Below are 56,218 nucleotides of genomic sequence, written 5' to 3' on the forward strand. Positions count from 1 at the left end.
CTGGGGCGCGCAATCCAACGGTGCGTCGCTGTGGTGGAGCGTTCATGGTCGCAACAAGCGTTCGGTCGCGGTCGATCTCAAAAGCCCCGAAGGGGTCGAGGCCGTGGGACGTGTCATCGCGCGCTCTGATGCGCTGATCGAGAATCAGCGCCCCGGCGGTCTGGCGCGTCTCGGCTTCGATCTTAAAAGGCTGCAGGAACTGAGGCCGGGTCTCGTAGTGGCCCATGTCTCGGGATATGGACAGACCGGCCCGATGCGTGACCGTGCTGCATTCGGCGTCATTGGCGAGGCGATCGGGGGATTGCGCCACCTGACCGACCATCCGCCCGGCACGACCGATATGCCGCCGCCACGCGTAGGCATCAGCATCGGCGATTCCGTTGCCGGACTTTATGCAGTGATCGGCGTTCTCGCCGGTCTTTTGCGCCGAGACGGTCGGACGGACAGCCGTGGCGCCGACGATGACCAGATCTGCACCGTCGATATCGCCCTTACAGAAGCCGTCCTGTCGCTGATGGAAGGGATCGTCACGGAATATGGCGCGCTCGGGCTTGTGCGTCAACCCGTCGGGGCGCGGATCGCGTCGGCGGCACCCACCAGTGCCTATCCCTCGGCGGATGGCCGCTGGGTCATCATCGCCGCGAATTCCGATCTGCTTTTTCAGCGCCTGACGGCGCTGATCGGGCGCGCGGATCTGGCGGCAAGGCCGGAGTTGCAGAGCAATGCGGGCCGCCTCAAGCATGTGGACGAGCTTGACGAGGCGATTTCCGCCTGGTCCCGCCAGTTCGATGCCGGGCGACTTGCAGAGCTTCTGGCCAAGGCAGACATCCCCTCGACGCTGATCTATACTGCGGCAGAAATTGCCGATGATCCGCAGTTCCGCGCGCGGGGCATGGTGCGCGAAGTCAGCGATCCGCGCCATGGCAACCTGCTTCATCCCGGCATTGTGCCGCATTTCCCCGATTCCCCCGGCGCGATCCGTTGCACCGGCCCGGATGTCGGGCAAGATACCGAAGCGGTTCTGGCCGAGATTGCGGGCTATTCGAAGGATGAAATCAAGTTGCTCTACCAGAAGGGAGTAATAGCATGACCGCCGTCCAGATCGTTGAAGTCGGCCCCCGCGATGGCTTTCAGAACATCGGTCCCTTCATCCCGACCGAGACCAAGATCGCCGTGATCCGCGAGCTTGCCGCCGCGGGCGTGAAGCGGATGGAGATCACCTCCTTCGTCAGTCCGCGCGCCATTCCGCAACTCGCCGATGCAGGCGAAGTTCTGGCCGATGTTCTGGCCCAGGGCCGTGTTGTGCCGCAGGTGCTGGTCCCCAATGCCCGCTATGGCCAGAAGGCAATCACGGCGGGGGCGCGGTTCCTGTCCTATGTCATCTCGGTTTCGGAAAGCCACAGCCGATCGAACGTGCGCGCCACGCCGGATGAGGCCCTCGCCGATTACGCCCGGCTCGTCGCCCAGGCGCCCGACGGCCTGCGGATGCGGTTCAACCTCGCCACTGCATTCCATTGCCCATTCGAAGGCGTGACTCCGGCCAGCGCTGTCCTCGCAATTCTGGGACGCGCGCTGGAAATCTGCCCCGATGCCGAGATCTGCCTTTGCGACACGACCGGTCGCGGCGAACCGGCGCAGGTCGCGGAATTGTTCGAGGCGGCGATGGCGCGCTTCCCCGCCGTTTCCGCCTGGGCGATGCATGCACATGATACCTACGGCCACGGCACGGCAAATGTGCGCGCGAGCTATGATCAGGGTGTGCGCGTCTTCGATTCCGCGATTGGCGGGCTCGGCGGCTGCCCCTATGCCCCCGGCGCCAGCGGCAACGTCGCCACCGAGGATCTCGTGAGTCTGTTCCAGGATTACGGCGTGGAAACCGGAGTGGACCTTGTAGCTTTGGCGCCGATCGCTGCCGCCGTCCAAGCCCTGCCGGGCGCGAATTGCAGTCGGAACGGGATCGGCGTAGAGGACGGCGACAAAAACAAGGCAGAGTCCAAGTTGAAAATTGACAGCATGCTTACGACTGCCTATGAATCAAGCTGATTATAATGAAGAGCGCTGGGAGGAAAGAATGACCGGAGACACGAAAATCGATCAGAGGATTGTAGAGAAAGCTCGTGCTTTCAACCTCTTGTCCCCGCCGGATGACTATTTCGACGATCCAAGCAAATATTTTCGTCTTTTGCGCGATGGTGACCCGGTTCACCAGCAAGAAGACGGCACCGTTCTTTTAACCCGCTACGACGATGTGCGCCAGGTATGGCGAGACCTGTCAGGTCTCGTTTACAAGGGCGAGTATTTTGAGAAGAAATTCGGCAAGGGGCCCCTGCTTGAGCATCACACATCGACGATGCTGTTCCGTGACAACCCCGATCACGACCGGTTGCGCGATATCGTCAACCCCTTCTTCTCTCAGACGTCCATCAAGTCTCTGACAGACTTTACCCAAGACGTGATTGATCGTGAGATCAAGAAGGTCAAGCAAATGGGCGAGTTCGATTTCGTGCGAGATTTCGCGTTCCGGATCCCGGTAGCACTTATTTGCAGGGTCATCGGCGTTCCGGTTGAAGATGCCGACTATATCCAGGGCGTGGGGCGCAAAGTGCTTTTCCCACTTAACCCGCAGGTGCCGGCCGAAGCAATCAAACAGGGCCATGAAGCGGTCACGGAGTTCATGGGCTATCTGCGACCTTTTCTCGATGAGGTCAAGGCGCGCGCCACGATCGACCCGGCCGAGAGTATCCTTTGCGCGATGGCTGCGGCTCAGCGTGAGGGCGTTGAAGTCAGCGACGCCGAAATCCTGCATATGTGCATCGTGACGCTCAATGGCGGCCATGAGACCACCACAAACCTCATCTCTCAGGCGGTGCATTTCCTGATGGACGACCCCGAGAGCAAACAGCAACTGCGTGAGGGCGCGGTCCCTCTGCCTACGGCACTCGAAGAGCTGATTCGCTTCATCACACCGCTTCAGCTTCAGGGACGGCGCACGGTGAACGATGTGGAGCTTGCCAGTGGAAATGGCACGATCCCGGCTGGCACCGAGGTGGTTCTTGCCCAAGCCTCGGCGAACAGGGACGAGCGGATCTTCGAGAACCCCGACAAGCTTGATCTTGCGCGGCGTCCGAACAATCATGTCGCGTTTGGTGCGGGGATCCATGTCTGCCTGGGTCGACCACTTGCGAGGATGGAGGCGCCGATAGCCATTGCCGCCGTGCTGAAGGAACTACCGACCATGGTCCGCAACGGCGAGACACGCTTTCAGCGCAGCACGCGGTTCAGGGGGTTGGAGCAATTCCCGGTACGGCTGGCTTGATCCGCGATGACCGCGGGCATTGAGGTATTCTCATGATAACGGGCAATCCATGGGTGGCCCGCTATCATGGGCGCAAGTTGATAAGGAGAAAAAATGAAGATCTGTCGCTTCCACAAGAACCGTATCGGTCTTGTTCAGGACGGTGAGGTTGTCGATGTAACCTCGGCCCTCGACCTCTTGCCGCAGGTGCGCTACCCGTTGCCGCGGTATGACCCGTTGATCGCCCATCTCGATCAACTCAAGGAAGCATTCTTTGAGGCTGCCAAGACCGGAGAGCGTCGGCTCGCCCTTGAGCTGGCTTTCGATTCACCCATTGCAAACCCCGGCAAGCTTGTCGCGGCGCCTGTGAACTACGTCAAGCACCTGGAAGAGGCGCGCGCGCAGAAGGATCTACACCAAGGCAATGCAGCCCAGGTGCGGGTGATTCACGAGACGGGCCTGTTTCTAAAGGCCACCAGCAGTCTTATCGGCCCCTCCGAGCCGGTGACGCTGCGCTTCCCTGATCGCCGCAGCGATCACGAAATCGAACTCGCGGTCGTCATCGGCAAACGCGCCGACCGGGTGTCGGCGGAGCGCGCGCTGGAGCACGTCGCAGGATATGCGATCGGGCTTGACATGACGGTGCGCGGCGCCGAGGAGCGCAGCATGCGCAAGTCCATAGATAGCTATTCGGTGCTGGGTCCGTGGCTTGTAACTGCCGATGAAATCGTCGATCCGTCCCAGCTCGACTTCGAACTGAAGGTGGACGGCGTCACCAGGCAGAAGGCGAATACGCGTGATCTTGTGCTGAGCGTGCCGGAACTCATCGAGATGGCCAGCCGATTCTATACACTGGAAGTGGGCGACGTCATCTTCACCGGGACGCCCGAGGGAGTCGGGCAGGTTGAGCCGGGCAACAAGATCCATGCCTGGATTGACCGGATTGGATCAATGGAGATCGACGTCACCTGAAGTCGATAAAAAACCGGCCATCACCGCTTTGGGTGGCCGGTTTCAATCCCTGTGGCTGTGTCAATTCATCTCGGATTCCAGCGCTGCGGGAATTGATGGGCGCGTGTTCTTACCTGTAGCCCGAAGAAATACCGTAAGCGTTGTAAGTAGCTGATGTTGCTCCTCAAGAGCGAGATCATCCAACAGCAGCGACCTCAACCTTTCGACACGACCGAACGCCTTGGCGTAGAGTAACTCTCCGGCGGGAGTGAGGTCCAGCAGTTTCTGTCTTTGATCCGTATCACTCTTCTTGATCCGAAGCAAACCTCGCCTCTCGAGAGAGCTCGCTGTTCGTCCGCAACTGGCCTTGTCAACTGCGGCGCGCCGGGCCACTTCCGTAACTGAAAGGCCTGGGAAGCTGTGCGTTGTTGCGATAATGATCCAGCTCACAGGCGATAGCTTCAGGCCAGCCATGGCCTCGTCAAAAGCATACAGAAAGACTTGGTAGCTACGCCGAATCAGATGCGCGGGATGATCAGTAAGAACTCGAAAATCGTCTTCTTTTCCCGTGGTTTCGGCTGGTTGACGCTCGATCAAACTTTCGTTGCCCAACAATCTCCTTATTCTCACCTGTCCACCTATGGCGCAACACCGTTTGATGCTGCCTGCAATCTAGAGCTATCAGAAGGACATGAGGCCTTCTGATAGGAATTGATACAAGCTATGCGGAGAAAGACCAAGCAAATAAAGGCGTCACTACACGTATCATCCGCATTTTAAGGTTCATCGGGGACATGCGAGCTAAGTGGCAGCCGCTCGACGAGCGTATCGATGCTTTGAATGACGATCTGTGTGAGCATGCGCGGACTGACGAAGCTGTGAACCGTCTGACCTCGATCCCGGGCATCGGCGTCCTTGGCACGACTGCGCTCGTTGCAGATGTTGGAGACGGTGAGGCGTTTCGCGAAGCCCGCGACGTCCCAGCTTGGCTCGGTCTCGTGCCGAAGCAGATGACGACAGGCGGGAAGCCGCGGCTACTCAGCGTCACCAAGCGGGGCAATATCTACCGTAAACGCTCATTTCCATGCGCGTTGACGCGGTCCGCTTGACCGGACGGGCGTGTCCTCCGGTGGCTTTTGATCAGGTAGCGGTAGTTTTGGCGAAGTTGAAGGACAGCAAATCAGTGATGTCGGCGTCTGTGGCGCGCTGTGGCAATTCGCTGAGGACATAGCGCAGTAGGCCAGGCGTTCGATGCCGCAGGCGCGGCACGTCAGCATCGGACTGTAGACAGCACTTGCCCTGGCTCCGTCCACGGTGTCGCTGAACAGCCAGGATTTTCTGCCGGTAGCAATGCCCGTTAATTCTGCCCATGTCGGCGATGAAGTCGAGGTCTATTATCGCTGGCATCCGTATTTCGCCCAGAGGGTTTCCATTCGCCGCGTCGAAGAACTCGCGACAGGTCGGTTTTTGAAGCTTTTGGGGCCGACGTGTGTCTCGATCTCGATTTCTGGATGATTGATCCTGTGGTGTGCAGCGGCATGAGCATGGGAACGGCACGCGCCGATCCTGCGGCGCTGATCGAACGGAACAAGCCGGTCACCGGTGGCGACGAGCCTGCACTCTTCCGAGGTGGACTCGTCCATCGAGCTGCGACCTTCAAGAAGAGTTCCCCGTGGACAGGAACCTTCTCTTCCAGCCGCACCCGGAGGTGGTCGCCGACGACCACGGCATCCAGCCCAAGCGCTTCACGCAGGCTTCATCGCTCAGATGGCGGCGATGTAGCATGTTGCTGTGAAGTTGGTTGCGAGCTTGTCATATCGAGTTGCGACGCGTCTCCAATCCTTGAGGCGGCAGAAGGTGCGTTCGATGATATTCCTGCGCTTATAGGCCTCAGGGTCGAAGGGCTGGATCTGTTTTCGGGTTGGATTGTTGGGGATCACAGGCTCGGCACCGCGCGCGATGAGGAAAGTGCGAAGCGCATTGCTGTCATATGCAGTGTCGGCGGCACATAGATTGCGAAAGAACCCTGATCGTCGCGCTATAAGGCGATGCGATAGCGGCGACCGTATGTGATGAGTTTGGATTGGTGGAAGCGACCAGTCCGATGTTGTTAACCTACATCCGTCAAGGGGGAGGCGCAGAATCTCAGATGAATTCAGACATAGCGCCTGACGTCAGGGCCGGGCGTCAGGCCCATGACAAGGTTGGCAATGCTGCGCGCGTCTATGCCATAATGACGATAGAGGTCGCCGATTGTACCGGTCTGGCCGAAATTCTCGACGCCAAGCGAGATGGCGCGATGGCCTTTGACGGAACCCAGCCATGCCAGCGTTGCCGGGTGCCCGTCGATGATCGTTACGATCACGCAATGTGGCGGCAGTTGCGCGAACAGCCGTTCAACAGTTGACAGGGCTTGCGCGTTCCCGTGCGCCCGTGCCCGTTGCGCTGCGGTCCAACCCGAATTCAGGCGGTCAGCTGATGTTACAGCCAGAACCGCAACATCACGGCGGTTTTCGCCAAGAATGGCAGCGGCCGAAATTGCCTCGGGTGCGATGACGCCTTGATAGGCGATGACCACTTCGCAATTCGGCCCTGGCTTGCGCAGCCAATAGCCGCCGTCGATGGCCCCTTGACGAAAGGCGTCGTCATGACGCTTGCCGGGCTGCTCAAGCGGGTTCGTCGATAGGCGCAGATAGACAGACCCGCCGGTCTCGTCTCGAAGCCAAGTGCGTTCGTCCACATAAGCTTCGCCATCCCTTTGCAGATAGTCGAGGGCCCAAGCCATTATGACTGCCAATTCGTCGGCAAAAGCGGGTTCGAAGGCCGCCAGCCCATCCTGCGCAATTCCAATCAGCGGCGTTCCGATGGATTGGTGCGCACCGCCTTCCGGAGCCAGCGTGACGCCGGACGGAGTCCCCACGATCATGAAGCGAGCGTCCTGATAGCAGGCATAGTTCAGCGCATCGAGGCCGCGATAAACGAAAGGATCATAGACCGTTCCAATCGGAATCAGCCGTTTGCCGAACAGGCTGTGCGACAAGCCCGCCGCTGCTAAAAGGAGAAACAGGTTCATTTCTGCGATGCCGAGTTCGATATGTTGCCCATCAGGCGTGAACTCCCATCTCGCGGTTGAAGGGATGCGGTGTTCGGTGAAAGTATCCGCCTGCGCCTTCCGCGCAAACAGCTTGCGCCGGTTGACCCAAGGTCCCAGATTGGTCGTGCCCGTCACATCCGGCGATGTGGTGACAATCCGCGCGGCAAGTTCGCTGTCCCCCTTCGACAGGTCATCGAGGATCTTACCGAAGGCCATTTGGGTGGAAATCTCACGGAAGGTTGAAAGCTCGATGACGGGCACCGGCAGTTTCGTGTCGTGATGGCGGCGGCGGCCCTTGCTGAAGAAGGGCGCCCTGTCCAGATAGCTCTGGAACGCCTCAGGGTCCGCAATGGTGGCGAACTTGTCCCACTCTTGGCCGGTGGGCACGCCCATATGGCTCTGCCAGCTTTCAAACTGGCTCTTGGTCATCAAACCGCCGTGGTTGTCTTTGTGGCCCGCAATCGGCGTGCCCCAGCCCTTGATCGTATAGGCCAGAAAACAGACCGGGCGATCATGGTCGATGGCGGCAAAGGTCTCCGCCATGGTTTCCACGCAGTTTCCGCCAAGGTTCTCCATCAGGGTCGCCAGTTCATCGTCGGACCGGCTGTCGATCAGCCGGGTCACATCGCCCTGATCGCCCAAATCCTCCATCAGCCGCTTGCGCCAGACGGCCCCGCCCATGAAAGTCAGCGCCGAATACAGCTGGTTCGGGCAATCATCGACCCAGTCACGCAGCGCGCGGCCCCCCGGCTCTGCAAAAGCCGCGCGTTGCAGCCGCCCGTATTTGACCCGCACGACATCCCAACCGAAAGCTTCGAAGATCGCCTCGACCCGGGCAAAAAGGCCCTCGCGCACGATACCGTCCAGCGACTGCCGGTTGTAGTCGATGATCCACCAGCAATTGCGAAGATCATTCTTCCAGCCCTCCTGCAACGCCTCATAGATGTTGCCTTCATCAAGCTCGGCATCGCCGACCAGCGCCACCATGCGCCCAAGGGGCAAGGTCTGGCCCCAGGACTTCGCCGAGATGTAATCCTGGATGATCGCGGCAAAAGAGGTGATCGCCACACCCAGACCAACCGACCCCGTGGAGAAATCCACATCATCGACATCCTTGGTGCGCGAGGGATAGGATTGCACGCCCTCAAAGCCGCGGAAGTTTTCCATTCGCGCAAGGTCCATATTGCCCATCAGATATTGAATCGCATGGAACACCGGCGAGGCATGGGGCTTCACCGCGACCCGGTCCTGCGGGCGGAGCGCCGAGAAATAAAGGGCGGTCAGTATCGAGACCATCGAAGCCGAAGAGGCCTGATGACCGCCGATCTTGATGCCGTCCACCTTGGGGCGGATGTGGTTGGCATGATGGATCATCCAGTGGGACAGCCACAACAAGCGTTGTTCGATAGTCTTGAGATCGGTCATCGCGACTGTTCCTGAGGATTAATTCTTACGGGCATACTATCTTCACGAAGGCGCGTTTTCCCGGCTATTATGAGCGCATCATTCCTGATAATTGGCTCGTATCGCCACGAATGGAGAGATTTGCGCTGATGCCCGCCAAACTAGATCACTTCGATTCAGAGATCCTGCGCGTCCTGCATAATGATGGCCGCCTTACAATCAACGATTTGAGCGCCCGGATCGGCCTGAGCCCTTCTCCAACCGCCCGCCGCCTGCGCCATCTGGAAGAAATCGGTGTCATCACCGGCTACGCCGCACTGATCAACGAGGCCACCCTCGGTTTCGGCTTTACGGTCTTTGTCTCGGTACAACTGGACAAACAGGTGGACGAGGCGCTGGCCACGTTTGAGGCCGCGATTGCCACCTTCCCCCAGGTTGTCGACTGCTGGCTGATGACCGGAAACCGGGATTACCTGCTGCGAGTAGCCACCACCGGGCTGGAGGAATTCGAGCGCTTCCTCGTCGGTCGCTTGACGAAAGTCCGAGGCGTGGCGTCGATAGAATCCTCAATCCCGCTGCGCCGCGTCAAGGCAGGTCTTGGACGGATTGTTTAGGCTCACGTCCTGCACGCTTCACGCATTTCCGAACATGACCAAGCAGATGCTAGTGATCAACATGACCTACTGCCTGTTTCGTGAACCCTGACATCATGCTGCAGCCATCTGTAGTGGGCTGCGACCGGCGCGTTCGTGGCCGATCATCAGCGCCACATCATGGATCGTGCGAAACAGGAACAGGCGTACGAAACGGCGAAACCATTGCCATGACGGAAAATGCACCGGCGGTCCAAGGTATGGTCCCAGAGTATCAATCGGCTTGACTACCCGTGGGAAGATATGCATAAGAGATAGTATGCATGCTTAATTCTCGGACGCCGTTGTTGGATTACTATCCTGGGGTGGAGGCGATCGTGAAAAGGGCGGGCGAATGGAGGAATAGGCGCATCTTTACGGTTCCGAAATGTGCGGCGCTGCGCGCCCTTGGTGAGGATTATGGCCGTATTGAACGATTTTGCGGGGAGGAGAAGGCCGGTGGCGATCCAAGTGGTGTTTATTGATTCGGCGGGCGAACGGCGTGAGGTTTCGTCGCAAGAAGGGCAGTCGTTGATGGAGGCCGCAACTATGGCGGGTGTGCCGGGCATTGACGCGGATTGCGGGGGAGCGTGTGCGTGCGCCACTTGTCAAGTCTATGTCGATGCCATTTGGCTCCCTCTACTTCCACCAGTTGGGGAAGGTGAATCTAGTATGCTGGAATTTGCGGCCAATCGGCAGGACGGCAGTCGGCTTGCTTGTCAGATACGGCTCGCCCCGAATCTTGACGGCCTCACCGTTACCACCCCGGAATTCCAGTTCTGATATGTATGTGACGCTTTCTGTCTGAGGGCGCAAAACGGAGGATCATATGTCGCTTACCGAGAAGCCTGTGGAAACCGCGGAACGAAGGTCGTTCTACGACAAAATCGACAGCAGTTCCTATACTGCGCTCTGGACTGTGCTGTCGAATATCATCACGCCTGAGCCCAGGAGCGGTTGCGTGCCGCATCTTTGGCATTTCGACGAAGCCAAGTCCTATCTGCTGGAAGCTGGCGGGTTGATCACCGCGGAGGAAGCCGAGCGGCGTGTTCTCGTGCTGGAAAATCCTGGGCTGCGCGGCCAATCCCGGATCACGACCTCGCTTTATGCCGGCCTGCAGGTCGTCATGCCGGGTGAGGTCGCCCCTGCACACCGTCATAGCCAGTCGGCCCTGCGCTTCGTATTGGATGGTTGCGGCGCGCATACCTCGGTCGATGGCGAGCGTACAGTCATGCAGTTCGGCGATTTCGTGATCACCCCGCCCGGTGCTTGGCATGATCACGGCAACGACAGCGACGCGCCGATGATCTGGCTCGACGGTCTCGACATTCCTATCGTGTCGGTGTTCGACGCCTCCTTCGCTGAAGAGCATCACGCGGATCAGCAGCCAATCACCCGCCAGCCCGAAGACAGCACCTGGCGTTATGGCGCCAACATGCTTCCGGTCGATTACGAACCGACCAGAGTATCGTCGCCAATCTTCAACTATCCTTACGAACGCTCGCGCGAAGCGCTTGACCACCTCTTGAAGCAGGGGGAGATCGACCCCTTCCACGGTATCAAGATGCGCTATATCAACCCGGTGGACGGCGGCTGGGCCATGCCGACGATTTCGCCATGCTTGCAGCTCCTTCCGAAGGGGTTCAAGACGCAGCCTTACCGATCGACCGATGCGACGGTGTTTGTGGTCACTGAAGGAACCGGTCGCAGTGTCATAAACGGCAAGACCTATGAATGGGGTCCGAAGGATCTGTTCGTGGTTCCGAGCTGGCACACCGTCACGCATGAGGCGGATAGCGATGGCGTAATGTTCTCTTACTCCGATCGCGTTTGTCAAGAGAAGCTTGGGCTTTGGCGGGAGGACCGAGGAAACGCGGTTCCGCTCAACGCATAGTCCGATGGGTATGGCGTGCGTTGGCCGCGCGCTTGCCGATCCCGACAGAAAATCCACGCAAATCGGAATATCAATTCATGAAACATGAACTTCTCACGGTCGATGACGTGACGGGTTGCTGGGCAATCATGCCCACGCCGTCCAAGCCCAACGCTTCGGACCCGAGCGCAGAGGACACGGTCGATCTGGACGAAACTGCTCGCGTCGTGGAGGCTCTAATCGCCTCGGGCGTGAACGGGATTCTCTCTCTCGGTACCTTGGGGGAGGGCGCCACTACAACCTGGGACGAGAAGCGCGGTTTCATGCAGACGCTCGTCGAGGTGGGGCGCGGCCGCGTTCCCATCTTCGGCGGCGCGACCGCCCTCAATACCCGCGACTCCATCAGCATGACCAAGGCCGCGCGCGAGATCGGGCTTGACGGGGTGATGCTGGGGCTTCCAATGTGGGTGCAGCCTGATGTGCCTACTGCTGTTCAGTTCTTTCGTGATGTGGCCGAAGCCTGCCCGGACATGGCGATCTGTGCTTACGCCAACCCCGAGGCATTCAAGTTCGAGTTCCCGCGTGCCTTCTGGGCGCAGATCTCTGAAATTCCGCAGATTGTGTCCGCAAAGTACATAAACACCGCTGCGCTTTATACCGACCTGAACCTGACCAAGCGCCGTATTCGACTGATGCCGCTTGATGTGGACTATTATGCCGCCGCCCGGCTCGACCCTGAACACTGCACAGCGTTCTGGACCAGTGGTGCGGTTTGCGGGCCTACTCCGGTGATCCAGCTTCGGGATCTTGTGGCGGAGGCGGTGAAGAGCGGCGATTGGACCCGTGCCAAAGCACTGACCGACAGAATTGGCCTCACATATCGGACACTCTTCCCCAACGGTTCGTTCAAGGAGTTCTCAGTTTACAACATCGGTATTGAGAAAGCCCGTATGGACGCGGCAGGCTGGATGGTCGCGGGGCCTTGTCGTCCGCCCTATCATCTGGTTCCCGAGACGGTTCTGGAAGGCGCGCGGGAATCCGGTCGGCAATGGGCAAAACTAGTTGCCGAGCTTGAGGCAGAGGGCGGAAAGTGACAGGTCGGCAGCTTGACTTTTACTTCGACTTCATGAGCCCCTTCGCCTACCTGGCATTTCACAAGGTGCCGGAGCTCTGCAAGCGATACGGACTGGAATTTCGCCCTCATGTCGTGAACCTCCCCCAACTCAAGCTCATGGCGGGGAACACCGCCCCACCCAATGTCAGCCTTCCGTTGAAGATCCGCTATCTGAGCAAGGATCTCGACCGTTGGGCTGAGAAATATGGTGTGCCTTTGATCTTCCCGAAGTCGCTCGCCTCCGAGAAGCTCAACAAGGCTTTCCTCTATGCATTGGCTAAGGGCGAGGGCGAAGTCTTCATCCGCGCTGGTTGGGACCGGGTCTGGGGCGAAGGTGCAGATCTGGCCGACCCTGCGTTGCTGGCTGAATTGGCGAATCGTTTGGGCTGGAGTCCCGAGTCGCTTTCGGCTTGGGTTTCTTCGCAGGAGGCCGCAGACCAATACGAGGCTAGCACGCAAGCCGCGCATGAGGCCGGCGTGTTCGGTACGCCCACGATGATCGTGGGAGATCAGATGTGGTGGGGCAACGACCGCCTCATGTTCATGGAAAGAACGCTCCAACAGGGGCTTTGACATCAATGCCATCCATCCAAGGGGAGGAATATTATGGCTCTTCAAAAACTGTCGCACGCGCACTTGTGGGTTAAGAACCTCGATGAGTCGGTGCGGTTTCACACCGACGTATTGGGGCTCGAGGAAGTCGCCCGGCAAGATGGCACTGTCTACCTGACGTGCGGTACCGATGGAACTTACGACGTGGCCGTAACCGAAGGTGGTACGGGCGTCATCAGCTTTGCGATCGCTGCGGATGATGAGGAAGACCTCAAGCAGTACAGCAAGCGCGTTTCTGACGCTGGTGTCCAGGTGCGGGCGATGACGGACAGCGATCCGGGCGTAGAGAAAATCATCGAGTTTGACCTGCCGCCCCAGAAGCAGAAAATGCAGATTGCGCTTCTGCGATCCGAAGCGCGCAAGCACTACTACAATCCGGCTGCGCGCAAGGCCAACCACCTGAGCGGACTGGCGCCGCTTGATCTCGACCATGTCACGCTGCGCGTCGGACCGGATGCGACGCAGACGATCGAATTCCTGACCAAACATGTCGATTTCTATGCCGCTGACATTGTCGAGTTCCCAGGGGGCGAGGGGCGTCTTGCGGCCTGGATGCATGTCGGCGACTATCATCATGACGTGGCGATGTTTGCTGGTGCGCCTCATGAGACGCTCGACCATCTCGCATGGACGATCCCGAACCTCGAATACATGAAGCTCATGCTCGATCAAATCGCACGCGGTGGGATAATGACTGAAGCAGGCCCGGGTCGCCATGGCGTGGGTTCGAATCTTTATTCCTATTTCTTCACGCCGGATGGCAACCGCTATGAGCTTTCGGGCGAAATGCCGCGTTGTGTGGACCGCAAGGCAGGCCCGTTCATTTGGAAGGCCGACCAGCCGGGCATTTTCAGTTCTTGGGGCGCTCCGTTCCCCGAGAGCTTCAAAGAGGGTTCCTAACTCAGGGCAGGAACGCGCCATAGGCGCGGACAAGTAATCAGCGGATGACGCGTAGCACAGGACTTCGCGTCATCCGCATTATTGACTGAGGAAGACCCCGATGGAACGTATCATCATCATAGGCGGCGGCTTGGCTGCAGTGACCGCGGCGAAAACGCTACGAACAGAAGGCTTCGAGGGCGCCGTCACGATCCTCTCGGAGGAACGGCACCTTCCTTATGACCGACCGCCGCTGTCGAAGGCGGTGCTTCAGGGTGCGGCGGACGCACAGAGCACCTGCCTGCTGAAAGCCGAGGTAGCGCAAAATCTCGCCATCGACCTTCAGATCAACCAACGCGCCGAAGCAATCGACCGGGACGCGCAGGTTGTTCGGCTCTCTTCGAGCCAACGCCTGCCCTATGACCGCCTGCTGATCGCGACCGGTAGTCGCGCCCGCACGCTTGATGGCCCCTTCGAGGGCAAAGGCAATGTTTTCTATCTGCGCACCATTGATGATGCGGAGTGCTTGCGCGCGCAAATGGTGCCAGGAAAGCGCCTTTTGTCGATCGGCGCGGGTTGGATTGGTCTTGAAGTTGCGGCAACAGCCCGCAAAAGCGGGATGGAGGCAGTGGTCGTAGAACTCGCCGACCGACTCTGCGGTCGGAGTCTGCCACCGGATGTCGGCGTCGCTTTGGCTGATGTCCACCGTAGCAATGGCACCGTGATCCACTTGAATACCTCGATCGTGACGGTAGGCGGAGAGGATCAGGTTGAAAGCGTGACGCTATCAAACGGGGAAATGCTGGCGGTCGACGTGGTCGTTATCGGGATCGGCGCGATAGCTAATGATGCCATTGCGAGGGAGGCTGGCCTTGAGACCGGCAATGGTGTCATCGTTGACGAATTTCTGCGTACGTCCGACCCGCTGATTTACGCGGCCGGTGATGTGGCGGCGATGCGTGTTGGCGATGGCCAGCCGACACGGATGGAATCCTGGGCCAATGCGCAGGACCAGGCCGCCGCCGCCGCACGAAACATGCTGGGGAAGAAGGAGCCCTATGCAATCAACACTTGGTTCTGGTCTGATCAATACGACCTCAACATCCAGATGATCGGGGATAACCAGCCAGAGGGGGGAACTATACTTGTGCGGAAGGGCGAAGGAAGGTCGTTCACGCGTTTCGCGGTCATCGGCGATGTGCTGGTAGGTGCCATCTGTTTCGGCGCGCCACGCGACATGGCGATCGTTCGCCGTCTCATCTCGAAGGGCTACGCTGTCACGGACGATTCTCTGATCACAGCAACTGACCTGCGTAAACTGCTGTAAACATAGAAGGCTACCCTACTACGCGAAGTGCGGGCGACAGTATCAATAACAATTTGACACATCAGGGAGGAAAAATATGCGTCAAGTTTGTTTTACCGCTACAGTTGGAGCTTGTCTGGCTCTGGCGCAGACCAGTGATTCTCGGGCACAGGAAGCAGACCAAAACGGCTGGTATCTCCGGGGCGGACCCGTGGGGATATTCTTCAGCCCCGGAGCCGATCTGTCCGTCGGAGGTGCACCATTTCCGGGCGCCGATGTTTCGGTCGACGACAACTACTCGTTGAGCTTCGATGTCGGCTATCGCGTCAACGAGCAGATTTCCGCCACCTTCACATTCGGAATCCCACCTACCGCAGAGATTCGCGGCGACGGATCCCTTGCTGGAGCATATCTCGGGGACGTGACTTACGCCCCTGCGATTCTTGCGCTCCAGTATCGGTTTCCCACCGGGAATCCGATGTTCGAGCCCTATGTTGGCGCGGGTATCAATTACACTATGATACTGGACTCGAAAGCGCGCGATGTTGCCGGATTCGATGTGGATAACGCTTGGGGCACCGTCCTTCAAGTTGGTTTCGAAAGCATGATTGATGAGCGATTGGGCGTATACTTCGACGTCAAGAAAATTTGGCTAGAAGCCGATGTCGGCGGCACATTGGGCGTTGGCGGGCCGGCGGCGGCAGGAAAGGCGACGCTCGATCCTCTGCTTGTCGGTACTGGTCTGATCTGGCGTTTCTGAAACACGACCTCCGGCACCAGTTTCAGGGTATCTGTGCCGCAACTCCATGTAAGGGAAATACTGTGATGATGGAACTCTACTACATGCCGGCGGCCTGTTCGTTGGCTGCTCACATCAGTTGTCTGGAAGCGGGCTTACCCGTGACCTGCCGGATGGTTGTGATGGACCCGTCTGGGAACAAGGTCGAGGGTGAGGATTATACCAAGATCAATCCACTCGGTCTGGTGCCGACGATCGTTGATGGCGAGACTAGGCTCTCTGAAGTCGCCGTGGTGCTGCAATACATTGCGGACAAGGCCGACGGGAAACTCGGCAAAGTGACGGGAGAGGAGCGCTGGAAGCTTCTCGAAACCCTGAACTTCATCGCCACAGAGATTCACAAGTCGCTAGCGCCGCTGTTTCGTGCCGATCTGCCAGCCGAAGCCCGTCCCTTCTTCGAGAAAATGGCCACCGGCCGTTTGATCGAAGCGCAGAACCGCATCGGAGATGCCGGTTATCTGGTAGGCGACAGTTTTACGGTGGCCGATGCCTATCTCTTCACGGTGCTCGGCTGGTGCAACTTCCTCAAGATGGATATGTCTCTATGGCCGAAGCTTGGCGAATACGCGCGGCGGATTGGTGGCCGACCGTCTGTCCAGCAGGCGCTTAAAGAAGAAGGGCTTGCATAACCTCTCGCCACTATCCAGCGCTCGACGTTCAGCACGACACCTTCGACCTTGGCCTTGTCACGCGGTTTGCGGCTTCTGGTCGGTGGGACGGTCGTATGGTAATGTTCGGCCATTGCAGCGAAGGTGGCATTGAGCGTTGGTTCGAACCACAGTGCCTTGGCAACGCCCGCCTTCATCCCAAGTCTCCAGCGCTTGCCGAAGCCGTTCTGGCACGAATCAACGGTCAAGAATACCGGTATTCAATGGGGTGTAGGCGGCGCGTACACTGGGCTGCCGTTTCCTGTTCCGTTAATATGTCGCCGCCGGTTACCGTATCGATCCGCACTGGAGTGGCATCGTGCAAGTCGCGCACGCATCGCATGCCAATCTCTGCGACGGTCCCAATGACGGTATGGCACGCGCCGGGGTTCAGGTCGGCTATAAATTTTGACGATACATTCATTGGCAGTGGGTGTCATTACCAAAACTCTGTGCACGTGCGATTGGCGCGCAGCACACGCTCTCGCCTTGCATTGTGCCGCCGGCGCGCCATAGAAGTATCGACATGAATATAGCGATGTTTACCAATACCTACACGCCGCATATTGGTGGGGTCGCCCGCAGCGTGTCGGGCTTGGCGGAGGAACTGCGGGCGCGAGGTCACTCGGTCCTCGTCGTCGCGCCGGAATTCCCCGACATGCCGGAAAACGAGGTGGGCGTGATCCGGATGCCGGCGATCCAGCGCTTCGCGGGCAGCGACTTTTCCGCTCCCGTCCCGATTACCCTGACCCTTGCCGGAAAGCTGGACGAGTTCAGGCCCGATATCATCCACGCCCACCATCCGTTCCTGCTCGGAGATACCGCACTTCGCATCTCGGCATCTCGCAACCTGCCGGTCGCCTTTACGTACCACACGCGATACGAACTCTACGGCCACTATGTCGCGCAGGATTCGCCGGCCCTGGAACGGCTGGTACTCAGCCTCGCCCTCGGCTATTGCGACCTCTGCGACGCCATCATCGCCCCGAGCGAGAGCATCAAGGTTTTCCTGAACGAGCATGGAGTCGCCGCGACCGTCACCGTTATCCCGACGGGGATAGAAGCGTCCCGTTTCGACCATGGTAACGGCAAGCGCATCAGGGCCGAACTCGGCATCGGGCCGGATGCCTTCGTCGTTGGGCATGTCGGGCGTCTGGCACGGGAAAAGAACCTCGGCTATCTTACGGACGCCATCGGCCTGTTCCTTGCTGCTCATGACGGCGCTCATTTTCTGGTTGCGGGCGGTGGCGACATGCAGGAGCCCATGCGGGATGCTTTCGCGCGTTCCGGGCTTGCCGACCGGGTTCACCTGCTGGGGCCGGTCGAAGGCGAACGATTGTCCGACGTTTACGCCGCGATGGACGTCTTTGCCTTCTCGTCCCATTCCGAGACCCAAGGACTGGTGCTGGCCGAGGCGATGACGGCCGGGGTGCCGGTGGTGGCGTTGGAGGCGCCCGGCGCTCGGGAGGTTGTCGTGGATGGAAGCAATGGCCGGCTCTTGCCTGCGGACGCATCAGCCGCTCGGTTCGCAGAGGCGGTCGGATGGGTCGCAGAGCTCTCGGTGGCGGACAGAGCACCCCTGATCCAGGTGGCGCGCACGACCGCGGCGACCTATTCGCGCCCTGAAGCTGCCCGCCGGACGTTGCGCCTGTATGAAACCCTGTTGGACGGGCATCGCGAGGTGAGGTCATTGGATGATAGTCCGTGGGCGGCTGCGAGGCGCGCCCTGGCAACGGAATGGGACATTCTGCGCAATATCGCGAGCGCCGTCGGTGGCGCGGCGATCGGCGGTAAGTAGAAGGCCCTGCAGCAGAGCCTCAAAAGATAGATTTGAGGCTAGCGGCCCGTCCGGATTATGTCGCGCTCGGTCCGATCTATCCAACCCGGCTCAAGGTTATGTCCTGGGCACCGCAGGGCCTTGCGTGCCTCAGCGTCTGGAGGGCTCGCATTGGCTCACTGCCCCTCGCTGCCATTGGCGGGCTAAATGTGGAGCGCATCGCCGGAGCCTTTGAACACGCCGCCGCCAGCGCTGCAGGCGTCACGGATGTCATATTGAACGCAAGCCCGAAACAAGAACGTGCGATGGCTTCAGGCTACCGAGGTCTATCGGTCCGGGGAATCGACATAACATCCACCTACGGTGTGGACCGCAGGATATGTTGCCGGATAGTCCAGCACGATGGTTGGCTACAAGGGGAGGCTCGGAGACCCTGCCCATTAGTCGCATCAGCAGAGGCACGGGCTCGTGAGTGACCCGAAGACCGCGCGGATCGCGCTTGCGCATTGTCCTTGCAACACCGCTCGCCATAGGGTCGACGCGGTCGGGCGTGTGCAAGCCTGCGTGAAAGTGATTGCGCTTCGGCACTGATCCGAGTTGTGCTTGAGGGTGTTGACGGCGGCGATAATCGCCTGTTCGCGCTCGGCCGTGGCAATGCACGCACCAACCGATGCGAAGCCAGAAAAGGTGGCTCATGCGGGCCGCCTCCGGCCATTCGTTCCCCTAGCACCATTGTCCGTCGGCGGTTAAACAGGAGACAGTCTGGAGGGCAGATTCAAATGGTAGAGACGGTTGACATAGGCATTGACGAAAAGGATGCGCGCGCTCCACGCAGCCAGACCTTAGTGCGTGGGCTCGAGATTCTTGATGCGGCGGCCGACCAACCACGCACCATCGCAGAAATAGCATCGATGACGGGGCTCACCTACAGCACGGTGCATCGAATCGTGTCAGTGCTGCTGGAGCAACGCTATCTCAAGGCCGAGAACCCGCGCGAGTTCGCCCTCGGCCCGCGGCTGATCGAACTCGGCTTCGCCGCCTATTCCCAGACCGATCTGGTGCGCGTCGCACGTCACTGGCTCGAGGATCTGTCGCGCGAGACGCGCGACACGGTGCATCTGGCGCAGCTCGACGGCTGGGAAGTCGCCTATCTCGACAAGCTGCGCGGGACCCGCCCGGTCGAGATCAGTTCGCGGATCGGCGGACGCAAGCCTGTCATCTCCACCGGCGTCGGCAAGGCGCTGATGCTCGATGAATCCCAGGCGACATTGTCGCGGCTCTATCAGCGCGATCATCATCTGCTGCCCGGCGACATGACGGAAGCTGACTGGCTGGCGCTGATGGCGAAATATCGCCTCGGCGGCTATTCCTATGATCTGGGCGAGGACGAGCCCTCGATCCGTTGCGTGGCCGCCCCGATCCGTGATGCCACCGGGCGGATCATCGCCGCGATCTCGGTTTCCTCGACGCTGGAATACATGTCGCCCGAGCGGATGCGCGATCTTGTGCCGGAAGTGCAGCGCGTGGCCCGGGCGATCTCCGCCGATCTCGGTGCACGGTCGCGCTGACCCGACGAACGGTTCTGCCTGACGCCCCAGCTTTCCGGATGGGTCGGTTCAGAGAACCTTGCCCGGATTGAGGATGCCCTTGGGATCAAGACTCCTCTTCAGGTGGCGCAGCATCGCCAACTCGCTTTCCGAGCGGCTATAGGCGAGCCAGGGCTTCTTGTGCAGCCCAATGCCGTGCTCGGCGGAAACCGAACCGCCATAGGTGCGGATGATTTCGTATACCGTCTTCTCGATGCCATGGCCGGTCGGATCCACGTCGGTGATGGGGCCGGCAACCAGGTGGATATTGCTGTCGCCGGCGTGGCCGAAGAAGATCAGCTGCAGTGCTGGGAAGGCCGCTTCCAGTGCGGCACGGATTTCGTCGACGCATTCACCGATGCGGGCAAGCGGAAGCGAGACGTCGAAATTGATCGTCGGCGCCCTACGGGACAGGATCTCGGCAACGCCGTCGCGCAGCGACCAGAATGCCTCGACCTCGCGCTGCGACTGCGCCACGGCGGCGTCGATCACAAGCTCGGCTTCGAAGGCCGTCTCCAGCATCGCCTCGAAACCCGGTCGTTCGGCATCGGCATTGGCGCCCTGCATCTCGATCAGGGCATAGAGGGCATGGTCGGGTGCGACCGGCGCCCGCTGTCCCGTTTCTGCGAGAACGGCACGATAGTAGTCGTTCCACATCAGCTCAAAGGCGGTCACCCGGCAGGACAGTTCGCGCTGCGCATGGCGCAGCAGTCCCGCCGCGGCCTCGAAATCGGCAACCGCCACCAACGCGGCATTGGCGCCGCCGACGCCCGGATGAAGCTTGAGCACGGCGCGGGTTATCACGCCCAGCGTGCCTTCCGAGCCGATAAAGAGATGCTTCAGGTCCAGCGCCGCATTGTTTTTCGGCATTCGGTTCATCATCGGCAGGATTGTGCCGTCAGCGAGCACGACCTCCAGCCCCAGGACCAGTTCGCGCGTCATGCCATAGCGTATGACGCGGTTGCCGCCGGCATTGGTGGCGATATTGCCGCCGATCTGGCAGGAGCCGCGCGCGCCGAGATCGAGCGGAAAGGATAAGCCCGCGTCAAGGGCCGCCTCCTGAATGCGCTGCAGGATGCAGCCCGCGCCGACGACCATCAAGCCGGAGGCGACATCGATTTCCTCGATGCGATCCAGTCCGGCAAGCGAGAGCAGCACGGCCCCTTCGGAAGGAACCGCGCCGCCGGCAAGCCCCGAGCGGCCACCCTGCGGCACAACAGGCGTGTCGTAGCCATGGCAGAGCCGCATGACCGCGGCCACAGCATCGGTATGGCGCGGCGTCACCAGCGCAAGCGGCGTTCCGCCGAGTTCGTCGCTCCAATCGCGTAAGGCCACGTCGGGGATGTCATTGCCAACCTTCAGTTGGCTTGCCCCCACCACTCGTTCCAGCGCGGTGACGAGGCCTGCCGTTGATCTCTCGCGTTGCATGGGTCCCTCCCAGTCTATCCGTTCGCTCATCTCTCGCGCCAAATTGCACATATTGCAAATTGATTTTACTATTTGACAACGATTTGCGCCTCTGATTATTTCAGCCGCGCTGGGGGAGGAGCGGAGGCACCCGCCTTGCGCTCGGGTCCACGACAAAGCCCGCCAGGAGCCAGAACGAAGACCGGCAACGGTTTTTGCATCACAGGGAGGACAGACATGTCTCTTACAAAAGCCGCGCACACGCTGCGCGCAGGTTTCGTTGCCGCATTCGCATCGGCCGCGCTTTTCAGCACCACCGCAGTCGCCGAGCCGGAAATCACCTTCCGCGCCGCCCATTCCTCGACGCCGTCGTCGACCGGCCACAAGGCGTTCGAATTCCTCGACAAGGAGCTGCGCGAGAAGTCGGGCGGCCGCATCGGCCTCGAAATCTTCCCGAACTCGCAGCTCGGCGGCGAGCGCGAACTGGTTGAGAACATCCAGTTCGGCAATGTGGACCTGACCTTCGTCTCCTCGGCGCCGGTCGCATCCTTCGCACCGCAGTTCTTCGCTTTCGACGTGCCTTTCCTGTTCAAGGATCGCGGGCAGGCCTACAAGGTGCTCGACGGCGACGTCGGCAAGGAAATCCTCGGCTCGCTGAACGACAAGGGCATGGTTGGTCTCGCCTATTGGGAAAACGGCTTCCGCCAGCTGACCAACAACAAGAAGGAAATCCGCTCTCCGGACGACCTCGCCGGCTTGAAAATGCGCACCATGGAAAATGAGGTGCACATCGCAGCCTGGCGTGCCGAAGGCGCAAACCCGGCGCCGCTCGCCTTCAATGAGCTGTTCACCGCGCTCCAGCAGGGCACCTTCGATGCGCAGGAAGGCCCGATCAATCTCTTCTACGACATGAAGTTCAACGAGGTGCAGAAGTTCATCTCGAAGACCAACCACATCTATTCGCCGTGGCCGCTCCTTGCCAATCCAGACAAGCTCGCGAGCCTCAGCGATGAGGACCGCACAATCTTTGACGAAGCCGTCAAGGCCGCCACTGATTACCAGCGCGGCCTTGCCAAGGAAGCGGACGACAAGGCCGAAGCGGCCATGACCGACGTGACCTTCACCACGCTCACCCCGGAAGAGCTCAAGGCCTTCTCCGACAAAGTCGTGCCGATCGTCGATCTGGTCAAGCAGAAGGCCGGCGCGGATCTCGTTGACCGCCTGCTGGCTGCCGCCAAGTAAGCATCACTTCCTGGGGCCCGGCGCAAAAGCCGCCGGGCCCTTTGCCTTTTTCATTGAACTGGCGCGAGCGGGTGCACCCGTGTTGCGCGGGAGGAGTTCATGTTCAAGCTTATCGATGAGCATTTCGAGGAGGCGATCGTCGTGGCCCTGATGGCCTTGATGTCGGTCCTCATCGGCGTGCAGATCTTCATGCGCTACGTGATGGGGGCATCGCTGTCCTGGTCGGAGGAACTGGCGCGCTACTTCTTCATCTGGGCAACCTATGTCGGCATCGCCTATGCAGTGCGCAAGGACGCGCATATCCGCGTGACCATGGGCACCGACCTGTTCGCCGCAGGCGGCCAGATCTATGTCCGCATTCTGACCCATATGATCTTCGGCGCATTCGCGCTCTTCGTCATGTACCAGGGCTGGTTCATGGTCGAGAAAACCTTCCGCTTCGGCCAGAAATCGGCATCGCTCGGCCTGCCGATGGGCATCCTCTATCTGGCTCCGTTTACCGGCTTCCTGCTGGTGGTGCTGCGTCTTGTCCAGGCTGTCGTGCTCGACCTTCGCTCCGCCAGACAAGGAGCCGTCCGATGATTTCACTGATCCTCTTCGGTCTTCTCGCCGTTCTTCTTCTGCTCTCCGTTCCGATCGCCATTTCGCTCGGCATCGCCTCGACGGTGGCCCTGATCGTTTCGGGCAAGGTCTCCGGCTCCTACGTGCCGCAAGGCCTGGTGACCTCCATCGACAGCTTCCCGCTGATGGCGGTCCCCTTTTTCATCCTGGCCGGCGACCTGATGGGCCAGGGCGGTCTGTCGCAACGCCTCATCAATGTCGGGCGGATGTTCTTCGGCCGCTATACCGGCGGCATGGCGATCATCGCCGTCGTCACCTGCATCTTCTTCGCCGCGATTTCCGGCTCCGGCCCGGCGACCGTCGCCGCCGTCGGCACGATCCTGCTGCCGGCGATGGCCAAGGACGGTTATAGACAGGGTTTCTCGTCCGGTCTGGTCGCGTGCGCCGGCTCGCTCGGCGTCATCATCCCGCCGTCGATCCCGATGGTCATCTATGCCACCTCGGCGAACGTCTCGGTCTCGAAAATGTTCATGGGCGGCGTCGTTCCGGGCCTGCTGATCGGGTTCGCGCTCATCGCCTACGCCTGGCTACAGTCCAGGAAGGACGGCCAGAGGCCCGGCGACTATCGCCCGACGGGTCGCGAAATGCTGGCTGTCCTGAACGACGCCAAATGGGCGCTGATGGTCCCGGTCATCATTCTCGGCGGCATTTATGGCGGCATCTTTACGCCTACCGAGGCCGCCGCCGTCGGCGTCATCTACGGCCTGATGGTCGACCTTCGTCTATCGCGAACTGAGCCTCAAGGATCTCTACAAGATCTTTGCCGGTTCGGCGCTCACCTCGGCGACCATCATGCTGATCGTGGGGACGGCGACCATCTTTGGACGTGCGCTTGCGATCGAGGGTGTACCGGTCATGCTTGCCAATGCCATCACCTCGGCGGTCGATCAGGCCTGGCTGTTGCTGCTGGCGATCAACGTCATCCTCCTGGTCGTCGGCACCTTCATGGAGACGATCGCGGCGATCATCATCCTCACGCCGATCCTGCTGCCGCTCGTCACCGCACTCGGCATCAACGCCGAACACTTCGGGATCGTCATGATCGTCAACCTCGCCATCGGCATGGTCACCCCGCCGGTCGGCGTCAATCTCTTCGTCGCCTCGCGCGTGTCCGGCCTCTCGCTCGAGACGGTCGTCAAAGGCGCAATCACGCCGACGCTGGTGATGATCGCAGTGCTCCTTCTCATTACCTACGTGCCGGCGCTTTCGCTGGCGCTGCCCGCCTTCTTCGGAATGTAAGTCAAAGGAAACCAGTATGAGCAGCAAACTCAAGGCGGTCATCATCGGCCCCGGCAATATCGGCACCGATCTCCTGATGAAGATGAAGCGTTCCGAATGGGTCGAACCGGTCTGGATGGTCGGCATCGACCCGGCCTCTGAAGGTCTGAAGCGTGCCGTCGACATGGGCGTGAAGGCCTGCGCCACCGGCGTGGACGGCATCCTGGAACACGTCATCGCCGACGACATCCGCGTCGCCTTCGACGCCACCTCTGCCTATGCCCATGCCGAGAATTCGCGCAAGCTGAACGAGCTCGGCGTCATCATGGTAGACCTGACGCCGGCGGCGATCGGTCCGTTCTGCATTCCGCCGGTCAATCTGGCGGATCATGCCAAGAAGCTCGAGATGAACGTCAATATGGTGACCTGCGGCGGCCAGGCGACCATTCCGATGGTCGCAGCCGTGTCGCGTGTGCAGCCCGTCGAATACGGCGAGATTGTCGCTGCGGTGTCGTCGCGCTCGGTCGGTCCGGGCACCCGCAAGAATATCGATGAGTTCACCCGCACGACGGCTTCGGCGATCGAGAAGGTCGGCGGCGCCAAGCGCGGCAAGGCGATCATCATCGTCAATCCGGCCGAGCCGCCGCTTCTCATGCGCGATACCGTGCATGTGCTGACCGAAGGCGAGCCTGACCAGGCAGCCATCACCGAAAGCGTCAAGGCCATGGTAGCCGAGGTGCAGACATACGTGCCCGGCTACAAGCTGGTCAACGGCCCGGTCTTCGACGGCCGGCGCGTGTCGATCTATCTCGAGGTCGAGGGGCTGGGCGACTTCCTGCCGAGATATGCCGGCAATCTCGACATCATGACGGCGGCGGCGCTTCGCACCGCCGAACTGTTCGCGAAAGAGGCGGCCAATGGCGTCGTCAACCTGCCGGCCCGCGGCTGAGGAGAGAAACCATGACTATTGAAGGTCGCAAGATCACCCTTCACGAAATGAGCCTGCGCGACGGCATGCACGCCAAGCGCCACCAGATCTCGATCGACCAGATGATCGCCATCGCATCGGCCGCCGACGAGGCGGGCATGCCGTGGATCGAGGTCACCCATGGCGACGGCCTCGGCGGTGCTTCGGTAAACTATGGTTTCGCCGCACATACGGATGTCGCGTATCTGAGCGCCGTCGTGCCGAAGATGAAGAGCGCCAAGGTGTCCGCCCTGCTGTTGCCCGGCATCGGCACGGTGGACATGCTGAAGGAAGCCATCGACTGCGGCATTTCCGGTGTGCGCGTCGCGACCCACTGCACCGAGGCCGATTGCGCCGAGCAGCACATCACCTATGCCGCCAAGACCGGTCTCGACACGGTCGGCTTTCTGATGATGTCGCACCGCGCCGGGCCGGACAAGCTGGTCGAGCAGGCGCTTCTGATGGAAAGCTACGGCGCCAACTGTGTGTATTGCACCGATTCCGCCGGCCACATGCTGCCCGACGACGTGACGGCGCGCATCTCCGCGATCCGAGCAGCGTTGAAGCCTGAGACAGAGCTCGGCTTCCACGGCCACCACAATCTCGGCATGGGCATCGCGAACTCGGTCGCCGCGGTTGCCGCCGGCGCAAACCGCATCGACGGCGCTATCGCCGGTCTCGGCGCCGGTGCCGGCAATGCCGCGACCGAATTGTTGGTCGCCGTGTTCGAGCGCATGGGGGCCGTGACCGGCGTCGATCTGTTCAAGATCATGGACGTCGCGGAAGATCTCGTCGTGCCGATGATGGACCGGCCGATCCGCGTTGACCGCGGCTCGCTGGTGCTTGGCTATGCCGGCGTCTATTCCTCGTTCCTGCTGTTTGCCGAACGCGCAGAGAAGCGCTACGGCGTTCCCGCGCGCGACCTGCTGCTGGAACTCGGACGTCGTGGCATGGTCGGCGGCCAGGAAGACATGATCGAGGATCTGGCCCTGACGATGTCGCGCGCCGCAAGTAGCTGAACTCCGAATACGGAAGACGCATGGGAAGGGGGCAGGTGGAACCTGCCCGCCGGAATATTGCGGTGGGGCCGGCGTCCATCGCCAACTTCGTTTCGGCGTCATCGTCTCCCCCCTTCCGAAGTTCGGGTGATGCCCAAGCAACTCGCGCATGTCGCTACGCTGGCGACTATCCGCCTGGGCCTTCTCCTGTTTCTGCTCACGATGGTTCGCAAGAGCGAGCTTCAGGACGCGACATGGGATGAAGTGGAATTTGAGAACGCCGCCTGGACAATTGGAAAAAGCGTAAGAAACGCGCGAAGGCGCACAACGTCCACTTGTCACGCCAGATATTGGACATCATCATCGCATTCAAGGGCTGCTCGGGAAACTCGTGCTCCGTTTTACCATCCCGGCTATGAGGCCGATGCGCCGATATCTTCAAGCACGGTCTTTCGATATGCCAGCGGCATTGCCATGAAAAGCTCCTATATCTGCATCGTTCTCGGGCGATATCCCGGTGATGCTGGTGCAGTTTCGATAGGCTCCGTGGGATGTCTTAGCGCTTGGGTCTCCGGATCCGATCCGTGGCGGTTTCGCTTGCCGGTATCAACTGGCTATTGTGGATTGACGACCTTGCTCGCGAGACGGAAAGGACTGGATACGGTTAGCACACGCTGCGCCATGCTTGCTATCCCGATGTCTTTGGGGTCGACCAACTAGCGGCCCAGATCGAGGGCAAGGAAAGTCTGCGCGCTACGACGGTTACACCTCCTGCCTGCTGATCACCCGTGTCGGCAAGGCGATGCTGGTCGAGTTCGACTACAACAACAATCTCACGCCGTCCTTCCCCGGCATCATGGCACCACTTGAGGAGTTGTGGATCTCGTGGCTGATGAAGGAAATCGCCTTGAAGCCCACCTACAATGCCATGCTGCGCGGCCGCGCCTGCAGGAGGAAGCCATGAAGGATTTGACGTTCGGGACGATGACCGCGGTGTTCGAGGAGATCTTCGGGCGCACGCTGTTCTGGGTGATGGTCGCCGTCGCGGCGCTCGTCACGCTCGCCTATCTCTATGTGTCGATCCGCGACCGGCGAGTGTCGTGGAAGAAGTTTGAGCTTCGCTAATCCGCTTGACGCGAGCCCGGTCGGACCGGAAGGCGACGAAATTACTTCCATTAAGTCGCGGTGATGAGCCGCGAATTAATCGAGCCACCGGACCTCGCGTTCCAGGCCCGGTAACTCCAATGCAGTCCAGCGTCAGTCGCGGCTCGCTACAAGCCGCAGCTTCGGCTTGTCTGCCCCCTTGGTAACATTTTCGGGTGGCGCAAGGCCATGCATTTGAGCAAATTCAATTGGATCCGTTCGAAGCGCGTGAGCCAGTTCCTCGAGGGAATAGCCGAGTTCTTCCATATGAAGATCGATAAGCTGTCTACTGAGCTTCCCTGATTCCGGCTGGATATCAAATTCTTTAGGCTCTCGTGTCCTGTACCCATACATACTCATCTGCTTGTACAACCGTGTCGCGCTCTCATCTGGGATTACCCCGAGCGTCTTCGCTCTGTAGATCAAGGCAGACATAGCGACCCGCCATTTTTGCTTTAGTGGCCCCAGCTTCGGAATTGAAAGCCCACGCTTTAGATCTGCCAGGATCCCCGAGCGTGGCATAAGCAGTTCCGCAGCGAACTCATTCGCCTCTTTCTCCATCGCTTCATACGGATAGGGATGAAGCACAACGTGTCCATATTCATGGGCCAAGCTAAAGCGTTTTCGATCAACAGGTCGGTTCTGATTGAGTACAATGACCGGCTTCATTCCCGCCGGCCGAAGCGTAACGCCATCGATGTCGGCCTCACCGAAGTCGCCTTCGACAACGAGGATGCCCGTTGATTCAACATAACGGACCAAGTTGCCGATTGGAGTATCCCCCAACTGCCAGGAAGCGCGCACATGAAGGGCCGCCATGCTGGCCGAGGTGACTGCGCTGGCGTGCTCACTCACACTCGAATGGCTATCAACGACCTCAAATTGGAGAAGCGGATACTCGGGTTCCAAATCGATCGCGTCGAGCAGCCTGCGGAACTGGAATACGAAATGGTTGGCGAGCGCAATGACAGCATGTTGATCCTTAGCGGAAACGGCGGCCTTTTTTCGAAAAGCTGCCCCGTGAAGGCTCATTGGTGTTCTGTATAGCAGCTCCTGCTCGTAGAAAAAGCTTACCGGGAATCCCAAAAAGCGCGCAATCGATTGGATTTCTTCCAACGAAAGCACGTCTCGAGTGCCGTTTTCGATGCGAGAAATTGCTGCTTGAGCAACCCCGGTTCCAGTGGCCAATTCCTTTTGGGTCTTTCCGCGTCTGTTACGAGCTAGAAGCAGCATCTCCCCGTTTATCGGTTTTGCCGCCATGGTTGAACTCGTCCCCTTTTTCCTTCTTCAACGACAACTTGGTTCCGCGCGGCCCATCTATAGGACCTGTCTCCAACGCGCCAGCGGCTTTACCGGGCAATTCGCGGTGGATCTCAATCTTCCGTTGATCGACCTTATCGGCAAACTTCAAAAATGCCCGGGCGACCGAAGCGCCGGTGCCACTGAGATGACAGGCAATGAAAAACAGAAGGTCGGATGGTGCCTCCACCTCGAAGCCGGGAAGGGTGGGCTCGCTTTCAATATCGTAAGCGGCGAATTGATGCGCAGCTTTCGAGGTGCCGCCCCGCGGCCCGGCAAGATGAAGCTCAAAGCAGACAGTGAAGACTTTCCCGTCAATAATGAGTTCACCGAATATCTTATTGCTCTGACCATTTTCGCAATAGTTGATGCTCAGTCCGCGATCGTTGAGCTTGGCCGCAGCCGCGGCCTCCATCATCGCCCCGTTAAGTACCGATCCGGTGGCCCTTGGGTCACCCAAGCTCACATGCCGGACCTTCGCGAAATCGGCCAAGGTGCCTTCCAGCTCGCTAATTAGCGCCCAAATTGGAGCTTCGAAGCGTTCTCGAGCAGCAAGTAGTGCGTTGTCTCTGTTCAAGTGCGAATCGCCTTCTACCATTTGACACTCTCCATATATCGTCGTTGCAGCATCATGTCAAAATATTCAAAAAAATATTCAGGTGATGAATATTTTTGTTAATCCGTTCTCTGGAGAGGGCTCGACGGCTATTTCATGAAGATTCGCTGTCCACACCAAGCGCGGTTCATCGTCCATGGAATCCGCGCTCATCTGGTATCCTGGTGGTATTCCGGCGCTGGAATGGATCGGCTCAATGTTGATGAGCGCGAAGAAGGGTGGAGAGGAAAACTAAGCCGCGCGGATGTTTTAATCAGCGCCTAGTGGGTAGATGATTGTGCGGCCCTCAAGGCGCGCAGATGGTGGTGTCTACTTCAATCGCTCAGACGGCAATTGCATTTAGTCGCGCTCCCGCGCTCGGCCGACCGATCCGAACTAACACGACAATCCGATTATGTTGGCGAACGACGCACTCTTCGGCTAAGCTATGGTTTGGTAGCAATCATCGCTGTGACATTTTCAACTTTGTCCAGCCAGTCCGCAGCCGTCACATCGGTCCAGGCAACGATGGATCTGACCCGGTCGTACTCATCCTGAATGTTACGCCGGAAGATCGGCTCATGATGGGCGATGCGGTTGCGCAGATCACGGATTTTTCCAAGCTTGTCGAAGCCTTCCCCGCGAAGCTGCTGAACGGTTTTCGCGGAATCGGCGTTAGGGAAAACCGTCATGAATTGCTGGTTCCAGACGGCGGCGTCATGGCTCTTGGTGAACATTCGTTCCCAAAACACGAACTTGAGTTCTGCCACAATTTTCCCGGATGTCGGCAATTTGCTCAGTCCGATCAGGTCCCGGCGAGGGCTATAGCCAAATTGAGGGTTTCGAAGGCTGATCTCAAAGCCTTTTTCCCACGGCCAGTTTGCTCCGTACGTGTTCTCGATCGCCGCAACTATTGAATTGCGGACGCTCACTTCGCATATCTGGAGCGGAACAAAAAAAGCGGCCGACAATTCCATGTTCCAGCGGTAGAGCTCTAGGGCCGCTTCCTTGTCGCTGGCCTTCTCCGCCAGATAGGTTGCGAATCTCGGCGCTGACAAAACCGCAGGAAGGCTGTGAATTTCTTCTGGAGTGAACGGCATCTTCTTATTCCTTATAGAGTTGCCGACACGTTCATTGACAGCGACGGTTGGTTTGGACTATGTTATTTATCGAAAGGCGCGTGAGGTCGCGGGGTAACACCACCCTCATCGTCATACGATACAAGGGAACGGCCCGCCATTGGCGGGCTTTTCTCGTTTTTGGAACCGCTCATCCCGTTGCCTCAGCGTTTGCTGGGACGATACCGTCGTTCTCAGGCACAGCAGAGCCGGCTTCAGCCGCTGCCTTGGCCGCTTCAGCTTGTGCCTTGTTGTATTCGTCCAAAGCCTGCATGTACTCGCGAAAGCCTTCGATCTCGCCGTAAGCTCCGATCTCAATGATGCGGTCGATGAAGCGCGCATAAAGCCCGGGCTGAATTTTGCCTTGCCGTTGAAGGTACTCGACCGCGACGTTCGGGTTTATGAGCATCACGTAATGGAAATCTCCAGACGGTCCGTTCTTGCAGGCAATAAACCAGAGGTCCCGCAACGCCTTCATGCGCTTGCGCCATGTGTCGACCGCTCGCTCTCCCGTGAAGCCGGCTTCAGCGGCAAAAGTGGCAGGGTTTTCGATCGTGACGAACGGGAAATCCGGAGCTCGTGCCCAAAGACCAAACAGAGTGTGGCCGGCAGGGCTGCCCTTCGTCTGTGAGTCGATGATCTGCATGGCGATCGGCAGTGTCCTGGCGACAGTGGTGAAGCCGTCGTTGGTTTTGCGATGCCACAAAAAGGTCGCCGGTGTTCCAGGGAAGTGCAGCTCCAGCTGTTGCTGCGCCCGTTCCGCCATCTTCAGCCGTTTGACCGACGCCTGCCTGCCATTTGGCATTTCCATCACCCTTACTGTTCATCTCTTGGACTCACAATGTCCGAACGGTCCGAGATCGGCAATGAGGGATTGCGCTCCTCAAATAGCGCTTTCTAAATAGGCCAGTCGGGCCTCCATGCGCCTGGGAATCGCTCAATTCGCGCGGCGAAATCCGATCAGTTGCGCGATTTGGCGCAAGGAAATTCGAAAAATACTGAAAAATCAGACGCTTGTATCCGCCTCGAGGTACTCCACGTATTCCCGTGCTGTCGTGATCCCGTCCTCCCGGTACTCCTGGGATTCTTAAAGGGCGCAAAACGGCCACTCGCTTGGCGTTGATCAGCATAAAAATGCAAGATCGATTGTCAGATCTTCAATCATTCCACTCGCTGCGCCGGCTCGGAGGCCGGGTATCTGCCGTTCGCCATGGTTTGCCTCCTCGCTCGCCGCGTCGCTTCTCTTTGCCGTCCTTGCCGACGGCTACGACTGTGACAGCATCGACATTCCGATACTTCTGGGTGCTGTCCCATTCCCAGTCGAAGCTGACGGTCTCTCCCTTGAAGACAAACTTGCCAGACCAGGCGGCTAGAAATGAATAATTTTCGCCACCAATCGTCAACACATGCTGATGCCAAGCCTTCTTGTTGCCACCACGGCTCGGTGGTCGCGACTTGTCTTTGAGATAGACGCCGTAGTTTTCGACTTCGGCTTTTTCAATTCTCACCCTGTTGTCCTTCCCCACGATCTGTCTGGCGGCGATCATCTTATCAAATCGCCACGGCCTTGCTTGATCAAGAAGGCCTTCATGGCCTCAGATAGCGGAGGTTCGACGTCGAAATCCCCAAAGCGATGGCGAAACCGCTGCCATTCCCGCCTCAGCGAGCCCGACCTGCGTGCATCCGGGCATAGCCAGATCCAATCGAGCCGCCATGGGCGGTCCGCATTCCCCAGCTGCGGCCGGAATGCGCAGGCCCCGATAATCCTGCCTATCCCGTCCGAAAACAGAAAGCCGATTGCGTCCGGATCGTCTTCGATGGACCACTGCAAGAAATCGTACCCGAACTCGCGTCGGAACAGCCGGGCGCGTTCGTAGACTTCCTTCCGCTTCCAGCCTGGCGCGTCGGCGCCGACCCAGCAAGCGTCAGTATCGCGGACCAGAGCATCGATCAGCTTGCGATGCGGCTTGGGGTCGTTCACAACAGACCAACGACGATGGGCCCTGCGATGTTCGCGCTCGTCGGTCGGAGAGCCTTTCATATAGGTCAGGCCGCAGCCTGGGCATTCGACAGATTGAGTCGCGGGAGGTTTCCGGTACCTCGGCGCGTGGACGGAAAGCGACAGTGCCACGCCTGCGTCGTCTGTCCGATATTCGATCCTATAGGTAACCGGTGTCCTGCCCCCACATTGGCAGCCGCCGCCTGATCTGTGATCGACATTCCATGGATGAGCGAGAAGGAGTTTCTCCATGGAGCATACGTTGGAGGTTCTCACAACGCGGCGGAGCAGGCGTGAGGCGCATCGCCAATGGCCTGATGAGGTCAAGGCACGGATAGTGTCCGAGAGCTTACGTCCGGGCGTAACGGTTAATGAAGTCGCGCGGCGCTACGGGCTGAAGGCCAATCACTTGTCTTCCTGGCGCACGCTGGCGCGGCAAGGCAAGTTGGTGTTGCCAGAGCCGGAAGACGCGGTCGAGTTTGCGGCAATGGTAATCGACACGCCATTGCCGGAGCCGCCGACGGTAAAGGCTGCCACGCGCCCCGAGATTGTCATAGGTCCCGTCACCATTCGTCTGGAGGAAGGAGCGTCTGCGTCCCGGATCGCGGCCGTCGCTCGCGCCTTGGCGGTGGCAACATGATCTTTCCCTCGAACCGCGTGCGGATCATGGTGGCGACCAAACCCGTGGATTTCCGCAAGGGACATGACGGGTTGGCGGCGCTGGTAAAGAACGAGCTGCACAAGGACCCGTTCACCGGAACGGTCTTTGTATTCCGCTCACGCAAGGCGGACCGTTTGAAGCTGATCTACTGGGATGGCTCCGGGATCGTCATGGCCTACAAAAGGCTGGAAGAGCACACCTTCACTTGGCCAGGCATCAAGGATGGATTGATGACTCTCACTCACGCCCAGTTCGAAGCTTTGTTCGCAGGCCTCGATTGGCGGCGGGTTCATGCCGTCCAGACTAGAGCGCCGGAAGTCATCGAATAGCTGCGGCACGATGACTCAGCACCGCAAATTGCAGAGGCAAATCGGCTCCGGATTTGATAGCTTCCGGCTATGCTTGATGCCGCAGACCTTCCCGATGATGTTGCCGCCCTGAAGGCGATGCTGATCGCGGCGCAGGCCCGGGAGATGGCCAGGGACGTCGCGATAGCCAGCAAAGACGAGCATATCGCCCGCAAAGATGAGCGCATCGAGCGGCTTGAGAAGCTGGTCGCAGCGTTCAAGCAGGCAGCCTTCGGACGCAAATCCGAGAAGACCAATCCTGACCAATTCGACCTGGCGCTCGAAGACCTGGAAACGGCCATGGCCGTGATCCATGCCGAGGATGAGGCGGACACTCCTGCAGGAAACAGGATTGCCAAGCCACGCGCGATCAATCGCGGCTCCCTTCCAAAGCATCTTCCGCGTCTCGAAGAGGTGATCGAACCGGACAGCCTAATCTGCGCCTGCGGCGGTTGCCTGCATTACATTGGCGAGGATGTCTCCGAACGGCTGGACGTGGTCCCCGCCCAGTTCCGCGTCCTCGTCACCCGTCGCCCCAAATATGCCTGTCGTGCCTGCACTGACGGTGTCGTTCAAGCTCCGGCACCAGCACGGCTGATCCAGGCTGGGCTGCCGACGGAAGCGACCGTCGCCCATGTGCTGGTCTCCAAGTATGCCGATCACCTTCCGCTTTACCGTCAGGCCCAGATTATGATGTCGCTTGGCAGATAAACGTGAGAATGCGGCTGTTTCGGCCAGGTTTGGCATTTAAAGGTGAGAATCCGAGCGACCGGATTCTCACATTAACTGCAATCGCGTCAACACGAACGCCCTGTATTCTTTGAATTTAATGCGCCGTCGTGGGTAAATTCTACGCCGTTACGCTGCTGCGCCCGGTTCTCACATTAAATGCCAAAGACCCATCTTGAATCTCAATTTAACTGTACATTCTCAAACTATGTGTACAGCTAACCTTCTGAAATCGTTGACAGGCGATTCTCACGATTAACTGCAAAGCGACACTGGCAGTTTGGCCGAGGCAAGGGAGAGAGTCTCGTCGAACTCTTCGACCGATTTCGCGCCGAAGACCACGCTCGAAACCGCCGGATGACGCGCTGGAAACTGAAGCGCTGCAGCGGCAAGCGGCACATCGTGCTTTCTGCAGATTTCTTCAAGCGCCTCGACCTGCCGGAGCACTGGCGGCGTCGCCGGCCGCATGTCGTAGAACGCGTTCTCTCTTGCGCCGGTGGCGAGAATTCCAGAGTTGAACGGCGATGCTGCGATCCAGGCGATGTCATTTGCCTGACAAAACGAGAGCAGTGGCTGGCTCGCGACACGCAGAAGCGAGTACTCACCTGCCGGCATCACCACGTCGAGTTCGACGCTCTCCGCGAGTTCGAGGCAGGCGCGCCAATCCATCGCGGCAACACCGATCGCACCGACAACTCCTTCGTCCTTGAGCCGCCTCAATTCCGGATATGCGCCAGTTCGCGCAGCCTTGACGAGATCATCATAATCCGCACCGCAGATCCGATGATCCAGATCATGAATGAAAACGGCGTCGAGACGCTCGACACCCAACCGTGCCAAGCTCCGTTCCACCGATCGCCGCGTCGTGTCGGCCGAGTAATCGAAGAAGCTGTTCTTGTTTTGCGGATCAATGCTCGAACCGGTGTGGTTTTGGTATCGCCCGAGCTTCGTGGTCACGCGGAGCTCGTTACGCGAAAAGCCTTTGAGGGCGTCGCCCAGTCTTCGCTCGCTCTCACCGCCGAGATAAAAGGCTGACGTGTCGAAATACCGGATCCCGGCTGCCCAGGCTGCGCGAACAGTCTCGATAAAGGCGGTTTCACCCCCAGCGTTCGCCAAGCTTCCGGCACCAATACCCAGCGTCGGGAAAATCACAGGCGCATTCATCAAACCGGTCTCCTCTTGATATCGGACACTTCAAGAAACTTACGCAACGCCGCGCCGGCGACCTGGCCCTGCTCGCGAAAATCAAGTCCGCGCAGGGTCCTGCTGGGAGCTTCGACGCTCAGCGGCATCCCGGCCGGGAGCGCGTCGACCAGCGCGGCGAGAGGAAATTCTCCTTGTCCGGGCAGCAGTCGGTTTTCCCTGGCCTCGGTTCGCCGGTCCTCGAGCGACGCCGGCGCCACGATAGGACCGTCGCATATCTGCATGTAGGCGAAGAGCGCCGGATCATATGCGGAAATGTCTGCCGGCGCGGCGCCGGAGCGAAAGAACTGCAGGGCGTCAATCAGCAGTCGGCCATTCGGAGCACCGACATCGGTCACCACAGCCGCCGCCTTGTCGAGCGAACCAACACTGCAATAGGTGATGAATTCGAGTGCTACGATCAGGTTCAGCGGCTCGGCCATCGCGCAGATCGCCGCGAAATTCGCCCGGAGCCTGGCCGCGTCGTTATCGTTGCCGACGACGAGCACGTGGCTCGCGCCAAGTCGGGCGCCAGCTTCGAGCGCCGGCCTGAGTCGGGGCACCTCTGTGTCGGGGCTTATCCAGATCGCTTCTATGTCGAGGAGCTTGACGCCGGTCTCGCGAAGTTTGTTTTCGATGGCTCCGATGCCGCCCGGCTCGTTAAGGACGTCGACCAAGGGATCGCCCGGTCTTGGAGCGACCAGGCGGATGCCGCAATGGCTGAACCCGCCTGCGGCCGCCGCCTCGATGAGGTCTCGCGGATGGGCGTAGATCATCGTTAGGTGATGAAGAGAGTGGATGGTCACCGATATACGTTCCGATGTTCGACGAAAGGCGCTCAGGAAGAGCAGTTTGGCTGGATTGGCTGCAACTCCTTAGTTTCATATGTAGAACGAATTCACAAGTGCGTTTTCTTGGTTGCTGCATTTTGGCAGGTCAAATTCGAACCGAGCCGCCGACATGCGCAGAGTGGTTGGATCAACGTAGCTCGGACAATAGCAGTTCACGAAATCTCTGGCCTGCCAGACTGATCGTCCCGAGCGGTGTGACCAGCGCCAAAGTCAGAGGCGCCAGGGTTGGGAACCCGTCTTTTGGCTCCAATGCTCTGAGCTGACTCGGTGGGCTTGCCGTATCGAAGACGGGCAAGGCTGTCACGGCGTGACCTCCGCGGACGGCAGCTTCAATCGTCAGGGAAGAATCGGTGACCAGGACCGGCTCCCACTTTAGCCCCTTCTGGTCGAGCGCCTGGGTCATTTGCGACGCAATCGGTCCGTCAAGGCTCTGCATCACCAACGGGACGGGTGTGTGTTGGGACGGATCGGCGTCTTGGCCCGTGTACCATTTCACTTCGATGTCGCGGATGGGGCCAGAACAAGAGCAGTGCGATATCGTACGCGGCCTTTATCAACCAAAGACAGCAATATCCTTGTGATACACCGCTTTCCGTGCGATTCTGCGGTCCGCTCCGGAGGTGACGATTATGTCTGAAATGATAGTGGCAACGCTTTCCAATATTCGAACAGTTGAAGACATGATTGCCGCATTCCGAAACGAAGAGCATTGCCGTCGTTTGCTGGAGAGCATGGTGTGGCCGAATGGCAGGATCTGTCCGGCCTGTGGTTACAAACACTCGATCGCGATAGCTGGCCGAGACGTAGGCAAGCGCCGTGCGCGTCCCGGTCTCTATCAATGCTCCAGCAGTGATTGCCGTTTCCAATTCACGGTGACAACGCACACACCTCTGCATGCCACGAAACTTCCCTTGCGCACATGGCTCAAGGCGATGTGGCTGTTGCTGCAATCGGACAAAGGCTTGTCCTCGATCCGTCTCGCCGAGACACTCGGGGTGAGCCAACCGACCGCCTGGCGGATCGGTCATGCGCTCCGCCTCATGGTGGCGCGCGAGCACATGCTCGATGGCACGGTGGAAGTCGACCATTTCTATCTTGGTGGAAGGCCAAGAAAGCAACCTGATGGGCCGCCACCGGGGCGAGGCCGCCAGGGGCAGGCAAAAACGGAAAAGACGCCGGTCGTGGGAATCGTGCAGCGACCGGCAGACGTCACTCCCGGATCAAAAGCGGGTGATGCCCGCGCCGCTGTCGTGACCGGCCTTTCATTGCGTGCTGCCGTGAACGCAATGACAACACAAGTTGAGCTGCATGCGCACTTGATGAGTGACGAGGCTAAGGCGTTCGTGGCTGTAGGCGAAAGCTTTGCCGCACATGAGACGGTCAACCACTCCAGTCGCGAATATGTCCGGGATTCCGTCCACGTCAATTCAGTCGAAGGGTTCAACGCTCGAGTTCGCCGAACCATCGCAGGTGTTTTTCATCACATCAGCCCAGAACTTGCAGACCTTTATTTTCATGAAATCGGCTTCCGTTGGTCCCAGCGTATTGTCACCGGTCAAGCCGTGCGAAAGAGCAGAAGCGGCAAGGAAAGCATGAAAACCCTTTGGTCACGGGTGCCGCCGGCGCTGCAGTTACTCCAGGTGTTCCGTGCTGCCACTGGCCGCCAAATGCGCCGAAGCCACCACGGCGGCATCACTATCAAATCCGCCGTGGCTGTCTTTGGTTGATAAAGGCCGCGTACGATTTCGGACTGCTCTTGTTCTGACCCCATACTGCGCAGGAAGATTTGCGTGGCCGAATGATTTGATCGGTTCCGCTGCCAAAAAGTCCCTCACACACAAGCGCGGGCGCGGTGCGTTGACGTTTGCAGCTGTCATCGCACCGTCAACCTGATCCCGCTCCGCGTCTCATCCTGGTCGCCGCGCTGCAGGCAAACCCTTAGGTCAAAAGGGCGCGGATAATGAGGCCGACGATTGCGACCGTGCTAACACCCGCCAGCCACAGAGCGACGAACCATGCGGTCTTGCGGATAGTGTCGTTCATCAGTGGTATCCCTCCTCGGGGTCAATTTTGCCGCGGAAGACCCAATAGGCGTAAGCCGTGTAAGCCAGGATCATCGGCACGAGAATGACCGCGCCGACGAGCAGGAACTTCAGCGAGCTTTCCGGTGCCGCGGCCTCCTTGATCGTGAGCACGCCGGGGATCATGTACGGATAGAAGCTGACCCCGAGGCCTGCGAAACTCAAAACGAAGAGACCGAGCGCTGCCAGGAAGGGCTGCACGTGCTTGTCATGGGTGAGCCCATGCCAGAGCACAAATGCGCAAAGTGCCAGCAGCAACGGCACGAAGGACGAGAAGAAGGCCGTCGGCCACCCGAACCAGCGCTCGAAGTACATCTCGTTGATGAACGGCGTCCAGAGCGACACGACGCCGATCAGCGCCAGAAGCGCGAGGCTGAGGGGCCGCGCCAAATTGGCAGAGCGCGCCTGGATGTCGCCGCTTGTCTTCAGATTGAGCCAGGTGACGCCAAGCAGCGCATAGCCCACAAGGACGGCTACTCCGGTCAGGATCGAGAACGGAGTGAGCCAGTCCCACCAGCCGCCGGCATATTGCCGGCCCTCGACGGCGATGCCTTGGACGAGCGCTCCCAGAGCTATCCCCTGCATGAGGGCTGCGACAGATGATCCGATCCAGAAGCCGAAGTCCCACAGGTGGGACTCGTGGTGGGTGCGCCAACGGAACTCGAAGGCGACTCCCCGGAAGATCAAGCTGACCAGCATCAGGATGATCGGCATGTAAAGCGCTGGAAGAATGATGGCATAGGCAAGCGGAAACACGGCCATGAGACCGCCACCGCCGAGCACCAGCCACGTCTCGTTGCCGTCCCAGACCGGCGCGATGGAGTTCGTCATCACGTCTCTATCGCGCCGGCTGCTGAAGAACGGGAAGACGATGCCAATTCCGAGATCGAAGCCGTCGAGGACGACATAGGCAAGGACGGCAAAAGCGATGATGCCCGCCCAGACGAAAGAGAGGTCAATGGCCATGATGTCCTCCAAGTGGGTGTTCTTGGGTGACGCAGGGCGTGACACCTGCCGTCCTGATGGGCCCGGCATCAAGTTCTTGATCGCTATCCAGAGGCGTCGGCGGCCTGCGCATGAGCTTTATGAGGTAGTAGACTCCAACGCCGAAGACGATGAAGTAGACGGCGATGAATATGAGAAGCGACGTTCCGACGGCGGGAGCGGAGACGGGAGAAAGGCTGTCGGCGGTCCTGAGGTGCCCGTAGACCGTCCATGGCTGGCGACCGACCTCGGTCGTGTACCATCCGGCAAGCACCGCCACGAATCCGGATCCCCCCATCCAGACGGAAGCGCGATGAAGCCACGGCGTGTCGTATAGCTTTCCCTTCCACCGCGCCCAAAGAGACCACAAGCCGATCCCGAGCATCAGCAATCCCAGAGCGACCATGATCCGGAAGGTGACGAAAGGCATCAGCGCCGGAGGACGCTGGTCACGCGGCCATTCCTTCAGCCCCTTTATCTCGCCGTCGAGCTCGTGTTTCAGGATCAGTGAACCCAGCTTTGGAATCTCCACGGCGTAACGCGTGGTCTCCGCCTCGTCGTCCGGAATGCCGAACAGGACGAGCGGCGCGCCGTCCGTGTGCGTCTCGTAGTGTCCTTCCATGGCAGCGATCTTCGCGGGCTGATGCTCAAGCGTATTCAGGCCATGCAGGTCGCCGACGAATATCTGGATCGGGGTCACGATAGCCGCCATCCACATCGCCATCGAAAACATGATCCGCGCCTGACGGTTCTGCCGATCCTTCAGGAGGTGCCAAGCCCCGACAGCACCGACGGCAAAGGCCGTGGTGAGGAAGGCCGCCAGAACCGTGTGGGTCATCCGGTATGGAAACGACGGGTTGAAGATGATCTGCCACCAATCTTCGGGAATGAAAACGCCGTTGGAATCGACGCTGAACCCGGCAGGTGTGTGCATCCAGCTGTTCGCCGAAGTGATCCACGTGGCCGAGACCAATGTGCCTATCGCTACCATGGCGACGGCCACCATGTGGGCGGCGTTGCCCACACGCTTGCGGCCGAACAGGGCGATCCCGAGGAAGCCCGCCTCCAGGAAGAAAGCGGTAAGGACCTCGTAGCCGACCAGCGGACCGATGACGGGTCCCGCCTTGTCGGAAAACGACGACCAGTTGGTGCCGAACTGATAGCTCATGACGATGCCGGAAACGACGCCCATGGCGAATGTCACGGCGAAGATTGTCTTCCAATACTCGAAAAGCTTGAAATAGGCTTCGTCACGGCTCCAGAGCCAGAGCCCGTTCAGAACGGCCAGGTAACTCGCGGTACCAATTGAAAAGGCCGGGAAGAGAAAATGAAACGAGACGGTAAAAGCGAACTGTATTCGCGCCAGAATCTCGGCTTCGAGACCTAGAAAGGTCATGACGGCTCCATGGCGCAGGCTTCGGCTCGGTTTGCCGGAGCCTGACTTCATAACATAAAATCGTGCATAGTGCCCATCGGCACTACGCCATAAAGTAGGCGCGCCTTGATACTAGCCAAGACCTTCCTATGCCACACGTCTCAATGCCACGCCCATTGTCGGGCCAGATCGTAGAGTTGCCACTTGTCTTTACCGGCTGCTGGAGGTTGAGGGCATAGCGTTGGTTTCCCGCAGACGCGCGGCCTTTGCCAACCAAAGACAGCTACGGCAGATTTGATGGTGATGCCTCCGTCATGGCAGCGACGCATTCGCCGGCCGGTAGCACCGCGGAACACCTGCTGCAATTGTAATGCAGGAGGGACGCGTGACCAGAGATTTTTCGTAAATTTCCTGCCGTTTCTGCTCTTTCACAACACGTGGCCGGCGACAGCGCGCTACGCCCATCGGAACCCGATGTCGTGAAAATATAGATCGGCAAGTTGCGGGCTGATGTGATGAAAAACGCCTGTCGCTTTGCACTTACACGCAAGAATGCGGCGGTTTGGCAGAACGTGGGCATTTAATTATGAGAATGAAGGCGTCCAAATTTTCAAATTAACTGCATCTGCGGGAGTGTTTTGCGGGATGCGTTGATGAAGAACGGCATTGCTTCCCCGTCGAAACGATGCCGATGCAATCCAAACGTGGACTGACGCAGCATATCAAGCATTTCTGCTCCTCCAGAATGCACCATCGCGACACCGGCCAGGAGGGCAGGGCGCAAATGCAACGGCAAAACCGGGTTTTGCGGCGTTGGAAAGCTGGTGCATATTTCGGCAAGGAGGTCATCGAGTTCCGGAATGATTTCCCCAGCACCCTGAACTCCACAGTTCGTCCTCGCCTGGAAACGGAAGTACTGCGCTCCGTATGAGTTGCAGACGTACAATTCCGGCTGGCGATGCCCAGGTCTTTAAGCCATGTTCGGCTTCATCGGTGAGCAGCTTTTCGCCGCGCAGAGCCGCAACGCGATATTGCTGGAAAAGGGAAGGGACTTCGCGTCCGTCGGCATCCCGGAACTGGTTTCCGCAGAATGGGCATGTAGCGCGTCACCCCAGAAGCTGGCTTCGCAGGATCGGCGCCGGTTCCGTATGTTCCGGGATGCACCCCGTGCAGACCTGCGTTGGCCAAGCGGCGATGAGGCGGCGCGATGATTGCGCGACATTTGTGAAGGTCACTTTCGGTAGATAATGAGGCTGATGAGATAGGGTCTGATATTCTCCAGGACCCGTTTCGATGCGACTGGCGCGATGCGCACTTCGCAGAATTCCGAGATTTTCCGTTGAAAATGACGTGAGCAATATCTTGTTTTGGCAAGCTAATATTCCTTCTCGACCCCGATGCCGAGGGCGAGCGGAAATAGGAGCTGTCGTTTAACAAAGGAAGTATCGGATAACTCGGAGTGCCACAGGGGCGAACTGTCGGATCAACCTTGTGTCCGAAAAACCGGGAGCAGGCCAAAAATACGATACTTCTATGAAGATCGCCTAGGGAATTCCTGGCTACTTTCGAGACGGCAAAACGGAGCGTTTGTTGATGCCCTGACCGAAAGGCAGTTCTGGCCCATCGTTCTCGATTCCACATTGTCCTCGTCTGCCGCTGGGTCTCGTGGCGAGAGCGTTTAGATGTATTCGAATTTCGACGATCTTGCTCCGCGGATTCTTGGCTTAGGGACCGATGGATCGGTGCGGCGCTTCCTTCGCGATTCCAAGAATCGTGGGGCACCTCCTTGTTTTATTGGACCAGCAATATTCCCACGCTGCTTCGCCAGTCTAATGTTCATGCTTTTTGGCCAATTCCAAGAGCTTCTCTTCTTCTCGCTGAATGAGTTCCTTGAGTTTGGCCCGCTGATCTGGATTGGTCTCGTCGGCAAGTCGCGCTCGAAAATGCTCGATCGTTTTAAGGATGGCGTAGTGGCGCATAATTTTCGATCTCGCTAATTGAGGTTTAGCCCATCCGCTGCCGCTCATATTGACAGATGTCAATTCTCTGCAAGTAGGCGCCCTGGCCGTTTGTGGCAAGGCACGAGCTAGTATTCTTATCGAAGTCAACCATTCCGTGAGCCTTCGCCCAAGCTTCGCCATTGGCGGGAGCGAGGTTCGGCAGGAATAATTGCCGAGCGGTGGCTCTCTCCGACGGGGCCGCATTCCGGGCAGGCTCACGGTGGTAAGTCCGTGGCGCCGCCGATTACACACATGAGCGGGTCGCACGGACCCAGGCACTGCGGGGTGCAGTCTGTCGAGCGCGAGTCTGAGTAAGCCCGCAGGGATGGTTGACAAATCGGCGTATTAAGGGGGCACTTGGCGCGTGCGAGTGCGGACGATGGAGCTCTAGCGGCGCAGCCATGCACAGCCTGCGTCGCTCGCCGGTTACCAATTGTTACACAATCGAACCATGTTTCACGCCAACAGCATTCGGCTGTTACCGGTCTGGCGCAAGTTTGCACCATCGACTGTACGGAGACTGCATCATGTTCATGGCCAATCCTTATAATACTGTTCATACTCATAAACCGACGCCGCATGCGAATGGAGCCAGTTGCCTCGACCGTCTTTTCGTCAAACAGCCTGTCGAACATTTAGCCTCTGGCCAATCGCTTTTCTTCGAAGGCGACGACGCAAAGCACGTCTTTCAAGTCGTTGAGGGAACACTTCGAGTTTTCCGGATCATTTCCGGCGGACGGCGTGTCATTACCGGGTTTCTGGACGCTGGAGATATTGTCGGAGTGTCGTTGCGCGGTCGTTATCTCTACAGCGCCGAAGCGATAACTCCGTCTGTTGTCAAAAGGTTGGCGCGCCGACAATTCGATGCCGCCGTTGCATCCGACGAAGGGCTGCGTCCTGTCATCTTCGCTCGCGTTTGCGACGAAATGGCTGCGGCGCAAGATCAAATGGTACTGTTATCGAGCAAGAGCGCGGAGGAACGTCTGTGCACCTTCCTCGTCAAGTATCTGAGGCGAAACACGGTGCCCGGATGCACGATCATTGAGCTGCCAATGACCCGGCTTGATATTGCCGACTATCTGGGCCTCACGATCGAGACCGTCTCTCGGACCGTTACGAAACTGGCCAACAAAGGAATTCTTGGTTTCGAAAATCCTGGCCTCCGCCATACGATCAGAATCGAGCGGCCCGGCATGTTGGCTCAACTTACTGGCGATGGCGATGATCATGAAGACCTGCCCGGCGACTTGCTCGCTCTCCGTGAACCACGCCGCCATTAGGTCTGGGTCACTCACAGGCGAGGCGAAGCCGGGAGGACGTGCTGCACCCAACGATGAGATCCTTCAACCCGACGAGGCTATGCCGTCAGTAGTTCCGGTGATTGCCTCGCAACCCAGGCGGAAATGTCCCAGGCTGACGAAGCAGAGGTTTTTCGCTTTCGGTCGTCGAGCCGATTCCCCTTTCCCTGGATCCATCATCAACGAAGCGAACGGGACGGTGACGAACATGGCAAAAGACCGAAACGAGCGTACCGAGGAGGAACTGGACCTGCGGTCGATCCTGGATACGGTTCCCGAGGCGATGGTCGTCATTGACGAAATCGGTATCATCACGTCTTTCAGCGCCGCAGCGGAGCAGCTTTTCGGATATTCGGCGAATGAAGTTTGTGGTCACAACGTCAAGATGCTGATGCCGTCGCCGGACCGGGAGGCTCATGATGGCTATCTTACGCGATATCTGACGACAGGCGAGCGTCGCATCATCGGGTACGGTCGCGTGGTTACCGGTCAGCGGAAAGACAGATCCGTGTTTCCCATGGAGCTTGCGGTGGGCGAGGCGATCACCAATGGCAAGCGCATCTTCACCGGCTTCATCCGCGACCTCACCAGCCGCCACAAGATCGAGGAAGAACTGAGGCAATCGCAGAAGATGGAGGCGATCGGCCAGCTCACCGGCGGGCTGGCACACGACTTCAACAATCTGCTGACCGTCATTGGCGGCAATCTCGAAATGATCGAGAACAGGCTCTCGGACGAGAAACTACTGGCCCTGCTTCATGAAGCGCAGGATGCCGCCGGGGACGGCGCCAAGCTGACCGGCCAGCTTCTGGCCTTCGGGCGCCGCCAGCCCCTCAATCCGAAGCTGGTGGATGTCGGGCAGTTGGTAACCGGTTTCTCCGATCTTTTAAGACGCTCGCTCGGCGAGACGATCGAATTCCGTACTGTCGTCACGGGAGCTTCCAATGAGGCGCTCGTCGATGCGTCGCAGCTCCAGAACGCGCTTCTTAACCTTGCCCTCAATGCCCGCGATGCCATGCCGCGCGGCGGCAAACTGACGATCGACATCTCAAGGGTCAAGCTGGACGTCGATTATGCCCAGATGTATCCGCATATGCGCACCGGCGACTATGTGCTGATCTCGGTGACGGACACAGGCACGGGCATGACGCCGGAGGTGAAGGAAAAGGCCTTCGAACCGTTCTTCACCACCAAGGGTGTCGGTTCCGGAACCGGCCTTGGCCTTTCCATGGTCTATGGTTTCGCCAAGCAGTCCGGCGGCAATATCCAGCTCTACAGCGAGCCGGGGCAGGGCACCAGTGTCAGGCTCTTCCTGCCGGCGGCGCAAAAGGAGGATGCGAAGATGTCCGCGGAAGTGGCGACTGCTTCAAGGGCGGCGGCGATTCCCGGCGGTACGGAGAAAATCCTGGTCGTGGAGGATGATCCCAGGGTGCGGCGTGTGGCGGTCTCACGCCTGATCGATTTCGGCTATCAGGTTGTCGAGGCGGCAAATGGCGTGGAGGCGCTCGACCGGCTCGCCCAGAACGACGATATCGCGCTGCTGTTTACCGACATCGTCATGCCGGGCGGCATGACAGGCGACGAACTGGCGGCGGAAGTCCGTGCGAGGCGTCCGAATATCAGGGTGCTGTTCACGTCGGGTTATGCCGAGCCGGCGATCGCCGGACGCGAACTTGCCCAATCGGGAAGCTGGCTCAAGAAGCCCTACACGGCACGAGAGCTTGCGGTCGAGCTTCGCGATATCTTGAATTGACCGACTTCGCTTCTGCGTCAATAACAAACGTCGCCGATAGCACGTACGATCGTCGCTTCGATCTTTTGCGATGAGAAGGGTTCCGCTGGTGCTCATAGGGGCGCCGCGACGATGGTTGCGTTCGGCGGTGAATTCGCGTTGTTAAAAGCTCCTTCGCCAACCCCGGCATGAGAACCGACCAGTGGAGAAGCCAGCGGCTGGATTAACCTAGCGTCTGACTTTAGCCTTGGGAACGAGGAGTTTTTTGGTTCTGCTAGCATTGGCGCCCGGCCCGGCTGCAATCTGGCGATGATAATCTTCAGTTTCTTCATAAAGTCGAGTTTACTTCTCGCAAGCTTGCTCTAGGTCAAATCGACGTCACTGGGCGCAGCATGGAGGATTGATTGGTCAATTTTTCCACCGAGCAACTGAAGGATGGGGCGCCAAAATCCCGCAGGCGCGCTGAACTTTTAACATTTGTCATCCTGGCCTTTGGCATCTGGCCTATCGTCGCCGTTGGCGTGGTCGGCGGATACGGCTTCCTGGTCTGGATGTACCAGATCATCAGCGGCCCTCCCGGTCCCCCCGGTCATTGAGGCTCGTCATGCAGGATCGTTGCCTCACCCGATACCGTATCCTGCCAGACAGGATAACGTCAGACACGGGCGCCCGACCTCGAGGTTTTGGCCCCCGTTCGTTCCATGCAGACACGGGATTCGGCGTCCTGGCCGAACGATGTCCTGCCGAGGTTATCGGCGCCTGGCCGGCGCGCGGTGACCTCCTCCTTCCGGAAAACGACAACGAAGCCGTCGCCGGTAGCATTGCATGCAAGGCGTCTGCCCTGTCGGCGCGATGCGCGTGGAACAGGGGGATATCCGATGTCTGAAGGGAAGCAGCGCTACTACGTGTCCAGCGCGGTGATCGTGATGAAGCCGCAGGACCAGGAACGTGTTCGCCGGGCAATATCCGAGATGAGCGGTGTCGAGGTCCACGGCGTTCAGGACGGCAAGATGGTTGTCGTCATCGAAGGTTACAGCAGCGGCCAGCTGGGTGCGGCTTTGTCGGCAATCTCGGCGATTGACGGCGTGGTCGCCGCGAACATGGTTTTTGAACATTCCGAAGAGCAAGAGGGTATCGCAGATGAAGGGAGAACTGACGCGGCGTGATCTCATCAAGGCGCATGCGGCAGGCATTGCCGCTGCGACCGCGGGGATCGTCCTGCCGGCAGCCGCTCAACCTGTTCCGGGCGGCGTGGAGGCGCTGGAGATCAAATGGTCCAAGGCGCCCTGTCGTTTCTGCGGAACGGGCTGTGGCGTCATGGTCGGCGTCAAGGAAGGCCAGGTTGTCGCCACCCATGGCGACATGCAGGCGGAGGTCAATCGCGGCCTGAACTGTATCAAGGGTTACTTCCTCTCCAAGATCATGTATGGCGAGGACCGGCTTACCCAGCCCTTGCTGCGCAAGCGGAACGGCCAATACGCCAAGGACGGCGAATTCGAGCCTGTCAGTTGGGACGAGGCCTTCGACGTGATGGCCGAGCAGTGCAAGAGGGTGCTGAAGGAAAAGGGGCCGACCGCTGTCGGAATGTTCGGCTCCGGCCAATGGACCATCTTCGAAGGTTATGCCGCGACCAAGCTGATGCGGGCGGGGTTCCGCTCCAACAATCTCGACCCCAACGCCCGGCACTGTATGGCGTCCGCGGCCTATGCGTTCATGCGCACCTTCGGCATGGACGAGCCGATGGGCTGTTATGACGATTTCGAAAACGCAGATGCCTTTGTGCTCTGGGGTTCGAACATGGCGGAGATGCATCCGATTCTCTGGACGCGTGTGGCGGACCGGCGGCTCGGCCACGGCCATGTCAAGGTTGCCGTGCTTTCCACCTTCACCCATCGCAGCATGGATCTCGCCGACATACCGATCATCTTCACGCCCGGGACGGATCTCGCCATCCTGAACTACATCGCAAACCACATCATCACCAGCGGCAAGGTCAACGAGGAGTTCGTCCGCAACCATACGACCTTCATGAAAGGCGTGGACAATATCGGCTATGGCCTGCGCCCAGAGGACCCGCTGGAACTCAAGGCCACCAATGCCGGTGATCCGACCAAGACGGAGCCGATCGATTTCGACGCCTTCAAGAAATTCGTTTCCGACTACACGCTCGAAAAGACCGCCGAACTGACCGGGGCCGATCCCGGCTTTCTGCAGCAGCTTGCCGAACTTTATGCCGATCCGAACCGGAAGGTCATGTCGCTCTGGACCATGGGCTTCAACCAGCATGTCCGCGGGGTGTGGGCCAACCAGATGGTCTACAATCTCCATCTGCTGACCGGCAAGATTTCCGAGCCTGGAAACAGCCCCTTCTCGCTCACCGGCCAGCCGTCCGCCTGTGGAACGGCTCGAGAAGTCGGCACCTTCGCGCATAGGCTGCCTGCCGATATGGTCGTCACCAATCCCGAGCACCGGCATCATGCGGAAGAGTTGTGGAAGCTTCCTGAAGGGCTGCTTCCCGACAAGCCGGGTTATCATGCCGTCCAGCAGGACCGAATGTTGAAGGACGGCAAGCTCAGCTTCTATTGGGTGCAGGTCAACAACAATGTCCAGGCAGCCCCGAATACCAAGAACGAGACCTATCAGGGTTACCGCAACCCGGACAATTTCATCGTCGTCTCCGATGCCTATCCGACGATCACGGCGATGTCGGCCGACCTCATTTTGCCCGCCGCCATGTGGGTGGAGAAAGAGGGAGCCTATGGCAATGCCGAGCGTCGCACCCATGTCTGGCACCAACTGGTGCAGGCTCCCGGCGATGCGCGGTCCGATCTTTGGCAGATAGCGGAGTTTTCAAAGCGCTTCACCACCGACGAGGTTTGGCCCGCGGATATATTGGACAAGCACCCTCATTATCGTGGCAAAACACTGTTCGAGGTGCTGTTCCAGAACGGACAGGTCGACCAGTTCCCGCTGAGCGAGATCGACCCGGACTATGCGAACAACGAGGCCAAGGATTTCGGCTTCTACATACAGAAAGGGCTGTTCGAGGAATATGCCTCGTTCGGGCGCGGTCACGGTCATGATCTCGCGCCCTATGACCGCTACCATCAGGAACGGGGCCTGCGGTGGCCCGTCGTCAACGGGCAGGAGACCAAGTGGCGCTATCGGGAGGGCTACGATCCTTATGTGAAGCCGGGCGAGGGCGTACGCTTCTACGGGCGACCGGACGGCAAAGCCGTGATCCTTGCCGTTCCCTATGAGCCGCCCGCCGAGTCCCCCGATGGTGAATATGATTTCTGGCTGGTGACCGGCCGCGTGCTCGAACATTGGCATTCCGGATCCATGACCATGCGCGTGCCGGAATTGTACAGGGCTTTCCCCGGCGCCCGCTGCTTCATGAATGCCGACGATGCCCGAAAGCGGGGCATCAATCAGGGCGCCGAAATCAGGATCGTCTCCCGGCGCGGTGAAATCCGGTCCCGGGTGGAAACCCGCGGGCGCAACCGTATGCCGCCGGGCGTGATCTTCGTGCCCTGGTTCGATGCCAGCCAACTGATCAACAAGGTCACGCTTGACGCCACCGATCCCATCTCCAAACAGACGGATTTCAAGAAATGCGCAGTCAAGATCGTTCCAGCCGTCTGAGCTTTGGTTCCTTTCGAATCGTAGCCACGGCCTTTGCGGTCGCGTTCATGGCGACGCTTGCCGCAGCCCAGATGGTTCCGCAATTGTCGGGCCCGCCGCAGGCCATGGAGACGGTGCCAGCCCGCCCGATGCCCAAGTGGAACGTGGATGACATACGCAAGATGCGGGCATACCCGGATCAGCCTCCGGTCATTCCGCACTCGATCGAAGGCTATCAGTTGTCGGTCAACACGAACCGCTGTCTTTCCTGTCACAAGCGTGAGTTCACGGAAGGTGCGGGCGCGCCGATGATCAGCGTCACCCACTACATGACGCGGGAGGGACAGATGCTCGCGGACGTTTCGCCGCGCCGCTATTTTTGCACGGCCTGCCATGTTCCGCAGGCGGAAGTGAATCCGCTCGTCGGCAACACGTTCCGGGACATGAGCCAGATGGGTGTCGAGCATCTGGGGGGCAAATAGGGTGATGGGACGGATAAAAAATCTTGCGGCGTGGATATGGAAGATCCTCAGCACGCCGGCGGGCACTCTGAGCCTTGCCTTCCTGACGCTTGGCGGTTTCGTCGGCGGGGTGATCTTCTGGGGCGCGTTCAATACCGCGCTGGAGCTGACCAATACGGAGAAGTTCTGCACCGGATGTCACGAGATGCAGGCGAACGTCTACGAGGAACTGACCCGGACGATCCATTTCTCCAACCGGTCCGGCGTGCGCGCCTCCTGTCCCGATTGCCATGTGCCGCACGAGTGGACCGACAAGATTGCCCGCAAGATGCAGGCTTCCAAGGAGGTCTGGGGCAAGATCTTCGGCACCATCAACACGCGCCAGAAATTCCTCGACGAACGTCTGCGGCTTGCGCAGCACGAATGGGCGCGGCTGAAGGCCAACGACAGCCTCGAGTGCCGCAACTGCCATTCTTCGATAGCCATGGACCTTTCGAAGCAGACCGAACGCGCCGCGGATATCCACACGCGATATCTCCTGAGCGGGAGGGCGACCTGCATAGACTGCCACAAAGGAATCGCTCACGAATTGCCGAACATGCAAGGCGTCAACCCGGGATGGCAGATGCCAAAGGAACTGGAAGGCGAAGTCCTTCCCAGCGCTTCAGCGGTGGATGACCTGCGGCGGGCGATGGATAAGGCGCACGGCCGGATGACGAGTGTGAACGTATCAGCTAACTGAAGGTGAAGTTGTCGAAGTTCGAACGCGTTCGGCACAAGCGCTGAAATTGGGAAGACCTCGGCGAAGCACCAGCCGGCGGCCATGGTGTGTGTCACACGACCAATAGCCATATCCGGCGGACGATCGAATAGGTGTGCTCATTTGATCTTTCTCCCTTGGCCGCTTTGGGCGCGGCCGAGCGCGTCGGAAAGCTCGTATCGATGACGATCCAGGTGAGCCGCGGCCGCTCCTTCCGCGGCGAAGAGGTATGGGATCAGTCCGAAGACGGTTCTGAAATGGCGCAAGCGAACGACGGTCCGTGGGCCTCTCGGCTGATGCCTTGACGGGCGACAGAAGAGTTATAATGTTCTCTTGGGAACATTATAACTGAACGAAGTTATAATGAGTTAAAGGAAACATTATAACCGGGACCCTTCGAACTATGAGAGATATTGACCTTGCATTCCGGACGATGTTCGCGGAACTCGCCCAGCAAACTCTTGATGCGCAATGGCAATCGGACTTTCCGCTCGAGGGCCGCTTTGTCACCGTACCGGTGAAGGGCAAAGACTATTTCTATTTCGATGTCCCTACTCCCGAGGGCAAGGATAAGCGGAGCTATGTTGGCCCCGCAGCTGATCCGGTGATCGCAGCGCGTGTCAGGCGGCATCGCGAGATCAAGGGCAACATTAAGGAGCGGCGACGATTGGTTTCTACGCTCCTGCGCTCAGGCGGCATGTCGGCTCCCGATCGGTTCGCCGGCGATGTCACGCAGGCGCTCGCGCATGCAGGGTTCTTCCGTCTGCGTGGCTTCCTCGTCGGCTCGGTTGCCTATGGCTGCTACTCGGGCATCCTCGGCGTCCGATTGCCCAGGACGGCAATGCAGACTGGCGATGCTGACCTAGCTATGGATTTTGCGATCTCGCAGGAGGTGGATGACAGCCTGCCGCCGATCTTAGACATACTGCATGGGGTCGATCCGTCCTTCAGAGCCGTCCCGCATCAGGCAGACAAGGCGCGCGTGACGGCGTTCGTCAACAAGACCAATTACCGGGTCGAATTTTTGACGAGCAATCGGGGATCGGACGAGTATATGGGCAAGCCTTCTCCCATGCCTGCCCTCGGTGGTGCGTCGGCGGAAAACCTGCGGTTCCTTGATTTCCTGATCTACGAGCCCTTGCGGACGGTGCTGCTTCATCGGGAAGGCGTGAGCGTAAACGTCCCCGCGCCTGAACGGTACTCCGTCCACAAACTCATTGTCGCATCGAGGCGGCCCACGGACGCGCTTGGGCGGGCGAAGCGGGACAAGGACCTCCTGCAAGCGGCCACGCTTTTCGAAGCCATGATCCAAACCCGACAGGGCGACCTCCTGGCCGACGCATACCAGGAGGCATGGGATCGAGGGGCCTCGTGGCAGGAAGGCCTTGCGGCGGGCATCGCCCTGATGCCTGATCAGGGCAAGGAGACGCTGGCGGGCGCCCTCGGCGTGGAAGTGAGCGATCTCGGCAAACGGTAGCGGCATGACAGCGGAAATAGTAACGTCGGACAGCAGTGCCAAGCTGCAGCAAGCCTGAAAAGATCGCCCATATGCCGAAGGCGCCAAACACCCAGTCCATACTCATCGTAAACGCAAAGATCACGGAGATCGTCACTACTGAGCTTGCTGTGACGTTGATAGCCTGGCTCAGGTTGACCGCAAAGCCACCGCTCCTGGCCGCGTCAATAACGTTAGCGGCACCATCCCAAGCCGGATAGATCATCGCGTGTAGACAGATAGGTTGAGTTTCACCGACCATCCCACCTCGCCCTCCGCAGCGAGCGCAGGCCATGTAGGCTCGTCTGACCCATGCCCTTCCACCTGGATTGGGAGCTTGGTCCTCCCCGGACTTGGTTGGTGATCAACAGGCGCTAGCCAAATAAGACCTGCAACTTGCCTGTTGGTAAGGGCATCCAGTGCTACCTTCCATGGAAAGGTACCGGCGAGGTGGAAATCGCCTTGCTGCCAGCGTCAGAAACCGTTTTGGTTCGCACCGAGGCAAATTGTTCGCGTGTCAACGGCTTTGAAAGTAGATATCCCTGAAGGTGGTCACAGCCAAGCGAGCCCAACATCTCCCGTTGCTCCTCCGTCTCAACGCCCTCGGCGGTGATCTCAAGCCCCCTCGCACGCGCCATGCTGACCATGCCGACAATGATCCCGTTGTTGCCGCTGCGGCTCAACTCATCGACGAACACCTTGTCGATCTTGATGCGGTCGATGCTGACATCCTGCACGCGGCCGAATGACGAATAACCAGTTCCAAAATCATCGATGGCGAAACGTACGCCAGCCTTGCGAAGCGCCGCGATCGTTCTTTCGCATTGACCAGAACCGTCGAGCAGCAGGCTTTCAGTGATCTCGATTTCAAGCCTGCCCGGCTCGATATTGTGCCGTGCCAAAGTGGAAAGAACCCGAAGCGGGTAAGATTCCAGTTTCAGCTCTGCCGCTGACGCATTCACGGAAACTGGGAGATCATTCCAGGCAGAGATCGTCGCACACGCGTCATCCAGGACAATCAATCCCAGGGCCGTGATCAGCCCGGCCTCTTCTGCAACGGGGATGAAGATGTCAGGACCGAGCAGCCCCTTTTTGGGATGCCGCCACCGTACAAGCGCCTCGACGGAGCACATCTCGCCGGTTGTTGCCGAATAGACCGGTTGATAATGGATTTCGATCTGCGTCTTCGTCTCGATGGCGTGACGAAGATCGTTTTCAAGCTCGCGACGCGCCCGCAGCAGTTGGTTCATGTGATCACCGAAGAGCGCGTACCGGTTCCGGCCGGCGGCCTTTGCGTGATAAAGCGCGATGTCGGCCTGTCGCGTCAGCTCCGTCGGGTCTGCCCGGCCGGCCGCGAGCGCTGCGCCGACGCTCGCTCCAATCGTGGCCAGGGCGCCATCCAGGTCGAACGGCTGCTCCATTGCGTGAACCACGTCCTCAGCGGCTTTCACGAGATCCTGCTCCGTGATCTTTCGCAGAAGAGCCGTGAACTCATCGCCACCGATGCGGCCGACGATCGCGTGCGGAAGCACCTCCCGCAGCCTCTCTGCGACCATCTTTATCAGGCGGTCCCCGGCGGGATGGCCGAAGGTGTCGTTGACCGCCTTGAACCGATCGAGGTCGATGAACAGCACGCCGTGAACGTCTGCCGGTAAAGCGGCCTCGAGTTCACGTTCCAGCGCTTTGTTGAAACTGGCGCGGTTTGCCAAGCCCGTCAGCACGTCATGATGAGCCAGGTGCTGCAACTCGGCGCGGCTTGCAGAAAGCCGCTCGGACCGGCGAAACAATAGCAATCCGAGGACGCTCGTCGCCCCAAAGATGCAGAGGACGCCAGCACCGAGGGCCGGCAGAGTTTCGTTCCGGACGGTGGCGCCGGGGCGGAACGGCGTCCAGCAGAAGTAGCCGATCGTCTCGCGCTTTGACGAGATCAGCGGCACATAGGCGTGCTCGCTATCGTCTGCCTGCGGTGTGAAGTGCATGTCTTCAAACTGGTACTGGCTCCCGATACTGCTCGGGAAGCTACCGTCAAGGAAGCGGACCGCCACATGCAGGTTTTCGTCTCCCGGCCGCTGCTCCAGGTCTCCGCTGTCGGACACGATCGGCTTGACGCTGACGATGGCGGGCCTGCCGCCGACCACGGCCAAGTCGCTCTCACCGATCGACAAGACTCGCTCCGTCACGCCGGTGGTGTCATCCGCAAACAACCGCTGCTGCAGTTGTGCGACCAGCGGGAGGTAAGCCGTCCGAAACTCCTCCAGCGTCACCGATCGGTCGTCTGCCGCCACGAAATGATAGATGTCGGTGCCGTCCGCAGCGAGGACAAATGCCGCATCATGCTGGAAATAGGAATGCATCCAGCTGCCCAGGTTGGCGTCCAGCCAATCGACATCGCGCTCCGCAGTCCGTGTGACCGCATCGTCCCAGACCGTCACGCTCTCCTGATCGTGTGCGATCTCCGTACGCATATTGGAGACGATCAGGGTGACGAGATCCTGTTGGCGTTGCGCGGCGGCTGCATCCATTCGGCCGGCCGACCAATACAAGCTGAGAAGGACGAGCGCGCCGAAGACGACCGAAATAGCGAAAGGAAGCAAACCCCAAAGGAAAAGCCTCGACCGGGAGAACATACCTATGCGACCACCGTTCTTGTTATTTCGAATATCGTAAAACAGGAACACTTAATGTCCCTGCAACGGCTATCGTTCCTGAAGTCTTAATCTCCAGCGGCAATCCGCTCGTCGCAGCTCAAGCGTCCTGCCGCGACCTTCAGACCGGAGCTTCGTCGACGGTCTCGTCACCCGGCCGGCTCAGCATTGCCAGCAATTGCTGCCGATCCCGCAGCCCCATCTGAAACAGATCGATCAGATCGGCTGCCAGCTTGGAGGCACGAGCAGTCTCTTTTTGGAGACCTCGCTGAAGGCAGACCTCATCGAAGACGCTCTGCAGCATCTGGAGTTCCTCCGGTTCAACCGGAGACGCAAAGGAATGATGATTCTGGAGCATTGCGGGATACGGTCACCAGCTTTGTTGGACGCGTTATATAAGTTTAAACCGACGCGTTCCTATCAGCGAACCTTCATGGATCATTTATTGTAGATGGAACGAACAGGTGCTCGATGGACAGCATGCGCTGGGTCGGTTCTGATCGCTTTCCCCGGCTTGGTTCTCAGAAAAAATTGTCCGATACTTGCCCGATGTCGGCTATGGCTGGGCATGCGACCGAAATCGAAATGGTCGCCTGGATCAGGGGCAGAATACTGGGTGTCGCGCTAACTGTTAATGACGGTTGAGTTATTTCCAACGCCGGATCTACGATCGGCATTTGCCCCGATTGTGGATGTCGAAGCCGGATAACGCCCTCGATCGCCGCATGTGCGCCTTCGCCGGCGGTTTCGGGTTGACCTCCCGTCGTCAATACTTCTGCCCGGCAGACCGGTCCTGTCATGTGGCGAAAAGCTAACTATCTCAGCTGCTCAATTTTCCCAAGCCGCTTCGGAACCCTGCTCTACGGACAAAAGTCCAGCGTCGTGCGCAGGGCGAGGGTATTTCAAAAAAAGTCCCCTTCGGTCATCGCTCTGAATCCGCTCGCTGAATCGACGATTCCACCGATCGAGCCCTGCAAAGCTGCCGTACATGCACATTGACTCATTTTCCAGATTAGAACAGATACAGAACATATTCGTTTCTCTCAAGCAATAACAGCTCCCGCGAAGAAGGAGACCATGAGCCAATCCGCCTCAACTGCCGTTCTTTCGGAACTGCGCGAACGCATCGCACATCTGGAAGGTGCCGCCAGCCGCCAGAAGACCGTGCTGCCGTTCGGCGTATCCGACATCGATGACTGTCTTCCGGGCGGCGGGCTCGCCTATGGCGCCATCCATGAGGTGGCGGGCGGCGGCAATGGTGCGGTGGATGGGGCAGCGGCCGCACTCTTCGTCGGCGGCATCGCGGCGCGAACGAAGGGCAAGGTGGTCTGGTGTTTCACCCGCGCCGATCTCTTTGCCCCGGCTCTGGCGCAGGTGGGCTTGCATCCCGACCGGGTGATCTATGTCGAGGCGGGCC

The 56,218-nt window shown here is 59.2% G+C and carries 53 protein-coding genes and 10 pseudogenes (2 of these 63 cut by a window edge); 42 read left to right on the top strand and 21 right to left on the bottom strand.

Annotated features, from left to right (window positions below; translation table 11 throughout):
• The 4 genes from J2046_RS27390 to J2046_RS27405 all read left to right on the top strand — a co-directional run.
• A protein-coding gene (locus J2046_RS27390; RefSeq protein ID WP_024706834.1) for a CaiB/BaiF CoA transferase family protein crosses the window boundary here: on the top strand, window positions 1-1,090 show its 3' portion. Its footprint begins 155 nt before the window's first position; only the last 1,090 of its 1,245 coding nucleotides appear in the window; the start codon falls outside the window, past its left edge; its stop codon occupies window positions 1,088-1,090.
• Window positions 1,087-2,043, top strand: a complete 957-nt coding sequence (locus J2046_RS27395) for a hydroxymethylglutaryl-CoA lyase (RefSeq protein WP_024706833.1) — start codon at window positions 1,087-1,089, stop codon at window positions 2,041-2,043. The genes J2046_RS27390 and J2046_RS27395 overlap by 4 nt, the downstream gene beginning before the upstream one ends.
• 28 nt (window positions 2,044-2,071) lie before the next feature.
• Window positions 2,072-3,316 carry a cytochrome P450 gene (locus J2046_RS27400; RefSeq protein WP_024706832.1) on the top strand — a complete coding sequence of 415 codons (1,245 nt, stop codon included), beginning with the start codon at window positions 2,072-2,074 and terminating at the stop codon, window positions 3,314-3,316.
• Window positions 3,317-3,409: 93 nt separating this feature from the next.
• Window positions 3,410-4,267 (top strand): fumarylacetoacetate hydrolase family protein, encoded by an 858-nt coding sequence (locus tag J2046_RS27405; protein WP_210057212.1) that lies wholly within the window; start codon window positions 3,410-3,412, stop codon window positions 4,265-4,267.
• 60 nt (window positions 4,268-4,327) lie between these two features.
• On the opposite strand, the gene J2046_RS27410 is transcribed toward J2046_RS27405, so the two are convergent.
• Window positions 4,328-4,858, bottom strand: coding sequence for a MarR family winged helix-turn-helix transcriptional regulator (locus J2046_RS27410; RefSeq protein ID WP_210057214.1), 531 nt, complete (start codon window positions 4,856-4,858; stop codon window positions 4,328-4,330).
• 182 nt (window positions 4,859-5,040) lie between these two features.
• Between J2046_RS27410 and J2046_RS27415 the strand changes: the two genes are divergently transcribed.
• The gene (locus J2046_RS27415) at window positions 5,041-5,355 is read left to right on the top strand and encodes an IS110 family transposase (RefSeq protein ID WP_024706829.1); all 315 of its coding nucleotides are present in this window, start codon (window positions 5,041-5,043) and stop codon (window positions 5,353-5,355) included.
• A 31-nt stretch (window positions 5,356-5,386) separates the two neighbouring features.
• Here J2046_RS27415 and J2046_RS27420 read toward each other — a convergent pair.
• A pseudogene (locus J2046_RS27420) lies at window positions 5,387-5,595 on the bottom strand (IS66 family transposase); the annotation flags it as partial.
• A 323-nt stretch (window positions 5,596-5,918) separates the two neighbouring features.
• Here J2046_RS27420 and J2046_RS34170 point away from each other — a divergent pair.
• Window positions 5,919-6,041 (top strand): hypothetical protein, encoded by a 123-nt coding sequence (locus J2046_RS34170; protein WP_265105939.1) that lies wholly within the window; start codon window positions 5,919-5,921, stop codon window positions 6,039-6,041.
• Here J2046_RS34170 and J2046_RS27425 read toward each other — a convergent pair.
• Entirely contained in the window at window positions 6,010-6,405 is a 396-nt protein-coding gene (locus tag J2046_RS27425; RefSeq protein WP_081725684.1) for a transposase, read from the bottom strand. The genes J2046_RS34170 and J2046_RS27425 overlap by 32 nt on opposite strands.
• On the bottom strand, window positions 6,402-8,765 hold the full coding sequence (locus J2046_RS27430) for a transketolase-like TK C-terminal-containing protein (RefSeq protein WP_024706827.1): 2,364 nt from the start codon (window positions 8,763-8,765) through the stop codon (window positions 6,402-6,404). Before J2046_RS27430 ends, J2046_RS27425 begins: the two co-directional genes overlap by 4 nt.
• A gap of 128 nt (window positions 8,766-8,893) precedes the next feature.
• Between J2046_RS27430 and J2046_RS27435 the strand changes: the two genes are divergently transcribed.
• From J2046_RS27435 to J2046_RS27475, 9 genes are all read left to right on the top strand, one after another.
• Entirely contained in the window at window positions 8,894-9,358 is a 465-nt protein-coding gene (locus J2046_RS27435) for an Lrp/AsnC family transcriptional regulator (RefSeq protein WP_024706826.1), read from the top strand.
• A 438-nt stretch (window positions 9,359-9,796) separates the two neighbouring features.
• Complete coding sequence (locus tag J2046_RS27440) at window positions 9,797-10,159, top strand: 2Fe-2S iron-sulfur cluster-binding protein (RefSeq protein WP_210057216.1); 363 nt, start codon at window positions 9,797-9,799, stop codon at window positions 10,157-10,159.
• 46 nt (window positions 10,160-10,205) lie between these two features.
• Window positions 10,206-11,270 carry a gentisate 1,2-dioxygenase gene (gene gtdA, locus J2046_RS27445; RefSeq protein WP_210057218.1) on the top strand — a complete coding sequence of 355 codons (1,065 nt, stop codon included), beginning with the start codon at window positions 10,206-10,208 and terminating at the stop codon, window positions 11,268-11,270.
• 77 nt (window positions 11,271-11,347) lie between these two features.
• Entirely contained in the window at window positions 11,348-12,343 is a 996-nt protein-coding gene (locus J2046_RS27450) for a dihydrodipicolinate synthase family protein (protein WP_024706824.1), read from the top strand.
• The gene (locus J2046_RS27455; RefSeq protein WP_024706823.1) at window positions 12,340-12,936 is read left to right on the top strand and encodes a 2-hydroxychromene-2-carboxylate isomerase; all 597 of its coding nucleotides are present in this window, start codon (window positions 12,340-12,342) and stop codon (window positions 12,934-12,936) included. The genes J2046_RS27450 and J2046_RS27455 overlap by 4 nt, the downstream gene beginning before the upstream one ends.
• 33 nt (window positions 12,937-12,969) lie before the next feature.
• On the top strand, window positions 12,970-13,875 hold the full coding sequence (locus J2046_RS27460; RefSeq protein ID WP_024706822.1) for a VOC family protein: 906 nt from the start codon (window positions 12,970-12,972) through the stop codon (window positions 13,873-13,875).
• A gap of 100 nt (window positions 13,876-13,975) precedes the next feature.
• Window positions 13,976-15,181 carry an NAD(P)/FAD-dependent oxidoreductase gene (locus tag J2046_RS27465; RefSeq protein WP_024706821.1) on the top strand — a complete coding sequence of 402 codons (1,206 nt, stop codon included), beginning with the start codon at window positions 13,976-13,978 and terminating at the stop codon, window positions 15,179-15,181.
• A gap of 76 nt (window positions 15,182-15,257) precedes the next feature.
• On the top strand, window positions 15,258-15,920 hold the full coding sequence (locus J2046_RS27470) for an OmpW/AlkL family protein (RefSeq protein ID WP_081725682.1): 663 nt from the start codon (window positions 15,258-15,260) through the stop codon (window positions 15,918-15,920).
• A 65-nt stretch (window positions 15,921-15,985) separates the two neighbouring features.
• Window positions 15,986-16,588 (top strand): glutathione S-transferase C-terminal domain-containing protein, encoded by a 603-nt coding sequence (locus tag J2046_RS27475; protein WP_197489621.1) that lies wholly within the window; start codon window positions 15,986-15,988, stop codon window positions 16,586-16,588.
• A gap of 2 nt (window positions 16,589-16,590) precedes the next feature.
• Here the strand turns inward: J2046_RS27475 and J2046_RS27480 are convergent.
• A pseudogene (locus J2046_RS27480) lies at window positions 16,591-16,764 on the bottom strand (IS21 family transposase); the annotation flags it as partial.
• An 89-nt stretch (window positions 16,765-16,853) separates the two neighbouring features.
• On the opposite strand from J2046_RS27480, the pseudogene J2046_RS27485 reads away from it, so the two are divergent.
• From J2046_RS27485 to J2046_RS27500, 4 genes and pseudogenes are all read left to right on the top strand, one after another.
• A pseudogene (locus tag J2046_RS27485) lies at window positions 16,854-17,018 on the top strand (acyloxyacyl hydrolase); the annotation flags it as partial.
• Window positions 17,019-17,132: 114 nt separating this feature from the next.
• A complete protein-coding gene (locus J2046_RS27490; RefSeq protein WP_210057220.1) occupies window positions 17,133-18,404 on the top strand; it encodes a glycosyltransferase in 1,272 nt (423 codons plus the stop codon).
• Window positions 18,405-18,442: 38 nt separating this feature from the next.
• Window positions 18,443-18,734 (top strand): annotated as a pseudogene (locus J2046_RS27495) (thiamine phosphate synthase); the annotation flags it as partial.
• 428 nt (window positions 18,735-19,162) lie between these two features.
• Window positions 19,163-19,951, top strand: coding sequence for an IclR family transcriptional regulator (locus J2046_RS27500; RefSeq protein ID WP_210057222.1), 789 nt, complete (start codon window positions 19,163-19,165; stop codon window positions 19,949-19,951).
• A gap of 48 nt (window positions 19,952-19,999) precedes the next feature.
• On the opposite strand, the gene J2046_RS27505 is transcribed toward J2046_RS27500, so the two are convergent.
• Window positions 20,000-21,397, bottom strand: a complete 1,398-nt coding sequence (locus J2046_RS27505; protein WP_210057223.1) for an FAD-binding oxidoreductase — start codon at window positions 21,395-21,397, stop codon at window positions 20,000-20,002.
• 216 nt (window positions 21,398-21,613) lie between these two features.
• Between J2046_RS27505 and J2046_RS27510 the strand changes: the two genes are divergently transcribed.
• The 8 genes and pseudogenes from J2046_RS27510 to J2046_RS27540 all read left to right on the top strand — a co-directional run bounded on the left by J2046_RS27510 (window position 21,614) and on the right by J2046_RS27540 (window position 27,547).
• On the top strand, window positions 21,614-22,618 hold the full coding sequence (locus tag J2046_RS27510) for a TRAP transporter substrate-binding protein (protein ID WP_210057226.1): 1,005 nt from the start codon (window positions 21,614-21,616) through the stop codon (window positions 22,616-22,618).
• Window positions 22,619-22,717: 99 nt separating this feature from the next.
• The gene (locus tag J2046_RS27515; RefSeq protein WP_210057228.1) at window positions 22,718-23,200 is read left to right on the top strand and encodes a TRAP transporter small permease; all 483 of its coding nucleotides are present in this window, start codon (window positions 22,718-22,720) and stop codon (window positions 23,198-23,200) included.
• Window positions 23,197-24,478, top strand: a pseudogene (locus J2046_RS27520) (TRAP transporter large permease). Before J2046_RS27515 ends, J2046_RS27520 begins: the two are co-directional and overlap by 4 nt.
• Window positions 24,479-24,494: 16 nt before the next feature.
• Window positions 24,495-25,406, top strand: coding sequence for an acetaldehyde dehydrogenase (acetylating) (locus J2046_RS27525; protein ID WP_210057232.1), 912 nt, complete (start codon window positions 24,495-24,497; stop codon window positions 25,404-25,406).
• 11 nt (window positions 25,407-25,417) lie between these two features.
• Window positions 25,418-26,443 (top strand): 4-hydroxy-2-oxovalerate aldolase, encoded by a 1,026-nt coding sequence (gene dmpG, locus J2046_RS27530; RefSeq protein ID WP_210057233.1) that lies wholly within the window; start codon window positions 25,418-25,420, stop codon window positions 26,441-26,443.
• A 62-nt stretch (window positions 26,444-26,505) separates the two neighbouring features.
• Window positions 26,506-26,878: pseudogene (locus tag J2046_RS33985) on the top strand (tyrosine-type recombinase/integrase); the annotation flags it as partial.
• 251 nt (window positions 26,879-27,129) lie between these two features.
• Window positions 27,130-27,386 (top strand): annotated as a pseudogene (locus tag J2046_RS27535) (pyridine nucleotide-disulfide oxidoreductase); the annotation flags it as partial.
• Entirely contained in the window at window positions 27,383-27,547 is a 165-nt protein-coding gene (locus J2046_RS27540) for a DUF5368 family protein (protein ID WP_210057235.1), read from the top strand. The pseudogene J2046_RS27535 and the gene J2046_RS27540, both read left to right, overlap by 4 nt.
• A 132-nt stretch (window positions 27,548-27,679) precedes the next feature.
• On the opposite strand, the gene J2046_RS27545 is transcribed toward J2046_RS27540, so the two are convergent.
• The 6 genes from J2046_RS27545 to J2046_RS27570 form a co-directional block, all read right to left on the bottom strand.
• Window positions 27,680-28,825: an XRE family transcriptional regulator gene (locus tag J2046_RS27545; protein ID WP_210057237.1), complete on the bottom strand. Its 1,146-nt coding sequence runs from the start codon at window positions 28,823-28,825 to the stop codon at window positions 27,680-27,682.
• Entirely contained in the window at window positions 28,779-29,462 is a 684-nt protein-coding gene (locus J2046_RS27550) for a hypothetical protein (RefSeq protein WP_210057239.1), read from the bottom strand. Before J2046_RS27550 ends, J2046_RS27545 begins: the two co-directional genes overlap by 47 nt.
• A gap of 443 nt (window positions 29,463-29,905) precedes the next feature.
• Window positions 29,906-30,559, bottom strand: a complete 654-nt coding sequence (locus J2046_RS27555) for a hypothetical protein (protein WP_210057241.1) — start codon at window positions 30,557-30,559, stop codon at window positions 29,906-29,908.
• A gap of 169 nt (window positions 30,560-30,728) precedes the next feature.
• A complete protein-coding gene (locus J2046_RS27560; protein WP_210057243.1) occupies window positions 30,729-31,388 on the bottom strand; it encodes a hypothetical protein in 660 nt (219 codons plus the stop codon).
• Window positions 31,389-31,734: 346 nt separating this feature from the next.
• On the bottom strand, window positions 31,735-32,124 hold the full coding sequence (locus J2046_RS27565) for a hypothetical protein (protein ID WP_210057245.1): 390 nt from the start codon (window positions 32,122-32,124) through the stop codon (window positions 31,735-31,737).
• Complete coding sequence (locus J2046_RS27570) at window positions 32,121-32,708, bottom strand: hypothetical protein (RefSeq protein ID WP_210057247.1); 588 nt, start codon at window positions 32,706-32,708, stop codon at window positions 32,121-32,123. The genes J2046_RS27565 and J2046_RS27570 overlap by 4 nt, the downstream gene beginning before the upstream one ends.
• A 118-nt stretch (window positions 32,709-32,826) precedes the next feature.
• Here J2046_RS27570 and tnpA point away from each other — a divergent pair, with 118 nt between their 5' ends.
• From tnpA to J2046_RS27585, 3 genes and pseudogenes are all read left to right on the top strand, one after another.
• Window positions 32,827-33,216, top strand: a complete 390-nt coding sequence (gene tnpA / locus J2046_RS27575; protein ID WP_210057249.1) for an IS66-like element accessory protein TnpA — start codon at window positions 32,827-32,829, stop codon at window positions 33,214-33,216.
• Window positions 33,213-33,566, top strand: coding sequence for an IS66 family insertion sequence element accessory protein TnpB (tnpB, locus tag J2046_RS27580; protein ID WP_210057251.1), 354 nt, complete (start codon window positions 33,213-33,215; stop codon window positions 33,564-33,566). Before tnpA ends, tnpB begins: the two co-directional genes overlap by 4 nt.
• 69 nt (window positions 33,567-33,635) lie before the next feature.
• Window positions 33,636-34,289, top strand: a pseudogene (locus J2046_RS27585) (transposase domain-containing protein); the annotation flags it as partial.
• 279 nt (window positions 34,290-34,568) lie between these two features.
• Here J2046_RS27585 and J2046_RS27590 read toward each other — a convergent pair.
• From J2046_RS27590 to J2046_RS34400, 3 genes are all read right to left on the bottom strand, one after another.
• Entirely contained in the window at window positions 34,569-35,477 is a 909-nt protein-coding gene (locus J2046_RS27590) for an aldo/keto reductase (protein ID WP_210057252.1), read from the bottom strand.
• Window positions 35,477-36,301 (bottom strand): sugar phosphate isomerase/epimerase family protein, encoded by an 825-nt coding sequence (locus tag J2046_RS27595; protein WP_210057254.1) that lies wholly within the window; start codon window positions 36,299-36,301, stop codon window positions 35,477-35,479. Before J2046_RS27595 ends, J2046_RS27590 begins: the two co-directional genes overlap by 1 nt.
• Window positions 36,302-36,473: 172 nt before the next feature.
• Window positions 36,474-36,842, bottom strand: a complete 369-nt coding sequence (locus J2046_RS34400) for a LysR substrate-binding domain-containing protein (RefSeq protein WP_210057255.1) — start codon at window positions 36,840-36,842, stop codon at window positions 36,474-36,476.
• A gap of 133 nt (window positions 36,843-36,975) precedes the next feature.
• Between J2046_RS34400 and J2046_RS27605 the strand changes: the two genes are divergently transcribed.
• Window positions 36,976-38,073: an IS1595 family transposase gene (locus J2046_RS27605; RefSeq protein WP_210057257.1), complete on the top strand. Its 1,098-nt coding sequence runs from the start codon at window positions 36,976-36,978 to the stop codon at window positions 38,071-38,073.
• A gap of 315 nt (window positions 38,074-38,388) precedes the next feature.
• Here the strand turns inward: J2046_RS27605 and cydB are convergent, their stop codons facing one another.
• From cydB to J2046_RS27620, 3 genes and pseudogenes are all read right to left on the bottom strand, one after another.
• Window positions 38,389-39,393 carry a cytochrome d ubiquinol oxidase subunit II gene (cydB, locus tag J2046_RS27610; RefSeq protein ID WP_210057259.1) on the bottom strand — a complete coding sequence of 335 codons (1,005 nt, stop codon included), beginning with the start codon at window positions 39,391-39,393 and terminating at the stop codon, window positions 38,389-38,391.
• Window positions 39,383-40,807, bottom strand: a complete 1,425-nt coding sequence (locus J2046_RS27615) for a cytochrome ubiquinol oxidase subunit I (RefSeq protein WP_210057261.1) — start codon at window positions 40,805-40,807, stop codon at window positions 39,383-39,385. The genes cydB and J2046_RS27615 overlap by 11 nt, the downstream gene beginning before the upstream one ends.
• A 251-nt stretch (window positions 40,808-41,058) precedes the next feature.
• Window positions 41,059-41,313: pseudogene (locus J2046_RS27620) on the bottom strand (IS1595 family transposase); the annotation flags it as partial.
• Between the two features lie 450 nt (window positions 41,314-41,763).
• On the opposite strand from J2046_RS27620, the gene J2046_RS27625 reads away from it, so the two are divergent.
• The 10 genes from J2046_RS27625 to J2046_RS27670 all read left to right on the top strand — a co-directional run bounded on the left by J2046_RS27625 (window position 41,764) and on the right by J2046_RS27670 (window position 52,138).
• Window positions 41,764-41,997, top strand: a complete 234-nt coding sequence (locus J2046_RS27625) for a hypothetical protein (protein WP_210057263.1) — start codon at window positions 41,764-41,766, stop codon at window positions 41,995-41,997.
• A gap of 471 nt (window positions 41,998-42,468) precedes the next feature.
• Window positions 42,469-42,783, top strand: a complete 315-nt coding sequence (locus J2046_RS27630; protein WP_210057265.1) for a hypothetical protein — start codon at window positions 42,469-42,471, stop codon at window positions 42,781-42,783.
• A 530-nt stretch (window positions 42,784-43,313) separates the two neighbouring features.
• Entirely contained in the window at window positions 43,314-44,066 is a 753-nt protein-coding gene (locus tag J2046_RS27635) for a cyclic nucleotide-binding domain-containing protein (RefSeq protein ID WP_407722198.1), read from the top strand.
• A gap of 226 nt (window positions 44,067-44,292) precedes the next feature.
• Window positions 44,293-45,837 carry a PAS domain-containing sensor histidine kinase gene (locus J2046_RS27640; protein ID WP_227705914.1) on the top strand — a complete coding sequence of 515 codons (1,545 nt, stop codon included), beginning with the start codon at window positions 44,293-44,295 and terminating at the stop codon, window positions 45,835-45,837.
• Between the two features lie 407 nt (window positions 45,838-46,244).
• A complete protein-coding gene (napE, locus tag J2046_RS27645; RefSeq protein WP_037146038.1) occupies window positions 46,245-46,412 on the top strand; it encodes a periplasmic nitrate reductase, NapE protein in 168 nt (55 codons plus the stop codon).
• 282 nt (window positions 46,413-46,694) lie between these two features.
• Window positions 46,695-46,982, top strand: a complete 288-nt coding sequence (locus J2046_RS27650) for a chaperone NapD (protein ID WP_037145468.1) — start codon at window positions 46,695-46,697, stop codon at window positions 46,980-46,982.
• Window positions 46,957-49,461: a periplasmic nitrate reductase subunit alpha gene (napA, locus tag J2046_RS27655; RefSeq protein WP_210057269.1), complete on the top strand. Its 2,505-nt coding sequence runs from the start codon at window positions 46,957-46,959 to the stop codon at window positions 49,459-49,461. The genes J2046_RS27650 and napA overlap by 26 nt, the downstream gene beginning before the upstream one ends.
• Window positions 49,431-49,922, top strand: a complete 492-nt coding sequence (locus tag J2046_RS27660; protein ID WP_210057270.1) for a nitrate reductase cytochrome c-type subunit — start codon at window positions 49,431-49,433, stop codon at window positions 49,920-49,922. Before napA ends, J2046_RS27660 begins: the two co-directional genes overlap by 31 nt.
• Window positions 49,923-49,926: 4 nt before the next feature.
• Complete coding sequence (locus tag J2046_RS27665) at window positions 49,927-50,643, top strand: NapC/NirT family cytochrome c (protein ID WP_210057272.1); 717 nt, start codon at window positions 49,927-49,929, stop codon at window positions 50,641-50,643.
• Between the two features lie 421 nt (window positions 50,644-51,064).
• The gene (locus tag J2046_RS27670) at window positions 51,065-52,138 is read left to right on the top strand and encodes a nucleotidyltransferase family protein (RefSeq protein ID WP_210057274.1); all 1,074 of its coding nucleotides are present in this window, start codon (window positions 51,065-51,067) and stop codon (window positions 52,136-52,138) included.
• A gap of 19 nt (window positions 52,139-52,157) precedes the next feature.
• Here J2046_RS27670 and J2046_RS33990 read toward each other — a convergent pair.
• From J2046_RS33990 to J2046_RS27680, 3 genes and pseudogenes are all read right to left on the bottom strand, one after another.
• Window positions 52,158-52,382, bottom strand: a pseudogene (locus J2046_RS33990) (DUF308 domain-containing protein); the annotation flags it as partial.
• Between the two features lie 196 nt (window positions 52,383-52,578).
• A complete protein-coding gene (locus J2046_RS27675; RefSeq protein ID WP_320443067.1) occupies window positions 52,579-54,678 on the bottom strand; it encodes a putative bifunctional diguanylate cyclase/phosphodiesterase in 2,100 nt (699 codons plus the stop codon).
• Window positions 54,679-54,922: 244 nt separating this feature from the next.
• Window positions 54,923-55,105 (bottom strand): hypothetical protein, encoded by a 183-nt coding sequence (locus J2046_RS27680; protein WP_210057277.1) that lies wholly within the window; start codon window positions 55,103-55,105, stop codon window positions 54,923-54,925.
• Window positions 55,106-55,878: 773 nt separating this feature from the next.
• Between J2046_RS27680 and J2046_RS27685 the strand changes: the two genes are divergently transcribed.
• Window positions 55,879-56,218, top strand: partial view of an ImuA family protein gene (locus tag J2046_RS27685; protein WP_210057279.1) — the 5' end (the start) only. The gene runs 416 nt beyond the window's last position; only the first 340 of its 756 coding nucleotides appear in the window; the start codon lies at window positions 55,879-55,881; the stop codon falls past the right edge of the window.

Origin of the sequence: Neorhizobium petrolearium (assembly GCF_017873175.1) — a bacterium.
GTDB classification, from domain to species: domain Bacteria; phylum Pseudomonadota; class Alphaproteobacteria; order Rhizobiales; family Rhizobiaceae; genus Neorhizobium; species Neorhizobium petrolearium.

Excerpts from the sequence above, each read along its gene's own strand:
- J2046_RS27395 (WP_024706833.1), top strand. The coding sequence starts at position 1,087 with ATGACCGCCGTCCAGATCGTTGAAGTCGGCCCCCGCGATGGCTTTCAG.
- J2046_RS27400 (WP_024706832.1), top strand. The coding sequence starts at position 2,072 with ATGACCGGAGACACGAAAATCGATCAGAGGATTGTAGAGAAAGCTCGT.
- J2046_RS27405 (WP_210057212.1), top strand. The coding sequence starts at position 3,410 with ATGAAGATCTGTCGCTTCCACAAGAACCGTATCGGTCTTGTTCAGGAC.
- J2046_RS27415 (WP_024706829.1), top strand. The coding sequence starts at position 5,041 with ATGCGAGCTAAGTGGCAGCCGCTCGACGAGCGTATCGATGCTTTGAAT.
- J2046_RS27430 (WP_024706827.1), bottom strand. The coding sequence starts at position 8,765 with ATGACCGATCTCAAGACTATCGAACAACGCTTGTTGTGGCTGTCCCAC.
- J2046_RS27435 (WP_024706826.1), top strand. The coding sequence starts at position 8,894 with ATGCCCGCCAAACTAGATCACTTCGATTCAGAGATCCTGCGCGTCCTG.
- J2046_RS27440 (WP_210057216.1), top strand. The coding sequence starts at position 9,797 with ATGGCCGTATTGAACGATTTTGCGGGGAGGAGAAGGCCGGTGGCGATC.
- gtdA (WP_210057218.1), top strand. The coding sequence starts at position 10,206 with ATGTCGCTTACCGAGAAGCCTGTGGAAACCGCGGAACGAAGGTCGTTC.
- J2046_RS27450 (WP_024706824.1), top strand. The coding sequence starts at position 11,348 with ATGAAACATGAACTTCTCACGGTCGATGACGTGACGGGTTGCTGGGCA.
- J2046_RS27460 (WP_024706822.1), top strand. The coding sequence starts at position 12,970 with ATGGCTCTTCAAAAACTGTCGCACGCGCACTTGTGGGTTAAGAACCTC.
- J2046_RS27465 (WP_024706821.1), top strand. The coding sequence starts at position 13,976 with ATGGAACGTATCATCATCATAGGCGGCGGCTTGGCTGCAGTGACCGCG.
- J2046_RS27470 (WP_081725682.1), top strand. The coding sequence starts at position 15,258 with ATGCGTCAAGTTTGTTTTACCGCTACAGTTGGAGCTTGTCTGGCTCTG.
- J2046_RS27475 (WP_197489621.1), top strand. The coding sequence starts at position 15,986 with ATGATGGAACTCTACTACATGCCGGCGGCCTGTTCGTTGGCTGCTCAC.
- J2046_RS27490 (WP_210057220.1), top strand. The coding sequence starts at position 17,133 with ATGAATATAGCGATGTTTACCAATACCTACACGCCGCATATTGGTGGG.
- J2046_RS27500 (WP_210057222.1), top strand. The coding sequence starts at position 19,163 with ATGGTAGAGACGGTTGACATAGGCATTGACGAAAAGGATGCGCGCGCT.
- J2046_RS27505 (WP_210057223.1), bottom strand. The coding sequence starts at position 21,397 with ATGCAACGCGAGAGATCAACGGCAGGCCTCGTCACCGCGCTGGAACGA.
- J2046_RS27510 (WP_210057226.1), top strand. The coding sequence starts at position 21,614 with ATGTCTCTTACAAAAGCCGCGCACACGCTGCGCGCAGGTTTCGTTGCC.
- J2046_RS27515 (WP_210057228.1), top strand. The coding sequence starts at position 22,718 with ATGTTCAAGCTTATCGATGAGCATTTCGAGGAGGCGATCGTCGTGGCC.
- J2046_RS27525 (WP_210057232.1), top strand. The coding sequence starts at position 24,495 with ATGAGCAGCAAACTCAAGGCGGTCATCATCGGCCCCGGCAATATCGGC.
- dmpG (WP_210057233.1), top strand. The coding sequence starts at position 25,418 with ATGACTATTGAAGGTCGCAAGATCACCCTTCACGAAATGAGCCTGCGC.
- J2046_RS27540 (WP_210057235.1), top strand. The coding sequence starts at position 27,383 with ATGAAGGATTTGACGTTCGGGACGATGACCGCGGTGTTCGAGGAGATC.
- J2046_RS27545 (WP_210057237.1), bottom strand. The coding sequence starts at position 28,825 with ATGGCGGCAAAACCGATAAACGGGGAGATGCTGCTTCTAGCTCGTAAC.
- J2046_RS27550 (WP_210057239.1), bottom strand. The coding sequence starts at position 29,462 with ATGGTAGAAGGCGATTCGCACTTGAACAGAGACAACGCACTACTTGCT.
- J2046_RS27555 (WP_210057241.1), bottom strand. The coding sequence starts at position 30,559 with ATGCCGTTCACTCCAGAAGAAATTCACAGCCTTCCTGCGGTTTTGTCA.
- J2046_RS27560 (WP_210057243.1), bottom strand. The coding sequence starts at position 31,388 with ATGGAAATGCCAAATGGCAGGCAGGCGTCGGTCAAACGGCTGAAGATG.
- J2046_RS27565 (WP_210057245.1), bottom strand. The coding sequence starts at position 32,124 with ATGATCGCCGCCAGACAGATCGTGGGGAAGGACAACAGGGTGAGAATT.
- tnpA (WP_210057249.1), top strand. The coding sequence starts at position 32,827 with ATGGAGCATACGTTGGAGGTTCTCACAACGCGGCGGAGCAGGCGTGAG.
- tnpB (WP_210057251.1), top strand. The coding sequence starts at position 33,213 with ATGATCTTTCCCTCGAACCGCGTGCGGATCATGGTGGCGACCAAACCC.
- J2046_RS27590 (WP_210057252.1), bottom strand. The coding sequence starts at position 35,477 with ATGAATGCGCCTGTGATTTTCCCGACGCTGGGTATTGGTGCCGGAAGC.
- J2046_RS27605 (WP_210057257.1), top strand. The coding sequence starts at position 36,976 with ATGTCTGAAATGATAGTGGCAACGCTTTCCAATATTCGAACAGTTGAA.
- cydB (WP_210057259.1), bottom strand. The coding sequence starts at position 39,393 with ATGGCCATTGACCTCTCTTTCGTCTGGGCGGGCATCATCGCTTTTGCC.
- J2046_RS27615 (WP_210057261.1), bottom strand. The coding sequence starts at position 40,807 with ATGACCTTTCTAGGTCTCGAAGCCGAGATTCTGGCGCGAATACAGTTC.
- J2046_RS27625 (WP_210057263.1), top strand. The coding sequence starts at position 41,764 with ATGTTCGGCTTCATCGGTGAGCAGCTTTTCGCCGCGCAGAGCCGCAAC.
- J2046_RS27630 (WP_210057265.1), top strand. The coding sequence starts at position 42,469 with ATGTATTCGAATTTCGACGATCTTGCTCCGCGGATTCTTGGCTTAGGG.
- J2046_RS27635 (WP_407722198.1), top strand. The coding sequence starts at position 43,314 with ATGTTCATGGCCAATCCTTATAATACTGTTCATACTCATAAACCGACG.
- J2046_RS27640 (WP_227705914.1), top strand. The coding sequence starts at position 44,293 with ATGGCAAAAGACCGAAACGAGCGTACCGAGGAGGAACTGGACCTGCGG.
- J2046_RS27650 (WP_037145468.1), top strand. The coding sequence starts at position 46,695 with ATGTCTGAAGGGAAGCAGCGCTACTACGTGTCCAGCGCGGTGATCGTG.
- napA (WP_210057269.1), top strand. The coding sequence starts at position 46,957 with ATGAAGGGAGAACTGACGCGGCGTGATCTCATCAAGGCGCATGCGGCA.
- J2046_RS27660 (WP_210057270.1), top strand. The coding sequence starts at position 49,431 with ATGCGCAGTCAAGATCGTTCCAGCCGTCTGAGCTTTGGTTCCTTTCGA.
- J2046_RS27665 (WP_210057272.1), top strand. The coding sequence starts at position 49,927 with ATGGGACGGATAAAAAATCTTGCGGCGTGGATATGGAAGATCCTCAGC.
- J2046_RS27670 (WP_210057274.1), top strand. The coding sequence starts at position 51,065 with ATGAGAGATATTGACCTTGCATTCCGGACGATGTTCGCGGAACTCGCC.
- J2046_RS27675 (WP_320443067.1), bottom strand. The coding sequence starts at position 54,678 with ATGGATGCAGCCGCCGCGCAACGCCAACAGGATCTCGTCACCCTGATC.
- J2046_RS27680 (WP_210057277.1), bottom strand. The coding sequence starts at position 55,105 with ATGCTGCAGAGCGTCTTCGATGAGGTCTGCCTTCAGCGAGGTCTCCAA.